Origin of the sequence: Cyanobium sp. Aljojuca 7D2 (genome assembly GCF_024346415.1) — a bacterium.
Lineage (GTDB): Bacteria > Cyanobacteriota > Cyanobacteriia > PCC-6307 > Cyanobiaceae > Cyanobium_A.
In genome coordinates, this window is the sequence record NZ_JAGQCX010000007.1 from 1 (window position 1) to 55,536 (window position 55,536).

At 64.8% G+C, this 55,536-nt stretch carries 51 protein-coding genes, 2 tRNA genes and 1 pseudogene (1 of these 54 only partly in view); 16 read left to right on the forward strand and 38 right to left on the reverse strand.

All coding sequences use genetic code 11. From position 1 onward, the window contains the following. The 3 genes and pseudogenes from KBY57_RS08325 to KBY57_RS08335 form a co-directional block, all read right to left on the reverse strand. Positions 1-265, reverse strand: a pseudogene (locus tag KBY57_RS08325) (photosystem II q(b) protein); the annotation flags it as partial. Between the two features lie 217 nt (positions 266-482). Continuing rightward, on the reverse strand, positions 483-1,559 hold the full coding sequence (gene psbA, locus KBY57_RS08330) for a photosystem II q(b) protein (RefSeq protein WP_254995407.1): 1,077 nt from the start codon (positions 1,557-1,559) through the stop codon (positions 483-485). Between the two features lie 174 nt (positions 1,560-1,733). Then, entirely contained in the window at positions 1,734-2,117 is a 384-nt protein-coding gene (locus KBY57_RS08335) for a DUF697 domain-containing protein (RefSeq protein WP_409996429.1), read from the reverse strand. On the opposite strand from KBY57_RS08335, the gene cofG reads away from it, so the two are divergent. After that, entirely contained in the window at positions 2,038-3,060 is a 1,023-nt protein-coding gene (gene cofG / locus KBY57_RS08340) for a 7,8-didemethyl-8-hydroxy-5-deazariboflavin synthase subunit CofG (protein ID WP_409996432.1), read from the forward strand. The two genes, KBY57_RS08335 and cofG, sit on opposite strands and share 80 nt — an antisense overlap. Then, entirely contained in the window at positions 3,051-4,637 is a 1,587-nt protein-coding gene (locus tag KBY57_RS08345; protein WP_254995409.1) for a photosystem II high light acclimation radical SAM protein, read from the forward strand. Before cofG ends, KBY57_RS08345 begins: the two co-directional genes overlap by 10 nt. Positions 4,638-5,024: 387 nt before the next feature. Here KBY57_RS08345 and KBY57_RS08350 read toward each other — a convergent pair whose 3' ends face one another. Continuing rightward, on the reverse strand, positions 5,025-6,296 hold the full coding sequence (locus tag KBY57_RS08350) for a cation:proton antiporter (RefSeq protein ID WP_254995410.1): 1,272 nt from the start codon (positions 6,294-6,296) through the stop codon (positions 5,025-5,027). 35 nt (positions 6,297-6,331) lie between these two features. Beyond that, positions 6,332-7,918 carry an NAD(P)-binding domain-containing protein gene (locus tag KBY57_RS08355; protein WP_254995411.1) on the reverse strand — a complete coding sequence of 529 codons (1,587 nt, stop codon included), beginning with the start codon at positions 7,916-7,918 and terminating at the stop codon, positions 6,332-6,334. Positions 7,919-8,196: 278 nt separating this feature from the next. Here KBY57_RS08355 and KBY57_RS08360 point away from each other — a divergent pair, with 278 nt between their 5' ends. The 3 genes from KBY57_RS08360 (at position 8,197) to KBY57_RS08370 (ending at position 9,982) form a co-directional block, all read left to right on the forward strand. After that, on the forward strand, positions 8,197-8,376 hold the full coding sequence (locus KBY57_RS08360) for a hypothetical protein (protein WP_254995412.1): 180 nt from the start codon (positions 8,197-8,199) through the stop codon (positions 8,374-8,376). A gap of 386 nt (positions 8,377-8,762) precedes the next feature. Continuing rightward, complete coding sequence (locus KBY57_RS08365) at positions 8,763-9,092, forward strand: hypothetical protein (protein ID WP_254995413.1); 330 nt, start codon at positions 8,763-8,765, stop codon at positions 9,090-9,092. Between the two features lie 311 nt (positions 9,093-9,403). Further along, a complete protein-coding gene (locus KBY57_RS08370) occupies positions 9,404-9,982 on the forward strand; it encodes an ATP-binding cassette domain-containing protein (RefSeq protein ID WP_254995414.1) in 579 nt (192 codons plus the stop codon). On the opposite strand, the gene KBY57_RS08375 is transcribed toward KBY57_RS08370, so the two are convergent. From KBY57_RS08375 to KBY57_RS08385, 3 genes are read right to left on the reverse strand one after another with little or no spacing between them, the layout of a single operon-like run. Beyond that, positions 9,966-10,814: a CPBP family intramembrane glutamic endopeptidase gene (locus KBY57_RS08375; protein WP_254995415.1), complete on the reverse strand. Its 849-nt coding sequence runs from the start codon at positions 10,812-10,814 to the stop codon at positions 9,966-9,968. The genes KBY57_RS08370 and KBY57_RS08375 overlap by 17 nt on opposite strands. Continuing rightward, entirely contained in the window at positions 10,814-11,155 is a 342-nt protein-coding gene (clpS, locus tag KBY57_RS08380; RefSeq protein WP_254995416.1) for an ATP-dependent Clp protease adapter ClpS, read from the reverse strand. Before clpS ends, KBY57_RS08375 begins: the two co-directional genes overlap by 1 nt. A 28-nt stretch (positions 11,156-11,183) precedes the next feature. After that, a complete protein-coding gene (locus tag KBY57_RS08385; RefSeq protein WP_254995417.1) occupies positions 11,184-12,410 on the reverse strand; it encodes an LL-diaminopimelate aminotransferase in 1,227 nt (408 codons plus the stop codon). Positions 12,411-12,514: 104 nt separating this feature from the next. Between KBY57_RS08385 and KBY57_RS08390 the strand changes: the two genes are divergently transcribed. From KBY57_RS08390 to KBY57_RS08400, 3 genes are all read left to right on the forward strand, one after another. Further along, entirely contained in the window at positions 12,515-15,175 is a 2,661-nt protein-coding gene (locus tag KBY57_RS08390) for a TIGR03960 family B12-binding radical SAM protein (RefSeq protein ID WP_254995418.1), read from the forward strand. A 424-nt stretch (positions 15,176-15,599) separates the two neighbouring features. Next, positions 15,600-17,648 (forward strand): Rne/Rng family ribonuclease, encoded by a 2,049-nt coding sequence (locus KBY57_RS08395; RefSeq protein WP_254995419.1) that lies wholly within the window; start codon positions 15,600-15,602, stop codon positions 17,646-17,648. Further along, the gene (locus KBY57_RS08400) at positions 17,596-18,285 is read left to right on the forward strand and encodes a ribonuclease HII (RefSeq protein WP_254995420.1); all 690 of its coding nucleotides are present in this window, start codon (positions 17,596-17,598) and stop codon (positions 18,283-18,285) included. Before KBY57_RS08395 ends, KBY57_RS08400 begins: the two co-directional genes overlap by 53 nt. On the opposite strand, the gene KBY57_RS08405 is transcribed toward KBY57_RS08400, so the two are convergent. Continuing rightward, on the reverse strand, positions 18,251-18,763 hold the full coding sequence (locus tag KBY57_RS08405; protein ID WP_254995421.1) for a DUF1997 domain-containing protein: 513 nt from the start codon (positions 18,761-18,763) through the stop codon (positions 18,251-18,253). The genes KBY57_RS08400 and KBY57_RS08405 overlap by 35 nt on opposite strands. 69 nt (positions 18,764-18,832) lie before the next feature. Between KBY57_RS08405 and pheA the strand changes: the two genes are divergently transcribed. Beyond that, positions 18,833-19,660: a prephenate dehydratase gene (gene pheA / locus KBY57_RS08410; RefSeq protein ID WP_254995422.1), complete on the forward strand. Its 828-nt coding sequence runs from the start codon at positions 18,833-18,835 to the stop codon at positions 19,658-19,660. On the opposite strand, the gene KBY57_RS08415 is transcribed toward pheA, so the two are convergent. The 9 genes from KBY57_RS08415 to KBY57_RS14370 all read right to left on the reverse strand — a co-directional run bounded on the left by KBY57_RS08415 (position 19,644) and on the right by KBY57_RS14370 (position 27,615). Next, a complete protein-coding gene (locus tag KBY57_RS08415) occupies positions 19,644-20,624 on the reverse strand; it encodes a methyltransferase domain-containing protein (protein WP_254995423.1) in 981 nt (326 codons plus the stop codon). The two genes, pheA and KBY57_RS08415, sit on opposite strands and share 17 nt — an antisense overlap. A gap of 38 nt (positions 20,625-20,662) precedes the next feature. Further along, positions 20,663-21,310, reverse strand: a complete 648-nt coding sequence (locus tag KBY57_RS08420) for an LON peptidase substrate-binding domain-containing protein (RefSeq protein ID WP_254995424.1) — start codon at positions 21,308-21,310, stop codon at positions 20,663-20,665. Positions 21,311-21,412: 102 nt separating this feature from the next. Beyond that, the gene (rpsJ, locus tag KBY57_RS08425; protein ID WP_006910513.1) at positions 21,413-21,733 is read right to left on the reverse strand and encodes a 30S ribosomal protein S10; all 321 of its coding nucleotides are present in this window, start codon (positions 21,731-21,733) and stop codon (positions 21,413-21,415) included. A gap of 130 nt (positions 21,734-21,863) precedes the next feature. Next, positions 21,864-23,093, reverse strand: a complete 1,230-nt coding sequence (gene tuf, locus KBY57_RS08430; RefSeq protein WP_254995425.1) for an elongation factor Tu — start codon at positions 23,091-23,093, stop codon at positions 21,864-21,866. A gap of 39 nt (positions 23,094-23,132) precedes the next feature. Further along, positions 23,133-25,208 (reverse strand): elongation factor G, encoded by a 2,076-nt coding sequence (fusA, locus tag KBY57_RS08435; RefSeq protein WP_254995426.1) that lies wholly within the window; start codon positions 25,206-25,208, stop codon positions 23,133-23,135. Positions 25,209-25,318: 110 nt separating this feature from the next. Continuing rightward, positions 25,319-25,789, reverse strand: coding sequence for a 30S ribosomal protein S7 (gene rpsG / locus KBY57_RS08440; protein WP_094560088.1), 471 nt, complete (start codon positions 25,787-25,789; stop codon positions 25,319-25,321). Between the two features lie 110 nt (positions 25,790-25,899). Then, positions 25,900-26,274 (reverse strand): 30S ribosomal protein S12, encoded by a 375-nt coding sequence (gene rpsL / locus KBY57_RS08445; protein WP_094560087.1) that lies wholly within the window; start codon positions 26,272-26,274, stop codon positions 25,900-25,902. A 65-nt stretch (positions 26,275-26,339) separates the two neighbouring features. Next, a complete protein-coding gene (locus KBY57_RS08450) occupies positions 26,340-26,696 on the reverse strand; it encodes an AIR synthase (RefSeq protein WP_254995427.1) in 357 nt (118 codons plus the stop codon). Positions 26,697-26,757: 61 nt separating this feature from the next. Then, on the reverse strand, positions 26,758-27,615 hold the full coding sequence (locus KBY57_RS14370) for a phosphodiester glycosidase family protein (RefSeq protein ID WP_409996433.1): 858 nt from the start codon (positions 27,613-27,615) through the stop codon (positions 26,758-26,760). 1,113 nt (positions 27,616-28,728) lie between these two features. Here KBY57_RS14370 and gltB point away from each other — a divergent pair. Then, positions 28,729-33,327, forward strand: a complete 4,599-nt coding sequence (gene gltB, locus KBY57_RS08460) for a glutamate synthase large subunit (protein WP_254995429.1) — start codon at positions 28,729-28,731, stop codon at positions 33,325-33,327. A 15-nt stretch (positions 33,328-33,342) separates the two neighbouring features. Here gltB and lipA read toward each other — a convergent pair whose 3' ends face one another. Then, entirely contained in the window at positions 33,343-34,212 is an 870-nt protein-coding gene (gene lipA / locus KBY57_RS08465) for a lipoyl synthase (RefSeq protein WP_254995430.1), read from the reverse strand. Positions 34,213-34,317: 105 nt separating this feature from the next. Between lipA and KBY57_RS08470 the strand changes: the two genes are divergently transcribed. Beyond that, positions 34,318-34,391, forward strand: a tRNA-Pro gene (locus KBY57_RS08470). Between the two features lie 22 nt (positions 34,392-34,413). Here the strand turns inward: KBY57_RS08470 and cobJ are convergent. Next, entirely contained in the window at positions 34,414-36,261 is a 1,848-nt protein-coding gene (cobJ, locus tag KBY57_RS08475; protein ID WP_409996430.1) for a precorrin-3B C(17)-methyltransferase, read from the reverse strand. After that, entirely contained in the window at positions 36,258-37,664 is a 1,407-nt protein-coding gene (locus tag KBY57_RS14195; protein ID WP_315859791.1) for an Ig-like domain-containing protein, read from the reverse strand. The genes cobJ and KBY57_RS14195 overlap by 4 nt, the downstream gene beginning before the upstream one ends. Positions 37,665-38,079: 415 nt before the next feature. Here KBY57_RS14195 and psaA point away from each other — a divergent pair, with 415 nt between their 5' ends. Continuing rightward, positions 38,080-40,383 (forward strand): photosystem I core protein PsaA, encoded by a 2,304-nt coding sequence (gene psaA, locus KBY57_RS08490; RefSeq protein ID WP_254995431.1) that lies wholly within the window; start codon positions 38,080-38,082, stop codon positions 40,381-40,383. 19 nt (positions 40,384-40,402) lie between these two features. Further along, on the forward strand, positions 40,403-42,610 hold the full coding sequence (psaB, locus tag KBY57_RS08495) for a photosystem I core protein PsaB (RefSeq protein WP_254995432.1): 2,208 nt from the start codon (positions 40,403-40,405) through the stop codon (positions 42,608-42,610). A 124-nt stretch (positions 42,611-42,734) separates the two neighbouring features. On the opposite strand, the gene KBY57_RS08500 is transcribed toward psaB, so the two are convergent. From KBY57_RS08500 to KBY57_RS08510, 3 genes are all read right to left on the reverse strand, one after another. Continuing rightward, positions 42,735-43,097, reverse strand: coding sequence for a hypothetical protein (locus KBY57_RS08500; protein WP_254995433.1), 363 nt, complete (start codon positions 43,095-43,097; stop codon positions 42,735-42,737). Positions 43,098-43,224: 127 nt separating this feature from the next. Continuing rightward, complete coding sequence (locus tag KBY57_RS08505; protein WP_254995434.1) at positions 43,225-43,716, reverse strand: photosystem I reaction center subunit XI; 492 nt, start codon at positions 43,714-43,716, stop codon at positions 43,225-43,227. A 48-nt stretch (positions 43,717-43,764) separates the two neighbouring features. Further along, entirely contained in the window at positions 43,765-43,881 is a 117-nt protein-coding gene (locus tag KBY57_RS08510; protein WP_006910603.1) for a photosystem I reaction center subunit VIII, read from the reverse strand. A gap of 90 nt (positions 43,882-43,971) precedes the next feature. Here KBY57_RS08510 and KBY57_RS08515 point away from each other — a divergent pair, with 90 nt between their 5' ends. Continuing rightward, a complete protein-coding gene (locus KBY57_RS08515; RefSeq protein ID WP_254995435.1) occupies positions 43,972-44,451 on the forward strand; it encodes a HEAT repeat domain-containing protein in 480 nt (159 codons plus the stop codon). Here the strand turns inward: KBY57_RS08515 and KBY57_RS08520 are convergent. Together KBY57_RS08520 and KBY57_RS08525 are read right to left on the reverse strand one after the other, a co-directional pair. Then, positions 44,406-45,401, reverse strand: a complete 996-nt coding sequence (locus KBY57_RS08520; RefSeq protein ID WP_254995436.1) for a glycosyltransferase family 2 protein — start codon at positions 45,399-45,401, stop codon at positions 44,406-44,408. The two genes, KBY57_RS08515 and KBY57_RS08520, sit on opposite strands and share 46 nt — an antisense overlap. 24 nt (positions 45,402-45,425) lie before the next feature. Beyond that, positions 45,426-46,166, reverse strand: coding sequence for a C40 family peptidase (locus KBY57_RS08525; protein WP_254995437.1), 741 nt, complete (start codon positions 46,164-46,166; stop codon positions 45,426-45,428). A gap of 65 nt (positions 46,167-46,231) precedes the next feature. On the opposite strand from KBY57_RS08525, the gene KBY57_RS08530 reads away from it, so the two are divergent. Further along, positions 46,232-47,179, forward strand: coding sequence for a serine hydrolase (locus KBY57_RS08530; RefSeq protein WP_254995530.1), 948 nt, complete (start codon positions 46,232-46,234; stop codon positions 47,177-47,179). 83 nt (positions 47,180-47,262) lie between these two features. Here the strand turns inward: KBY57_RS08530 and KBY57_RS08535 are convergent, their stop codons facing one another. The 3 genes from KBY57_RS08535 to alr form a co-directional block, all read right to left on the reverse strand. Next, positions 47,263-47,754, reverse strand: a complete 492-nt coding sequence (locus tag KBY57_RS08535) for a hypothetical protein (RefSeq protein ID WP_254995438.1) — start codon at positions 47,752-47,754, stop codon at positions 47,263-47,265. A gap of 136 nt (positions 47,755-47,890) precedes the next feature. Then, positions 47,891-47,979, reverse strand: a tRNA-Ser gene (locus tag KBY57_RS08540). Between the two features lie 18 nt (positions 47,980-47,997). Then, positions 47,998-49,215: an alanine racemase gene (gene alr / locus KBY57_RS08545; RefSeq protein WP_254995439.1), complete on the reverse strand. Its 1,218-nt coding sequence runs from the start codon at positions 49,213-49,215 to the stop codon at positions 47,998-48,000. Between the two features lie 50 nt (positions 49,216-49,265). Here alr and KBY57_RS08550 point away from each other — a divergent pair, with 50 nt between their 5' ends. Further along, the gene (locus KBY57_RS08550) at positions 49,266-49,766 is read left to right on the forward strand and encodes an HNH endonuclease (protein ID WP_254995440.1); all 501 of its coding nucleotides are present in this window, start codon (positions 49,266-49,268) and stop codon (positions 49,764-49,766) included. A gap of 6 nt (positions 49,767-49,772) precedes the next feature. On the opposite strand, the gene prfA is transcribed toward KBY57_RS08550, so the two are convergent. The 9 genes from prfA to rpsM form a co-directional block, all read right to left on the reverse strand. Beyond that, positions 49,773-50,870 (reverse strand): peptide chain release factor 1, encoded by a 1,098-nt coding sequence (gene prfA, locus KBY57_RS08555; protein ID WP_254995441.1) that lies wholly within the window; start codon positions 50,868-50,870, stop codon positions 49,773-49,775. Between the two features lie 108 nt (positions 50,871-50,978). Next, a complete protein-coding gene (gene rpmE, locus KBY57_RS08560; protein WP_254995442.1) occupies positions 50,979-51,290 on the reverse strand; it encodes a 50S ribosomal protein L31 in 312 nt (103 codons plus the stop codon). Positions 51,291-51,322: 32 nt separating this feature from the next. Further along, complete coding sequence (gene rpsI, locus KBY57_RS08565) at positions 51,323-51,724, reverse strand: 30S ribosomal protein S9 (RefSeq protein ID WP_094560068.1); 402 nt, start codon at positions 51,722-51,724, stop codon at positions 51,323-51,325. Beyond that, complete coding sequence (rplM, locus tag KBY57_RS08570) at positions 51,721-52,173, reverse strand: 50S ribosomal protein L13 (RefSeq protein ID WP_094560067.1); 453 nt, start codon at positions 52,171-52,173, stop codon at positions 51,721-51,723. The genes rpsI and rplM overlap by 4 nt, the downstream gene beginning before the upstream one ends. Positions 52,174-52,258: 85 nt before the next feature. Next, positions 52,259-53,179, reverse strand: coding sequence for a tRNA pseudouridine(38-40) synthase TruA (gene truA, locus KBY57_RS08575; protein WP_254995443.1), 921 nt, complete (start codon positions 53,177-53,179; stop codon positions 52,259-52,261). 82 nt (positions 53,180-53,261) lie between these two features. Then, a complete protein-coding gene (gene rplQ, locus KBY57_RS08580; protein WP_094560065.1) occupies positions 53,262-53,612 on the reverse strand; it encodes a 50S ribosomal protein L17 in 351 nt (116 codons plus the stop codon). Between the two features lie 46 nt (positions 53,613-53,658). After that, positions 53,659-54,597: a DNA-directed RNA polymerase subunit alpha gene (locus tag KBY57_RS08585; protein ID WP_254995444.1), complete on the reverse strand. Its 939-nt coding sequence runs from the start codon at positions 54,595-54,597 to the stop codon at positions 53,659-53,661. 56 nt (positions 54,598-54,653) lie between these two features. Continuing rightward, positions 54,654-55,046: a 30S ribosomal protein S11 gene (gene rpsK / locus KBY57_RS08590; RefSeq protein ID WP_010311626.1), complete on the reverse strand. Its 393-nt coding sequence runs from the start codon at positions 55,044-55,046 to the stop codon at positions 54,654-54,656. Positions 55,047-55,184: 138 nt separating this feature from the next. After that, on the reverse strand, positions 55,185-55,536 hold the 3' portion of the coding sequence (gene rpsM, locus KBY57_RS08595; RefSeq protein ID WP_254995445.1) for a 30S ribosomal protein S13. Its footprint extends 14 nt past the window's final position; the window shows 352 of its 366 coding nt (coding positions 15-366); its start codon lies beyond the right edge, outside the window — the gene reads right to left on this strand; it ends in the stop codon at positions 55,185-55,187.

Sequence of the window (55,536 nt, forward strand, 5' to 3'; positions counted from 1 at the left end):
TGGCGTTGCTGGAAGGCACAACAGCACCAGAGATGATGTTGTTGCCGTACATCAGGGAGCCGGCGACGGGCTCACGGATGCCGTCGATGTCGACGGGGGGAGCGGCGATGAACGCCACGATGAAGCAAATGGTGGCAGCCAGGAGGCAGGGGATCATCAGCACACCGAACCAGCCCACATACAGGCGGTTGTTGGTGGAGGTGACCCACTCGCAGAACTGGTTCCACGCAGAAGCGCCTTGGCGCTGCTGGATGGTGGTGGTCATGAGTACGGGATGGAGTAGGCCCGGCGGCTCGAAGGCGTGGGGCGGGTAATTAGGGCCGGATGACCGGCGCGACGTGAATGTAACGGATGTTTGCGGGCTGTGTAAACCCCTGTTGCGCGATTCCCATCCCAGCCGCAGCCCAGCATGAAAAAACCCCCGCCGCAGCGGGGGTTTGGCGAATCGGAGCCGGGGCCTCAGGCCCCGAACCCGGAGGGCTTCAGCCGATGGCCGGGGCCGTCAGGGCCACGGGGGTCATCGAGCTGGTGGCCAGATCGAGGGGGAAGTTGTGGGCGTTGCGCTCGTGCATCACTTCCATGCCCAGGTTGGCGCGGTTGAGCACGTCAGCCCAGGTGGGCAGCACCCGACCCTGGGCATCCAGGATCGACTGGTTGAAGTTGAAGCCGTTCAGGTTGAACGCCATGGTGCAGATGCCCATGGAGGTGAACCAGATGCCCACCACCGGCCAGGCACCCAGGAAAAAGTGCAGGCTGCGGCTGTTGTTGAACGAGGCGTACTGGAAGATCAGGCGACCGAAATAACCGTGGGCGGCCACGATGTTGTAGGTCTCCTCCTCCTGGCCGAACTTGTAGCCGTAGTTCTGGCTTTCGGTTTCGGTGGTTTCACGCACCAGCGAGCTGGTCACCAGCGAACCGTGCATGGCGGAGAACAGGCTGCCGCCGAACACACCGGCCACACCGAGCATGTGGAAGGGGTGCATCAGGATGTTGTGCTCGGCCTGGAACACCAACATGAAGTTGAAGGTGCCGCTGATGCCGAGGGGCATGCCATCGGAGAAGGAACCCTGACCGAAGGGATAGATCAGGAACACAGCAAAGGCCGCCGACAGCGGAGCGCTGTAGGCCACACAGATCCAGGGGCGCATGCCCAGGCGGTAGCTCAGTTCCCACTGGCGACCCATGTAGGCGGAGATGCCGATCAGGAAGTGGAAGACCACCAGCTGATAGGGGCCGCCGTTGTAGAGCCACTCATCGAGGCTGGCCGCTTCCCAGATGGGATAGAAGTGCAGACCGATGGCGTTGCTGCTGGGGATGAGCGCGCCGGAAATGATGTTGTTGCCGAGCAGCAGCGAACCGGCAACGGGCTCACGGATGCCGTCGATGTCGACGGGGGGCGCGGCGATGAACGCCACGATGAAGCAGATGGTGGCTGCCAGCAGGCAGGGAATCATCAGCACACCGAACCAACCCACATAAATGCGGTTGTCGGTGCTGGTGACCCATTCACAGAACTGTGACCAGGTGCTGGCACGGCCCCTGCGGAGAGCAGTGGTCATGGAAGAACTCGGTAGGGAACAGAGTTGAAATGGACTGGTTTCAAGCGAAACCAAAACAGTGCGGGCGCCACAACTGTGGCCAGCCCACGCTACGGAGGGCCCGGCTTCATTCCTGGAAGCGTTTCTTAAGTTCAGCCAACCACAATCTTCTTCATGAAGGGGTTCATGAAGCATTCATGAAGTTGCCTGAAGCGCTGGGCCGTTGGCGGCGCCCTGCTGCTGCAGCCACTGGCGCCCCTGCTGCAGAAATGCCCCCCAATTGAGCTTTTCCGCCTCGGCCGCCCGGGCCACCAGCAGGGGCGCCTGGCGCTGCAGCAGGGCCTGCAGTTCCGCCTCAGGAACCCCGGCCGCCAGGGCCATGTAATCGGCCATCGCCCGACCCACCACACGGGTGAGGTAAGCGGCGCTCAGGGCCTGCAGCGCACCACCCACCAGCCAGGTGGCGCCGTGCAGCTTCACCAGCGTCGCCAGGCTCTGGCTGCTCCACTCCACCACCCCCAGGGTGAGGGCGGCGGCGCGGCCGATCACCTGGAGCCCGAGCATCACCCTGGTGCCCACCCGGTTTTGCTTCAACACCTGCGGCTACTGCAGTTTTCGGCGCCCGCCCGACCCCGCAGGCCCCCTCGCTGATGCCCTCAGCGATTCCGCCGCCCAGGCCCTTCTGGAGGCCAGGCCCGAGGCGGCGGAGGTGTTGCTGCTCAGCGGCGAGGTGGCGCCCCAGTCCCCCCAGAGGCGTGCCTGGTTCCAGCGCCTGCTGGCCCTGTGCCGGTTGGCCTGGTCGCAGGGGAGATTGCCGCATACCAATGCTGGCCCTCTGTCGTTGGCGGAGATGGCGGCATTGGGTCGCCTCAACGCCTCCATGGGCTTGATGCTGGAGGGCCTCGGCCCCGCCTACGACGCCTTGCACCGGCACGCCCCCAGCAAGCGGCTGGCGGTGCGCCTCGGCCAGTTGGACCAGGCTGGCCGCCTGGGGATTCCCTTCACCACCGGGCTGCTGCTCGGGGTGGGCGAGAGCCACGCCGACCGCCGCGCGGCGCTGGAGCTGCTGGCCCAACTGCAGCGCCGCTGGGGACACCTGCAGGAGGTGATCCTGCAGCCCTTTCGGCCCGACGGGGCCGCCGCCGTGTTGCTGACCGCCGCTGAGCAGGCCGACCTGCTCGTCACCATTGCGGAGGCCCGTGCAATCCTGCCGCCGGAGGTGCATCTGCAACTGCCTCCCAACCTCTGGCCCCTAGAGGCTTTGCCCGATGCCCTGGCCGCCGGCATCGATGATCTCGGCGGGATCGACAGCAGCGATGTGATCAACCGCGCCTATCCCCAGCCCACCCCGGCACGGTTGGCGGCGGTGCTGGAGCGCGCCGGTTTCAGCCTGGTGCCGAGGTTGTGCGTGCACCCTGCCTGGCGCCACTGGCTGCCGCCGCCCATACAGCGCCAGGCCCACCGCGCCGAAGCACGCTTGTTAGCGTCCAGTTCTTCCGGACCCAGGAGTCCATGGCCGTGAGCGCCACGCGCGATCAGCGGGTGCTGCTGGTGCGCCTGCCCTGCAACCCCATCTTTCCGATCGGCCCGGTGTACCTGGCCGATCACATCCACAAGCAGTTTCCGGCGATTCCGCAGCGGATCCTCGATCTGGCCGCGGTGCCGCTGCTGGATGTGGAGCGGGTGCTGCTGGCCACGGTGGAGCAGTTCCGCCCCAGCCTGCTGGTGTTCTCCTGGCGCGACATCCAGATCTATGCGCCGGTGGACGGGCGCGGTGGCAACCCGCTGCAGAACTCCTTTGAGGTGTTCTATGCCGCCAATCCCTTCAAGCGCCTGCGCGGTGCCCTCGGCGGCTTGCGTTTGATGGGCTCCTTTTATGGCGAGCTGTGGCGCAACCTGCGCCTGGTGCGCCGTGGCCTGAAGCGGGCCCGGCGCTACCAGCCCCAGGCCACGGCTGTGCTGGGCGGCGGCGCCGTGAGTGTGTTTTATGAGCAGTTGGGTCGCCGGTTGCCGAAGGGCACGGTGGTGTCGGTGGGGGAAGGGGAGCCGCTGCTGGAGAAGCTGATCCGCGGCGACTCGCTGGCGGGGGAGCGCTGTTTTGTGGTGGGTGAAGAGCCCCGGGCGGGGCTGATCCACGAGCAACCGGCGGGCATGGAGAAAACTGCCTGCAACTACGCCTACATCGCCGAGATCTGGCCCCAGCTGGATTGGTATCTCGACGGTGGCGATTTCTACGTGGGCGTGCAGACCAAGCGCGGCTGCCCCCACAACTGTTGCTACTGCGTCTACACGGTGGTGGAAGGCAAGGCGGTGCGGGTGAACCCGGTGGAGGAGGTGATCGCCGAGATGGCCCAGCTCTACGCCAAAGGTGTGCGGGGCTTCTGGTTCACCGATGCCCAGTTCATCCCGGCGCGGCGTTACATCGAGGATGCCAAGCAGCTGCTGCGCGCGATTCAGGCTCAGGGCTGGGATGACATCCGCTGGGCTGCCTACATCCGCGCCGACAACCTCGATGCCGAGCTGGCCGAGCTGATGGTGGCCACGGGCATGGAGTATTTCGAGATCGGCATCACCTCGGGATCCCAGGAGCTCGTGCGCAAGATGCGCATGGGGTACAACCTGCGCACCGTGCTCGAAAGCTGTCGGATGCTGGCGCGGGCGGGCTTTCGTGAGCACGTGTCGGTGAACTATTCGTTCAACGTGATCGACGAGCGGCCCGAAACGATCCGCCAGACCGTGGCTTATCACCGCGAGCTCGAGCGCATCTTCGGGGCCGACAAGGTGGAGCCGGCGATCTTCTTCATCGGCCTGCAGCCCCACACGCATTTGGAGCAATACGGCTTCGATCAGGGCCTGATCCAGCCGGGCTACAACCCGATGAGCATGCTGCCCTGGACGGCCCGCAAGATGCTCTGGAATCCCGAGCCCATGGGCAGCACCTTCGGGCGAATCTGCCTGGAGGCTTTTGATCGCAATCCCGGCGATTTCGGCCGCACGGTGATGGCGCTGCTGGAGCGGGACTACGGGCTGGCCCCCCTGGAGGAGGCGCTGCATGCGACGGTGGAGGGGCGGCGGGCGCTGGCTAAGGCGGTCCGCTGATTAGCGATGAGTGGACCAGGTGCAGGCGGTGGCGCATGACATCGACCGGATGGTCGGCTGGGTCGGCATCAGCCTGGCGGAGACAGGATAAAGCGACTTAAACCAGGGGCTAACGTATAGCTGCTTTGGTGCTTCTAGGAGTTGCCAAATTGCTTCGCTAGATCAGTAAGCTGATAAATTCAGGGCTGCACCATCTTGACGAGCTTCTCTGCTCAATAGCTTAGTCTCATAAGTTAAATTATAATTAAAGACAAGTTCTAGTGATCATCAGATTTAAGTTTCTTGTAAACTTTAAGACGGGAGGAAGTTCCGGAGGTAGCGCTCTCCATGAAGGTGGAATGGGCTATTGGCAAGTAAAATAAATGTAATTCGCGCCAAATACTTTTTTTAAGAGCATGCAACCATTGGTTCCATGCTCCGGGAGTTTGACTTATTAAGTACTGGGGTCACAATAAGATTCTTAATCATTGCGCTAGCTACAAGAATAGAGAATAGTTCTTTAGGGATTACTTCGAGGTCAAGTCCAAGATTTAATAGTATTAATACCATTAATCCTGGGGTATTGATTAAGGCTCCAAAGGCCAAAGCCTCACCTTGCTTAAACCCTTTGAAACGTGCGAAGGCCCAAGCCACGCCACCTGAGCTCAAGGAGCTAGTCACTGTGACAAGAATTAAAGCTATCCAGCCGTTGCCAGTCATCGAGGACAAATCGCAGCGGAGCCCCGTATATGTAAAAAAGATTGGAAGGAAAAGGTGGATTGTAAGGTCGTGGAATCGATCAGATATCGCTTCAGAAAGTTTTCGATCGCTTGAAACAGTTACGCCTGCTAAAAAAGCTCCAAAGATGGCAAAAATTCCAATCCATGCCGTTATTGCTGACATTAACATTAAGCCAATAAGCAGAAAACCAATCATCGCGCCACTCGGCAAACCTTTCTCAGTCCAGCCCCAACGTCTCTGAAATTCAGCAATTAATCTTCTGCCAAAAGTCAATGATAATGCAGCTAAAATGACTGTAAAGACCACCATGTTGATTATTTTCAAAGGATCGATTGGTGGTCGGGCTACGCCGATGACGATTACCAAGAGAATCCATGTAACAAGGTCTTTAAACGCACCTGTGGTGATGGATAAAACACCAACACGTGTTTTTGTCAGATCCATTTCCATCAGGATGCGCCCCATGATGGGGATCGCAGTGATGGCCATTGTGATGCCAAGGAATAAATAGTAAGCAACTTTCGATCCATCTCCTGGTGCAATAGACCAGAGCCATGGACCAATTGTGAATGCCAAAAGCAATGGGGCAATTAGTGTGGCAATTGAAACACCAACGACCTTTCCAATATCTGGAATAACGGTACGGAAATCAAATTCCATCCCGATAATGAAGAGCGCAAGCACTAAACCAATGTGGCTGAACCACGGGAGTATTGCTGGCCCAGTTGGCTTAAAAATGGTGGAGAAAGCCGCTGGCGCAAGCAGCCCAAATAGGCTTGGACCCAGTAAAACGCCTGAAATAATCTCTCCTACACTACGAGATTGACCAAAGCGATTGAACAAAGAACCCACGAGCTTCGAAGCCCCTAAAATAACGGCTATTTGCGCAAAAAGGTTAACTAATGCATGCTCGGTCGAAGCGCTGAAAGCGGTTTCCATTTTTAGCGAGGATTTGTTTAACTAGTGTCTCGAAGTTAATTAAACGCGAGTACTTTACTGGGCTTTAGGTGGGTTGACAAAAACTCAGTAAGGGGCTTGATGTGAAGATTCTGATCGCTCCATTCAATATCAATATTTTCCAAAAGATGCAAATTGTCTTCGGCACCATTATCCCCAATTGCCTTGAAATGCGGATGAATAAATACGCTGAGTTCAGGTGTCGCTGGCGTGGCAACTGGTATGTAACTAAATGCGTCCTGGTCGGTTGTTCTTGAGGCTATGGAGAAAGTTAAGCAGATGATGCTGGCGCCCCTGAAATAATTGCGAGCAAATGTGATCGGGAGATCGTAATAATAAGTAAACGTCTTGAATTCTCTGTCTGGTACAACTACGTCGCAGAGTTCGCCGTACATTTGGTAAAGGGAAGAGGATGTATTAACCCTTCGTAGAAGCTCAGCCCTAACTTCGTCAACGTTTTGAAGGGCTGAAGACCTTAGAGTATGGCCGTAATCCCTATGAAAAATCAGATCTATGAGTGTTTTAACGGAATACCTAAAACCATGAATGAAGCCTCCGGCATTTTTCTTAAAGTTTACAGTTTGCATGATTGCCCCTATGGCGTACATGTTTGGCACATGTGCATACTGCCACTCGGTTGTGATCAATGGAAACTTGCCTTTCAAGATCGGCCGCGGATCAGCTTCTAGCTGAATCGAGTTTGTATCGAACATATTTTCATTCAAATAGCTAAAGCCAGTGCACGCAATGACTGCGTCGTAAGCCATTGTATTGTTTGGATCTTCTGGAGTTAGCGTAAACTCAAAGTCGACAACAAATTTTTTCTCTGCTTGTTCGGAATAACTGATATTTTTGATGGTGGCATTCAGGATTGCGAACTGAGACTTGAGTTGGTAGAGGTCGAGGGTATTGTTCCTGATCGCCCTGAGATCGCCGACGTAGCGTGTATTCCATGCAAAACTAATCTGTCTTGGGCTTACCAGGTGAATAACAGCTGCGGCGTCGGAAAGATATTCGGCGCATTCGAATGCGGAATTGCCTTTCCCTAATATGAGAATCTTTTTTTGTTCGAATTCTTCTTTATTAAGAGATACGCGCTCGTAGGTGTCAACTTTGGGGTGGTGAATTCCATTGATTTCTGGATACCAAGGCTTGCCTCCGGTCGCAATCAATAGGTGCTTGCACGTATAGGTGTCCGATTCAGTAGTCACCTTGAAAGTGCCATCTTCTAGCTTTGAAATATTATGTACGCACTGATTTGTCTTGATTCGCAGCCCATGGCTTTTGACTACGTCGTCAAGATATTGGCAAAGAGAATCGGCGCTCGGGTAAAGGTCCGTGGAATAGGCAGTGAAGAGAGGCTGTTGAGGATTTGTGGTAAGTAAGGAATTCCAGTCGTGTCTGAGATTGAAGTCTGGATTTTCGCTGCCTGTAAACCTCTTGTTGATAGATATGAGCTGTCGATGCCTAGGGTAATTCCTGAAATGGTTGTTGATTTTGCTGCTGCGTTCAAGGACAAGATAGTTTGCGTTTTTCTCCTCAAGGCATATTGCGGCTTGAATGCCGGCTGGCCCGGCGCCAACCACTAAGAAGTCGTAATTCATTGAAGACTCAGTTACCCAACGGAATTATAGTCTGTCGCTTCCCTTCTCTGCCCAGTTCGCGTGTGAATATTGCGTGGCCCTCACAATTGCTCCAGGCGCAATGAGGGGGGTGAGGCTTTCAGCGCTTGCTTGAGCCTCATCAAGGATAGGGCCGCCTAAAAATTTGTCTCAGCAACTCTAATTGGGACTGTCAGCATTGTGTTCGATCGGCGGGTTTCATCGCCCAAAGCCTGAATCCCTTTTCTGCTGCACTCGATCAGGCTGCACCGGATGACCCGATGAGCTTCCTCAAGGCCATCTCGGATGGGCATTGCCGCTGCGGGGGCCTCTATCCGCAATGGTTCCTGCTGCACGTGGCGGCCCTCGGTGTCCTGAGCGGTTGCCGCAGTTCCCGTGATCTGGATGCTTTTGCCAGGCGGCAACGAGAGGCAATGAAGCAATTGCTGGGCCTGGATTAAAACGCTGGCCTTCGGATGCCACCTTTCTCGACCTGTTCAACAAGGCGCACCTCAAGGAGTTTTGGGAGGTGGTAAAGGCCAGGATGATCAGCCATGTCTCTCGCGGGGCGGAGCGTTTTGACCAGCTGGTGTGTGGCGGCAAAACCCTGCGGGAGGCAGCGATCAACACATTACAGCAACCACCGCTTTGTAGCCCAGGCTACGGTAATTGACTGAGCTCTTGGCGCGGCCCAGGACCAGAAGGCCTATGACATCCACGAATCCAGTGAGCGGGCCGCTCTTAAGGAGCTCCTGAGCTGCCTGGATCTGCAAGGTGTGCTGATCCAGGCAGATGCGCTTCATACGACGCAGGCGTTTTTCACTGGTGCCTGGAGAAGGGGGCCGACGTGCTCCTGACCGTCAAGTCCAACCAGAAGACCTTCTGCCGCCAGATCTGCTCCCAGTTACAAGGCATGCGTTACATCCCTTTTGCTGCAATGGATCACGAGGTCAGCCACGGCCGGGACATCGCCTGGACGCTGCGTGCGAAAAAAGCGCTGGAGCATATCCGTGAGGCCTTGATCTGCACCAGCTGGATCGTGGAGCTCAAAGCCGATGGTATCCGTGATGACAAGCCATTTCGGGCGAATCTCCTGTTCCTCACCAGCCTGTGCTTTATGCCAGAAGCCCTGCTGCGACTCCTGCGCGAGCACTGGGGTATTGCAGGCTGGCACTAGATCCGTGACACCCAACTCCATGAGGATGGCCACAGTTGCGGAGGCAATGGCGCTGGAGCGATGACCACACTGCGCACGACAGCGATGAACCTGTTTCGGCTGGCCGGATTTCAGTCAATCTGGGCCGGCATGCAGGCAGTGATGCACGACACACGCGGCTGCTGGTGATGGTGTAGCGACAGGCACAGCCGAACCCTTGAGGGAACTTTGAATCAGCTCTGTGCCCAGATCTGAGCTTCGAGCAGGTGGTGGCTGCCTATGATCTGACTCTGGCCGATGAGTTCATCCGCGAGTTGCTCGATGGCTACTAAATGGTGCTGGGCGAATTCGGCGCCAACCCCTCCGGCGGCCAGCGTCAATGGCTGGCGATTGCCCACGCCCTGGTGGCCAATCCGCCGGTGTTGATCCTGGATGAATCCACCGCTGCCCTCGATCGGATGCTGGCGCGGGCGGGCTTTCGTGAGCACGTGTCGGTCAATTATTCGTTCAACGTGATCGATGAGCGGCCCGAAACGATCCGCCAGACCGTGGCTTATCACCGCGAGCTCGAGCGCATCTTCGGGGCCGACAAGGTGGAGCCGGCGATCTTCTTCATCGGCCTGCAGCCCCACACGCATTTGGAGCAATACGGCTTCGATCAGGGCCTGATCCAGCCGGGCTACAACCCGATGAGCATGCTGCCCTGGACGGCCCGCAAGATGCTCTGGAATCCCGAGCCGATGGGCAGCACCTTCGGGCGAATCTGCCTGGAGGCTTTTGATCGCAATCCCGGCGATTTCGGCCGCACGGTGATGGCGCTGCTGGAGCGCGACTATGGGCTGGCCCCCCTGGAGGAAGCGCTGCATGCGCCGGTAGAGGGGCGCAAAGCCCTGGCTACGGCGACCCGTTAGCGCTGTTCCACCAGCGCCGCCGCACCCAGAGCAGGGCCGTCAGGCTGATCCAGCCGATCAAGCCTCCGATCGGGTTGATGTCGGCGCCGCCGGGCCCCACCCACCAGGCCGGTGCGGCCGGGGAGATCTGCAGCAGTCCCTTCTGCACCAGAAACCAACCCCCCACCAGGCCGCCATGCAGCCCGATGGCGCCCCAGAGGGAGCCGCCATCGGCGCGGCGCTGCAGGGCCAGTACCAACCCCAGCAGAATCAGGCCCCCAAGCAGACCAATCGCCTCCAGGCCCGGAGCCCGGTACCAGGGGTGCAGCAGGGCAAAGATCAGCGCCTGCAGCCCCAGCGCCCGGCGGGCCCCCACCTGCAGGTCCAGCTCACCCCAGAGCCAGCCGCGAAATAGCAGCTCCTCTGCGAAGCCAACCCCCGCCAGCAACAAAAGCCCGTTGAGCAGCAGGGCGCCGTTGAGCTCCCCCAGCCAGCGGGCCTGGCCGCCGAGCAGCAGGGCCACCGCCACCAGTAGCAACAGCACCAGCGCCTTGAGCAGGCCGCGCAGGCCACTGCGCAGGGCCGCGCTGAGGGGCACGGCGAGCCCCAGGCGCTGCCAGGGGTGGGGCTCCTGCCAGACCCGCCGCAATCGCAAGGGCAAGGAAACCAGCAGCAACACCAGCGCTATCGCCAGCCCGGCGAGGTCCACCTGGTCGGACCGCCAGCCTGGAGCCACCAAGGCCAGGGGCCGCGATAGCAGCCAGCCGGCGCCGTAGAGCAGGGGCACATAGAGCAGGGTGCCCCAGCCGTTGGGCCGCGCCGACCCAGGGGCCGCTGCCGCGGGGGATTCCATCAGGTTTCCGGCTCGAGGCTGCTGCTGAGGCCCTTGGCCTTGAGGGTTTCGCAGTAAAACTCCGCTGGTTCCAGATCGCAGACGATCACCAGGCCCACGCCGGTGTTGTGGGCCTCCAGCATCACCGCGATCGCGTCCTGCTCGCTGAGGCTCGGCACCACCTGGCGCAGGGTCGTCACCACGTACTCCATGGTGTTGACCGGATCGTTGTGCAGCAGCACCTTGTAGCGGGGCGACGGCTTGCGCACCCGTTCCGGAGCCTTCTCCATCACGGCGGCACCGCCGCTTTCGCGGCTGGGGGTCTGGGTGGCGATGGGTTGGGCGATGGCTGTGGAGGTCATGGCCGCTGGTGTCATGACAACCGCTCCATTAAAGGGCCCGGATGCGCCGCATGGCATCTTCCACATTGGTGCGGCTGTTGAAGGCCGAGAGGCGGAAGTAGCCCTCGCCGGCGGCGCCGAAGCCGCTGCCGGGGGTGCCCACCACGTTGGCTTTGTTGAGCAGCAGATCGAAGAAGCCCCAGGAGTCGACGCCATCCGGTGTCTTCAGCCACACGTAGGGGGCCTGCTCGCCGCCATACACCGCCAATCCTGCGGCGCTCAGTTCGCGGCGAATGATCGCGGCGTTCTCCATGTAGAAGGCGATCAGGGCCTTCACCTGGGCTTGGCCCTCAGTCGAATACACGGCTTCGGCACCGCGCTGCACGATGTAGCTGACGCCGTTGAACTTGGTGCACTGGCGTCGGTTCCACAGGCCCCACAGCTCCACGCGCTCGCCATTGGCGGCGGTGCCCATCAGGCCGCGGGGCACCACGGTGAGGGCGCAGCGGGTGCCGGTGAAGCCGGCGTTTTTGGAGAAGGAGCGGAATTCGATGGCGCACTCGCGGGCGCCCTCGATCTCGTAGATCGAGTGGGGCAGGGAGGGGTCCTGAATGAAGGCCTCGTAGGCCGCGTCAAACAGGATCAGGGCGTCGTTGGCGCGGGCGTAATCCACCCAGGCCTTCAGCTGCTCTTTGGTGGCCACCGCACCGGTGGGGTTGTTGGGGAAGCAGAGGTAGATCAGATCCACCTTCTCCGTCGGGACCTGGGCGGTGAAGCCGTTCTCGGCATTGATCGGCAGGTAGGTGAGGCCGCCGTATTGGCCAGCGTCATCGGCGTCGCCGGTGCGGCCCGCCATCACGTTGCTGTCCACATACACCGGATACACCGGGTCGGTCACGGCGATGTGGTTGTCCGGGCCGAGGATGTCGAGGACGTTGGCGCTGTCGCACTTGGAGCCATCCGACACGAAGATCTCCTCGGCGCTGATCTGGCAGCCGCGGGCCTGAAAATCGTTGGTGGCGATCGCTTCACGCAGCCACAGGTAGCCCTGCTCGGGGCCGTAGCCGTGGAAGCCCTCGCGGGTGCCCATCTCATCGATGGCGGCCTTCATGGCGGTGCGGCAGGCCTCGGGCAGGGGCTCGGTGACATCGCCGATGCCCAGGCGGATGATCGGCGCGCTGGGGTTGGCCTCGCTGAAGGCCTTCACCCGTCGGGCGATCTCGGGAAACAGGTAGCCCGCCTTGAGCTTGAGGTAGTTGCCGTTGACCTGGGCCATTGCTGCGGTGTGGGCCGCCGCCGGGCCCGTTGAACGTTGGGGCGATTGTCCTATGCGGCGGTGGCCTCCATACGATCAAGGCTGCACCCCAGCCGCCAGCGCCCGTGACCGTCGCCGTTCCCGTCGACGCACCTATCGATTTCGCCGCCCTGGTCGACCTGGGCATCAGCAAGCCCGCTCGCTACCTCGGCAATGAGCTGGGCGTCCGCGAGCGGGATTGGGACGCCGACTGGCCCTCAGCCGGGGTGCGCTGGGCGCTCACCTACCCCGAGGTCTACGAGGTGGGGGCCAGCAACAGCGGCCACATCATTCTCTATTCGATCCTCAACAGCGTTCCCGGCCAGCTGTGCGATCGCAGCTATCTGCCTGCGCCCGATCTCGCCGCCCGCCTGCGGGAGCGCGGCGCGCCCCTGTTTGCAGTGGAGAGCCGCCGGCCTTTGGCGGCCTTCGACATCCTCGGCTTCTCGCTCAGCTACGAGCTGGGCGGCACCAACATCCTGGAGATGCTGGAGCTCGCCGGCATCCCGATCCATGCCGCCCACCGGGGCGATCTGCCCCTGAGCCACCCGGCGGCGCCACCGCTGATCTTTGCCGGCGGGCCCACCGCCACCAGCAACCCCGAGCCCTTCGCCGCCTTCTTCGACTTTGTGGCTCTTGGCGACGGCGAGGAGCTGCTGCCGGAGATCGGCCTGGTGGTGGCTGAAGCCCGGGCAGCCGGTCTGGGCCGCCGAGCGCTGCTGCGGGATCTCGCCCAGGTGCCGGGGGTCTACGTGCCCAGCCTCTACGGCCCCGGGCCCGATGGGGTGAGCCTCGAGCTGCTCGAACCAGGCGCCCCGGCTCGGGTGCAGCGGCGCACCGCCACGCCCATGCCCCACTACGCCATGGGCCTGGTGCCCCACATCGAAACGGTGCACGACCGGCTCACGGTGGAGATCCGCCGCGGTTGCACCCGCGGTTGCCGCTTCTGCCAGCCCGGCATGCTCACCCGCCCCGCCCGCGACGTGGAGCCCGAGGCGGTGGTGGAAGCGGTGGACGAGGGCATGCGCCGCACCGGCTACAGCGACTTCTCGCTGCTGTCGCTGAGCTGCTCCGACTACCTGGCCCTGCCGGCGGTGGGCGTCGAGCTGCGCAACCGGCTAGCCGACAAGAACGTGAGCCTCACTCTGCCGAGCCAGCGGGTGGATCGCTTTGACGCCAACATCGCCCACATCATTGGCGGGGCGCGCAAGGGCGGGCTCACGTTTGCGCCGGAGGCCGGCAGCCAGCGCTTGCGCGACATCGTCAACAAGGGACTCACCGATGCCGAGCTGCTGGCCGGCATCCGCACGGCCATGGAGAACGGCTACCGCAAGGTCAAGCTCTATTTCATGATCGGCCTGCCGGGGGAAACCGACGCCGACGTGCTCGGCATCGCCGACACCTGTCAGGCCCTGCAGCGGCAATGCGCGGATCTGGGCAGGCTGGAGCTCAATCTGACGATCAGCAATTTCACGCCCAAGCCCCACACGCCGTTCCAGTGGCACAGCGTCAGCACCGAGGAGTTTCGGCGCCGTCAGGAGTTGTTGCGCCGGGCCTTGCGTCAGCTGCGCGGCCTCAAAACCAACTTCACCGATGTGCGCCTCTCGGCGGTTGAAGATTTTGTGGGCCGCGGCGACCGGCGCCTCGCTGCGGTGATTGAGGCAGCCTGGCGGGCTGGGGCGGGGCTGGATGCCTGGTTTGAGTCGGCCGAGCGCAGCTACGCCGCCTGGACCGGCGCGATCGAGGCTGCCGGCCTGGGTGGCCGCTACCGCCAGCTGGAGCTCGGCGCCTGGAGTGCGGCTGAGGCGATGGAGACGGCGGATCTGGAGGCCTTCTGCCGCCAGAGCCTGCCGTGGGACCACATCGATTCCGGACTCGACAAGCGCTGGCTGGCCGAAGATCTGCAGCGGGCCCTGGCCGCGGCGGTGGTGCCCGACTGTTCTTTCGAGGGATGCAGCAGTTGCGGCGTGTGTGGTCCGGAGCTTGGCCACAACGTGGTGATTCCGCCGCCGGCGATTCCGGCCGCGTTGCCCCAGCGCGCCCCGGCCAGCGAGCGGGTGGACCGGCTGCGGATCGGTTTCACCAAAACCGGCTCCCTAGCCCTGATCAGCCACCTCGACACCCTGCGGATGCTGGAGCGGGCCCTGCGCCGTTCGGGGTTGCCAGTGAGCTTCACCGGTGGCTTCCATCCCCTGCCGCGCCTGCAGTTGGCCCTGCCGTTGCCCCTGGGGGTGGAGGGGGATGGGGAGTGGCTCGACCTGGAGTTCACGCAAGCGGTGGATCCGGCGGCGGTGCGGGAGCAGCTGCAACCGCAGCTTCCCTCCGAATTCCAGCTGCTCTCGGCGGCCCGGGTCCCCGTGTTTGGGGTGAGCTTGTCCCAGGAGCTGGAGGCCGCCCAGTGGAGCTTCGTGCTTCAGCCCGAAGCGGGAGAGCACGTAACGCCGGAGCAGTGGCAGCAGGCGCGCGCCTCGCTGCTGGCTGCCGAGAGCTTGATCTGGCAGGACACGGATAAAAAAGGCCGCCCCCGCAGCCGGGACTGCCGCCCCTTTCTGTTGGAGCTGCAAATGACGTCAGGAACAGACGGCGTTCAACGGTGCAGCTTGCGGGCGGCGATCGATGCCTCGGGCCGCAGTTTGCGGCCCGAGCAGGTGCAGCACTGGATCGCTGAGTGCCTGGGCCAATCCCTGACCCTGACAGCCCTGCGCCGCCAGGCCTTGCTCCTGAAGCCCGTGCTAATTTCGTCTTAAGGCGAATAGCTCGTTGAATCCGACGCTTCTCGGATGCCAACTGCTGCCGGTAGCCAGGTTCGCTGGTTTCACCGCCCCCGGGCAACCCTGCCCCAGTCTTCGCCCCACCGCTTTCAAGAAGTTCCATTCCTGAAAGTTGTTCCGCGGCAGTTGATGCGCGGCTGATTCAGAACAGCATTTTCGCAGCAACGCCCCCGGGCTGTCCGGTTTCTCCGACATCTCGGTTGCTTCAGGCCATTTCAGTTCAGGCCGCTTGATTTGAAGGGCTGATCACAGCCCTACTGCATTTTTTATCCGCATTGCTTCATCCGGGATCGGCTGAGCCCTATCCGGTTCCGCCTCGTCCAGCCTCAGATCTGCTTCAGCCAGATCCTTTCACTGCTTTCACCCCTGGTCGGGCCCATCGGGCCCTTTCCCTTTCCCCATGCCCCAGCAGATCGTCATTGCCGAGCAACTGCGGATCGCCGCGGTTCTCAACGACGAACGTGTTGATGAACTGGTGGTGGCCCAGGGCCGCTATCAGATCGGAGATGTGTACCTCGGCACCGTTGAAAACGTGTTGCCGGGTATCGATGCTGCCTTCGTCAACATCGGCGAAAGCGAGAAAAATGGTTTTATTCATGTCACCGATTTAGGCCCCTTGCGGCTGCGCAAGGGTGCCGCTGGCATCACCGAGCTGCTGGAGCCCCGCCAGAAGGTGCTGGTGCAGGTGATGAAGGAGCCCACGGGTACCAAGGGCCCCCGGCTCACCGGCAACCTCGCCCTGCCCGGGCGTTTTCTGGTGCTGCAGCCCCAGGGCCAGGGCGTCAACATCTCCCGCCGGATCAACGGCGAAAACGAACGCAACCGTCTGCGGGCCCTCGGGGTGCTGATCAAGCCGCCCGGGGCGGGTCTGTTGATCCGCACCGAAGCCGAGGGGGTCAGTGAAGAGCTGCTGATCGACGACCTCGAAACCCTGCTGCGCCAGTGGGAGGGCATCCAGACCGCTGCCGAGAGTGCCAACCCACCAGTGCTGCTCAACCGCGACGAAGACTTCGTGCATCGCGTGCTGCGCGATCTCTACAGCCCGGAGTTGGTGCGGGTCGTGGTCGATACCCCCGAGGCGGTTGCCCGGGCCAATGCCTTCCTGGGCTCCGACCACACCAACGTGCTGGTGGAGGCCCACACCGAGTCGTCGGAGATCCTCGAGCACTTCAAGGTCAACGCCGCCATTCGCGATGCCCTCAAGCCGCGGGTGGATCTGCCGTCTGGCGGCTACGTGATCATCGAGCCCACCGAGGCGCTCACCGTCATCGACGTCAACTCTGGCTCGTTCACCCGCTCCGCCAATTCCCGCGAGACGGTGCTCTGGACCAACTGTGAGGCGGCCGTGGAGATCGCCCGCCAGCTCAAGCTCCGCAACATCGGCGGCGTGGTGATCATCGACTTCATCGACATGGAGTCGCGCCGCGATCAGCTGCAGCTGCTGGAGCACTTCACCCAGGCCGTGCGCGACGACGCCGCCCGGCCGCAGATCGCCCAGCTCACCGAGCTCGGTTTGGTGGAGCTCACCCGCAAGCGCCAGGGCCAGAACATCTACGAGCTGTTCGGGCGTGCTTGCCCCAGCTGCGGTGGCTTGGGCCATGTGGCCGTGTTGCCCGGCAAGGACACCCTCCAGCCCCTGGCGACCCTCACCGGCCTTGTGCGCTCAGCGGCATCGGCCCGGGCTGAGGTGCTCAGTCCTGGCACCCCCGAGGCCGGATCTGGCCGTCGCCGCCGCGGTGGTCGCGGCGGCCGTGGTGGCGGCGAATTGCCCGAAACCACCAGTGCGCTGGATGGCTTTGAGACCCCCGTCTCCGTTGAGGCCCCGCGGGCCAGTGCCGCTGCCAGCACGGAGCCGGCACCGCGCCGCTTCGACCACGAGCTGGTGGCCGTGCCGATGGATGCCGACCAGGAGTTGGTGTTTGGCTGGATGGGCCTCAACCCCGCCCTGCTGCTGGAGCAACTCCCCAGCGGCGACAACGTTGTGGTGCGGGTGGTGCGTCCCGGCGTCGATGCGGATGAGGTGCTCGAGGAAGCCCGTCAGCAGCTGGTGGCGAGTGGTTCCCGTCGCCGGCGCGGGCGGGGTGGTCGGGGCGGTGGCTCCGCGACGTCCGACTCCCAGGCAGGTGAAGCCACATCCAACGGCACTGGCCAGCTGCTGAGCAGCTCGGCAGCGGCTGCTCCAGCTCCGGTCGAGATCACGCCGCTGCCTGAACTCAGCGAACCGGAAACGGTGGTAACGGTGTCGGTGCCCACCACCACCAGCATTGCCCCTCCGGAGGTGGAGGTGCCGGCCCGCCGCGGACGCACCCGCAGTTCGGTGGCAGCCTCAGCTGCCAAGACGATCGCCAAGACCGGGGCCACCTCCACTGCCGTTGCGGTTGTGGAGCCCGAGCTGGATGACTCCGGGGAACCCCGCCGCCGCCGCCGCCGCTCCTCCGCCTCCAGCTGAGTTGGCCTTGCCGGATCCCTGGCAAGGCCGGGATCCGGCCCAGTGCGCTGGAGTGGATGAGGTGGGGCGCGGTTGCCTGTTTGGCCCGGTCTTCGCCGCTGCCGTGGTGCTGCCCGCCGCCGCCCTGGCCCCCTTGGGCGATCTGGGGCTCACCGACAGCAAGAAGCTCACCGCCCGTCGTCGTGCGGCGCTGGTGCCGGCCATCGAGCAGTGGGCGACGGCTTGGGCCCTTGGCCAGGCGTCGGCGGCGGAGATCGATCGCCATGGCATCCGGCTGTCGACCGAGCGGGCCATGCACCGTGCCCTGCAGAAGCTGCCCCGCTCACCCGCATTGGTGATCGTCGATGGGGTGTTGCCCCTGCGGGGCTGGAGCGGCGAGCAAACCACCCTGGTGCGCGGCGACAGCCACTGCTTGGCGATTGCGGCCGCCAGCGTGCTGGCCAAGCAGGCTCGCGACGCCCTGATCACCGCCCTGGCTCAGCGCTACCCCGGCTACGGCCTGGAGCGCCATTCCGGCTATGGCACGGCCCAGCACCGTGCGGCGCTGGCGCAATGGGGACCCACCCCCCTGCACCGCCTCAGCTTTCTGGGTCGGCTGACCCTCAGTGCTCCTGGCACCAGTCCTGAAAGTCGCTGAGCAGCTGCTGGCCCACCCGGCCCTTGATGCCCAGCAGGATGCCCGCCAGCAGCGAACGGCCCGTGGCCTCCAGCACCTTGGCTGGAATCAGTTTCAACAGGGGCGGTTGGCTGACCGCCACCGCGAGCGTGGCTTCGCCTTCCAGTCCACGGGCTCCCGCCGCCAGCCAGGAGCCCAGGGTGAGCTGGAAATCGTCCACCAGCCCCAGCCCCTCCAGTTCGCAATCGGTGGCCTCCAGCACGATCCGCCCTGGCTCCAGGCTGGTGCGCAGGTCCACCAGCGGCTGGATCTGCAGTTGGAACACCTGCAGCTGGGTGACCGTATAGCGGTAGCGTCCGAGCCCGATGGGCTCGAGCTGGCTCGGGTCGAGTAGGGCCTTCACGACGCGGTCCTGATCCTGCAGGTAGGAGGCCAGCCGTTCGGGCTGGACGCTCACGTCAAGTTGCAGTTGCTGACTGGCGCTGAAGGCCAGGGGCATGGCCTGCGGGCCGGCGCGTCATGATCCTATCGGCTCTCCGTCGGGGGCTTTCCTCGGTTTCTGGAAACGATGCGTTTTGCCTTCCTCGGCCCGGCCGGCACCTACGGCGAGCAGGCAACCCGGCAATTGGCGGAGCTCGAGGGCATCGCCAACCCCGAGCTGGTGCCCCAACTCGGGATTCGGGCCGTGGTGCAGGCCCTGGCCCAGGGCAGTTGTGATGCCGCCGTGGTGCCGGTGGAAAACTCGGTGGAGGGAGGCGTAACGGCCTGTCTGGATGCGCTCTGGGAGCATCCGGATCTCACGGTGGCTCGTGCCCTTGTGCTGCCGATCCGCCACGCCCTGCTGGGCAGTGGTCCGATTGAGGGGGTCAGTGAGGTGCTCTCCCACCCCCAGGCCCTTGCCCAGTGCAGCCAGTGGCTGTCTGAACACCTGCCCCAGGCCCTGCAGCTGCCCACCAGTTCCACCGCCGAAGCCGCCCGCATGGTGGCCGGCAGCCGCTTCCGGGCGGCGGTGGCCTCAAGGCAGGCCGCTGCGGAGCACGGCCTGCAGGAGCTGGCCTACCCGATCAATGATGTAGCCGGCAATTGCACCCGTTTCCTGCTGCTGCGCCGCGGGGAGCGCGCTGCCGAGGGGCCTATGGCCAGCCTCGCCTTCTCGCTCCACTCCAACCAGCCCGGGGCCCTGCTCGAGGCACTGGGCTGTTTTGCCCAGCGCGGGCTGAATATGAGCCGCATCGAATCGCGGCCGTCGAAACGGGAGATGGGTGAATACATCTTTTTCGTCGACCTGGAACTGTCCGAGGGCCCCACGCCCCTTGAGGCGGCCCTCGCCGAGTTGGGCCCCCTCTGTGAGCACCTGGCCCTGTTCGGTGCCTACCCGATCACCAACCTGGCTTGACTCCGCGGAACACGCCGAACTGCATCAGCCCGGTGGCAAAGGCCCAGTGCATCAGCAGGATCGTGGGGGTTTCCCGCAGGCCCTGCACCACAGCACCAGGCCCCAACCCGAGGATGGCCCCAGGCCGGCGCACCCCTTCGGCGATCGAGTCGATCCAGGAGGGCAGGGTGGCCCGGGTCCAGTCATCGGTGTCCACAGCCATCCCGCCGGCGTAGCGACTCTTTTCAAGGTGCTGGCGGAGGCCGCGGATGCTGGCGAATTCGGGATGGGCCCACTGCTCCAGCAACTGGCGCATCACCCAGCGCTCCCGGCGGGTCATGGCGCCATCGGCGGGGTCGCGCCGGTTCCAGTCGGCCACGGCCAGGAGGCCGCCGGGTCGGACCACCCGCAGCAGCTCATCGGCGTAGCGCTGCTTGTCGGGCATGTGGGGGCAGGCCTCCACGCTCCACACTGCGTCGATGCTGGCGTCGGCCATCTCCAGGGCCAGGGCATCCATCACCGCGAAGCGGCAGCTGAGGCCGTCTGGCGTGAGCGCTGTGGCCCGGGCGATCTGGGCTGGGCTGATGCTGATGCCCAACACGTTGAAACCGTAATCGCGGGCCAGGATGCGGGCGCTGCCGCCGATGCCACAGCCCACATCGAGCACCGTCGACCCGGCGGGCAGCCGGTCCAGGCCGCTCCAGCGCACCAATTCATGCACGAAGGTCTCCTTCGCGGCGCGGAAGTCCTGGTGCCCATTTCGGGCGCGCCCGGAATTGCGGTAGTAGCCCAGGTGGATGTGGTCACCCCAGAGGCGTTCCAGCAGCTGGTCATTGGTCCAGCGGTCGTAGGCGTCGGCCACGCTGGCGCTGGATTCGTAGCGGCGCCTGCGCTGCAGCCAGACGCGGATGGCCACGGCGATGGCCGCGGCAAGGAGGGCTCCAGCCCCGATGGTGGCGGCCAGGGGCCAGCTGAAGAGGGTCATGAAGCCGCTTACTGGGGCTGGGATTACTTGGGCTGGGATTACTGGGGCTGGAACGTGTCCTTGAGCACGGTGCGGGCGGCCAATTGCCGGCGGGTCTGATCGAGTAGCTCGTATTCCTGGCGCAACCGCTCGCCGGTGTCGGTGATTTCCAGGAGAGCCTGCTGATGGTCCGCCACGGGACCACCCAGGTGGGCGCCGATCCAGAACGACAGTTCCCGGGGGAGTTCGGGCAGGTCGTTGGGCAGGCTGGCGGGTTTGCCGATCAGCTTGCCCGTGAGCTCCACCACGTCCCGCAGGGCCTGACCGACCGTGCCGGCCAGTTCATCCAGCTCGGCAGGGCCGGCTTCGGGGTCATCTTCAATCCAGCTCACCAGACCCACCCGAAAGGGTGCCTCGCGCACAATGTCGAGCACGCGAAAGCGCTGCTGACCCATGGTCACGATGTTGCTGCGGTCGTCATCCTGGGTTTGGCAGTGCAGGATCTCAGCACAGCAGCCCACTTCGGCCATGGTTTGGGTCTGGGGATCCAAGCGCACCACCCCAAAACGCTGGTCACCGGCCATCACCGTGCGCAGCAGCATGCGGTAACGAGGCTCAAAAATGTGCAGTGGCAGCACTTCCTGGGGGAAGAGCACCACGTCTGGTAGGGGAAACAGTGGCAGCTCCCGTACGGCCAGTTCACCCATGGCTTGATCAGGAGATGCCTAGCCATCCTAGAAAAAATGCCCCCGCCACGCGCTGGCGTGACAGGGGCAAAGAACCTGGAGGCTCGAACCCTGATCCGGGGATCAGAGCTTGACTTCGATGTCGACGCCGCTGGGCAGATCCAGCTTCATCAGCGCGTCGATCGTTTTCGCCGAAGGGCTGTAGATGTCGATGATGCGCCGGTGGGTGCGGGTTTCGAAGTGCTCGCGGGAGTCCTTGTCGACGTGGGGCGAGCGCAGCACGCAGTAGATCTTGCGCTTGGTGGGCAGGGGGATGGGGCCGATGGCCGTGGCAGCGGTGTGATCGGCGGTTTCGATGATTTTTTCGCAGGAGAGATCCAGCATGCGGCGATCAAACGCCTTCAGGCGAATGCGGATCTTCTGCTGAGCAATGGCGGTGGACATGGGAGATCAGACTCGGAACGGTCGTCAAGGGGCTCAAGCCTGGCCAGCCGGAGGGCTGATGGAGCTGGATTGTCGAGGTGCTGGGAAGGGGTGAGTCCGGTGGACCCACCCCATGAAACTTACCTCAGGCTCAGGCGAGGATCTTGGAGACCACGCCGGCACCGATGGTGCGACCGCCTTCACGGATGGCGAAGCGCATGCCCTGCTCGATGGCCACCGGGCAGATCAGCTCGCCGGTCATCTTGATGCGGTCACCGGGCATCACCATTTCCACGTTGGCGCCGTCGTCGGAGGTGAAGGCCGTGATCTGGCCGGTCACGTCGGTCGTACGGATGTAGAACTGAGGGCGATAGCCAGCGAAGAAGGGGGTGTGGCGGCCGCCTTCTTCCTTCTTGAGCACATACACCTCACCCTCAAACTTGGTGTGGGGGGTGATGGAGCCGGGCTTGACAAGCACCATGCCGCGCTCGATGTCTTCCTTCTGCACACCGCGCAGCAGCAGGCCCACGTTGTCGCCGGCCATGCCCTCGTCGAGCAGCTTGCGGAACATTTCCACGCCGGTGACGGTGGTTTCGCGGGTGTCCCTGATCCCCACGATCTGCACGGTCTCGCCGACCTTCACCTTGCCGCGCTCGATCCGACCGGTGGCCACGGTGCCACGACCGGTGATCGAGAAGACGTCTTCGATGGCCATCAAGAACGGCTTGTCGATTTCGCGCTCGGGCTCGGGGATCGACTCGTCGACGGCATCCATCAGGTCGAGGATTTTGTCGACCCACTCGTCGGCGCCACGCTCAGCCTTGTTGCCAGCTTGGATGTATTCCAGAGCCTTCAGAGCTGAACCAGCCACCACGGGGATGTCGTCGCCGGGGAAGTCGTAGCTGCTGAGCAGTTCACGCATCTCCAGTTCGACGAGCTCGAGGATCTCCTCGTCGTCGACCATGTCCTTCTTGTTGAGGAACACCACCAATGCGGGCACGCCCACCTGCTTGGCCAGCAGGATGTGCTCCTTGGTCTGGGCCATCGGGCCGTCGGTGGCGGCCACCACCAGGATGGCGCCGTCCATCTGGGCAGCACCGGTGATCATGTTCTTCACGTAGTCCGCGTGACCGGGGCAGTCCACGTGGGCATAGTGACGCTTGCCGGTTTCGTATTCGACGTGCGCGGTGTTGATGGTGATCCCCCGCTCTTTCTCTTCAGGGGCACCATCGATTTCGTCGTAGGCCTGGGCCTTGGCCATGCCTTGGGATGCCAGCACGTTGGTGATGGCAGCCGTCAGGGTGGTTTTGCCATGGTCAACGTGGCCAATGGTGCCGATGTTGACGTGGGGCTTGTTCCTTTCGAACTTCTCGCGTGCCATGAGTGGAAAGAATCGGGGGGTTAACGGGTAGAGGAGAGATCAGGAATTGCCCTGATTCTTGGAGATGATGGCCTCAGCCACATTGCGAGGAACTTCCTCGTAATGGCTGAACTCCATCGAGAAAATACCCCGACCCTGGGTCATGGATCGGAGCTGGGTGGCATAGCCGAACATCTCGGCCAGGGGCACTTTCGACTGGACCTTGGACTGCCCATTGTCAATGGACTGCCCTTCGACCTGGCCGCGACGGGATGAGAGGTCGCCGATGACCGATCCAAGGAAATCCTCGGGGATCTCGACCTCCACCTTCATCATCGGCTCAAGAAGTACAGGATTGCACTTCTTGACGGCGTCTTTGAAGGCCATGGATCCAGCGATCTTAAACGCCATCTCCGAAGAGTCGACGTCGTGATAGGAGCCGTCGACCATGGTCGCCCTGACGTCGATCATGGGGAAACCTGCAATCACGCCGGATTGACAGGTCTCCTTCATGCCGGCTTCAGCGGGGCCGATGTACTCCTTGGGAACGATGCCGCCAACAATCTTGTTGACGAATTCGAACCCTGAACCCGGCTCGCCCGGGGTCATTTCGATCACCACGTGGCCGTATTGGCCCTTGCCACCGGTTTGGCGAGCAAATTTGCCTTCGCCTTTGGAGCTGGAGCGAATGGTTTCGCGATACGACACCTGGGGGGCGCCGATGTTTGCTTCCACCTTGAATTCGCGCAGCATCCGATCCACCAGGATTTCCAGGTGGAGTTCGCCCATGCCGGCAATCACGGTCTGGCTGGTTTCCGGATCGGTGGAGACCCGGAAGGTGGGGTCTTCCTCCGACAGGGACTGGAGTGCCTTGGAGAGCTTCTCCATGTCGCCCTTGGTTTTCGGCTCCACGGCCACCGAGATCACTGGCTCGGGGATGTACAGCGATTCGAGAATGATCGGATCGGACTCGACGCAGAGGGTGTCGCCTGTGGTGGTGTCCTTGAGGCCCAGGACGGCGCCCAGGTCGCCGGCGCGCAGCTCATCCACCTCTTCCCGGTCATCGGCCTTGAGCAGAATCAGGCGGGAGATGCGCTCTTTCTTGTCTTTGGTGGAGTTCAGTACGTAGCTCCCCTTGTTGAGCACGCCCGAATACATGCGCACAAAGGTGAGCTTCCCGTACGGGTCGGCCATCACCTTGAAGGCCAGGGCGCTGAAGGGGGCGCTGTCGTCGCAGGGGCGGTTCGACTCGGTGCCATCAGGCAGCAGGCCGGTGATCGGCGGCACGTCGACAGGAGCGGGCAGGTAGTCGACGACGGCGTCGAGCACGAGCTGCACACCCTTGTTCTTGAAGGCCGAGCCGCACACCATCGGCACCATGCCGTGATGAATGGTGGCGTTGCGGATGCCCTTGATCAGCTGCTCCTCTGTGAGCTCGCCGTTTTCGAGGAAGACATCAATCAGGCTTTCGTCGGATTCGGCGACCGATTCCATCAGCTTGAGGCGCCATTCCTGGGCCTCGTCCTTCATATCGGCTGGAATCTCGCTTTCGATGATGTCTGTGCCGAGATCATTCGTGTAAATGATCGCCTTGTTGCGCACCAGGTCGATGATCCCTTTCAGCTCGCCTTCGGCGCCGATCGGCAGTTGGATCGGGGCAGCATTGGCCTTAAGGCGATCTTTGATCTGCTCGTAAACCTTCAGGAAGTTGGCACCGGTGCGGTCCATCTTGTTGACGAACACGATCCGAGGCACGTTGTAGCGATCAGCTTGGCGCCACACGGTTTCCGACTGGGGCTGAACGCCGCCGACGGCACAGAACACGGCGACCACGCCGTCCAGCACCCGCATGGAGCGCTCCACTTCGATCGTGAAGTCGACGTGACCAGGGGTGTCGATGATGTTGATGCGGTTGTCTTTCCAGCTGGTGGAAATGGCCGCAGCAGTAATGGTGATGCCCCGCTCGCGCTCCTGCTCCATCCAGTCGGTGACAGCGGCGCCGTCGTGCACCTCGCCCATCTTGTGCACCACGCCTGAATAGAAGAGAATCCGTTCAGTTGTGGTGGTCTTGCCCGCATCAATGTGCGCGGCAATACCGATATTTCTTACGCGTTCCAGTGGAAAGGCGCGGGCCACGAGGGAGGTCTCCGAGAGGTCTACAAAACGAGGGCGTCACTCTACAGACTGGGTCTGCAGGGGCTGAAGCCGCCCAGGACTTCAGCCGCTTGAAGGGCAACTGAAGGGAATCAGTAGCGGTAGTGGGCGAAGGCCTTGTTGGCTTCGGCCATCTTGTGGGTTTCTTCCCGCTTGCGAACGGCGCTGCCGGCTTCATTGGCCGCATCCATCAGCTCGCCGGCCAATTTCTGGGCCATGCTGCGCCCGTTGCGGGCCCGGGAGAAGTTGACCAACCAGCGCAGGGCCATGGCGGTGCCGCGTTCCTGGCGCACTTCCATCGGCACCTGATAGGTGGCGCCACCTACGCGTCGGGCACGCACCTCCACCAGGGGCGTGGCGTTGCGGACGGCTGTTTCGAACAGCTCAAGCGGATCTGAGCCAGTGCGGTCGTTGATCAGAGAAAACGCGTCCGAGAGGATGCGCTGGGCTGTGGATTTTTTGCCGTGTTTCATCAGTCGGGCCACGATCATCGAGGCCAGGCGGCTGTTGAACTGAGGGTCGGGAAGCACGGGGCGCTTCTCGGCGGCATTGCGGCGAGACATGGTCGACCGGAGCGGGAAGGACGAGGGGGGAATGGACCAGGGACCCAGGCGGGTGCCCGGTAGGCAGTTGGCAGCGATTCAGCGGCTTGACCGGCTGAATCAACGTCAACTCAGGCTTTCGGCGTCTTGGCGCCGTACTTGGAACGGGACTGGCGGCGATCCTTCACACCAGCCGTGTCCAGGGTGCCCCGAATGATGTGGTAGCGCACGCCGGGCAGATCCTTGACGCGACCTCCGCGGATCAGCACCACAGAGTGCTCCTGGAGGTTGTGGCCGATGCCGGGGATGTAGGCCGTCACCTCGAAGCCGGAGGTGAGGCGCACGCGAGCCACCTTGCGAAGGGCCGAGTTCGGCTTCTTCGGAGTGGAGGTGTACACGCGGGTGCAGACACCACGGCGCTCGGGGCAAGAGCGCAGGGCAGGCGACTTTGTCTTCCGAGAAAGACTCTGGCGCTCAGTACGGATCAGCTGTTGAATGGTGGGCATCGAGGGCCGGGATCTGGTCGGAGAACATTGGTCGGACGTCCGACCGATTTCGACAATCCGTCACCTTACTGGGTCGCCTGTCGGCTCGCCCCTCCCCGGCTGAATGCGGTGCCACAGGCGCAGCTCACCACCCCTTCGCCGGGGCGCACCAAAAAGCCGCCTCCGCTGATGTCGCCGCGATAGTCGAGGCTCAAACCGGTGAGCAGGGTCAGCTGCTCAGCCGGGGCGTAGAGGGTGATGCCATCGGCGCGGGCGATCGGCGTTCCCGCCAGATGGCCGGGTCGCAGCCGGATGGCCCAACGCTCGCAGCTGCCCTCCACCAAGTCGAGGTGCATCATCCCGGGCGTGCCGGCCACGGCAGCCTGGCGCCCCAGCTCAGCTGCGGCGGCGGCGGTCACGCGCAGGCTGTGACCCTTGGGCATGGCGGGCTCGGGAGGTGGTCGGCCCTCCACTTTGGCAGGACTCGCCAGCTCCACAGCCGTTTCATGGCACCAGTCCCACGCCGTTATGCACCGAGCCGGCCACGCCTCTGCCCTTCACATGCAGCGAGCCTCCCAGCACCAGGCCGGTGGAGCTGCCGCCATCGAGGTTGAGGGCATGGCGCAGTCCCAATTGCTGCAACAGGGCGGCCGTTTCCCCCAGTGAGGGTCCGCTGTCCTGGGTGCCTTCCATGGTGATCAACCACACCTGCTGGTCGTCGCTGGCCAGCACGGTGCGCGGCGCCCCTTGGCTGAGGAAGGAGCTGCTGAAGTTCTCGGCGGCGCCATTGAGCACAATGCGGCCGTCCAGGAGCAGCAAGGGGCCGCCCCCGATCACATGGGGTGCCAGGCCCAGGTCGTTGCTCGGGCGGCTCTCGAGCTGGAGTTGCTCGCCCGGCCCCCAGGGCAGTTCTGCGCCGCCGCGAGCCACCAGCAACAGGTCATCCCCCCGCAGGAGCACGCCGGCGTCGAGCTCGGCGGGGCCGAGCCGCTGCCGCACACTGCCCGCCTGGATCAGCAGGCCCGTTTCCGAGCCGCTCAGGGCCTTGTAGCTCGACCCCCAGTCGGCGGTGTAGCGGCTGATGCCGCGCTGCACATAGCCGCTGTTCACCACCACGATCGGCAGCCGCTGGCCGCTCGGGCTCACGATCCATTCGCGCAACTGCAAACGACCGAATTGGGGCAGGCTGCGCTCGCCCCAGGCCGCCACGCCCCGGTTCAGGATGGGTCCGGACAGCCAGCGGCCGTTGTCCTTCAGGGCACCGAGGGGCAGGCGCCGCACCCGGTTGAAGTAGCCGCCGTTGATGGCCACCCAGGCCTGCTGCTGGTTGGCGAGCTGCACCAGCGAACTGAGCCCTTCCATCCCCCCTGGCCTGGCCAGGGGCCGGAGCTGCAGGGGGGCGGTGCGGGGATCGATGCGGACCGCATTGATGCGCACCCCCTGGCGAATCAGCCGATCCCACTGCACCTCCTTGCCGAGCAAGGCCTGCAGGCGGGTGTCAATCGGAGGGGCGGGGCTGGCTGAGGCGCCGCTGGCCTCAACGGGCCACTCGATCACCACCCGGGCCGGATCCCCCAGGCTGAACACATGGCCCAACTTGCCCGTGGCGGGCTTCAGGCTCAGGCCTGCGGCGGCCTGCTGGCCCAGCAGGCCGAGGCCCTGAAGCTGCACCTGCTGCTCGTTCCGGCTGGTGAGATCGACCCTCAGCCCGCCGGCGTCGCCCTCCAGAACAGCCGGACCACTGAGGTCGAGGACGACGCGTCGGATGTTTCCCGGAGTGGAGCGGCGCACCTGCAGGAGCTGGGGCTTGGCCAGCTCGAGGTTGAGCAGGTTGCCCTCCTGCCGCATGGCCACCCCGAGGGCGCGAAACATCGGGCTCACCTCGATGGCCACCTCGTCGTCGAGGCTGCGCTGGGCGCTGGCAGCCACCTGGAGCCCTTGGCCGAACCACTCCAGATCGAGGGAGCCGTCGCTGCGGCTGCGGCTGGTGACCCCCAGCTGGTTCTCAAGCACCTCCAGCGGAATCCAGAGTTGCGTGGGGCGGTCGCCGGATGGCCCAACCCAAAGCCAACGGGCCGTTTGGGTGCGGCCGTTGATCCGCAGGCTGCTGCCCTGCCGCTGCTGGCCTGTTTCAGGGCGGGGGGCACGGTTGGCCCCTGGGAGCCTGGCTGGAGCCGCAGGTGTGGCCGGCGTTGTGGCAGGAGGTGGAGGCGGTGGTGGGGGCGGCGGTGGCACCGCTTGGGGGATGGCCCGGCTGGCCGCCGGTAGCAGGAGAACCAGGAGCCAGGGAGCCAGCGAAGCTGCGGAAGCCATGGCCCACCCAGCCGTCAGCGCTGAACGCTAGCCCTCTTCGCCGTTCGGGCGCCCGGGGCAGGGGGGTGCACATCCCTAGGATCGGAAGTTCTGCTGTTGCAGGCACCTCCGGGTGTGCTGCAGCGCTGATCTGTCAGATCAACTGCCGGACCGTTTCGGGTTATGCCTCGTTCCCCTCGCCCCGTTTGGCCCCATTGCGATAGCCCCGCACCGGCGGCGGTCGCGGGCGAGAAGGACGCCTGCGGCGTGGGCTTCCTGGCCAGCCTGAAGGGGGAAGCCAGCCACTGGGTGCTGCAGCAGGCCCTGCGTGGCCTCGATTGCATGGAGCACCGCGGCGGCTGCGGCGGCGATGGCGATTCCGGCGATGGTGCCGGGGTGCTCTGCGGCATCCCTTGGAGCTATCTGGAAGCGGTGTGGCCCGAGGCAGCGGCTGCCAAAGGCAGTGCCCGCGGCCTGGGCATGGTGTTCCTGCCGGCCGATGCCACCAAGCGCGAGCAGGCCAAAGCCTTCTGCGCCGAAGAGGCCGCCAAGCTGGGGCTTCGCAGCCTCGGTTGGCGCGCGGTGCCGCTGAATCCAGCGGTGCTGGGCCCCCTGGCCCTGGGCACTGCCCCGGCAATTGAGCAGTGGCTGCTGGCCGCCGACGAAGCCGGCGATGCCCCGGAGGCGGTGCTGTTTCGCCTGCGCCGCCGCTGCGGCGACCGGGCCCGCGAGGCCTGGGGCCCTGGACCCAGCGACCTCTACTTCGCCTCCCTGAGCAGCCGCACGGTTGTGTACAAGGGCATGGTGCGCTCGGAGGTGCTCGCCGCCTTCTATGGCGACCTGCGCGATGCGCGCTTTGCCGTGAGCTATGCGGTGTACCACCGCCGCTTCAGCACCAACACCCTGCCCCGCTGGCCCCTGGCCCAGCCCATGCGGCTGTTGGGCCACAACGGCGAGATCAACACCCTGCTGGGCAACCTCAACTGGGCCCGGGCTTCGGAGGCCAGCCTCGATGCGGTTTGGGGTGAGGCCGCTGGCGACCTCAAGCCGGTGGTGAATGCCGCCTTCAGCGACTCGGCCAACCTCGACGCCACCCTCGAGCTGCTGGTGCGCAGCGGCCGGCCCATCACGGAGAGCCTGCTCACCCTGGTGCCAGAGGCCTTCCGCGATCAGCCCGATCTGGCCGACAAGCCCGAGATCACGGCCTTCTACGAGTATTCCGCCTGCACCCAGGAGCCCTGGGACGGCCCGGCCCTGCTGGTGTTCGCCGATGGCCGCAGCGTCGGCGCCACCCTGGATCGCAATGGCCTGCGCCCGGCCCGCTACTGCATCACCAGCGACGGCTTCGTGGTGATGGGCTCAGAAACCGGCGTGGTGGAGCTCGATGAGAGCCGCATCATCGAAAAGGGCCGCCTGGGCCCTGGTCAGATGCTGGCGGTGGATCTGGAGCAGGGCCGCCTGCTGCGCAACTGGGATGTGAAGCAGGAGGTGGCGGGCCGTCACCCCTACGGCGCCTGGCTGGCGGAGCATCGCCGCAGCCTGGCGGCCCAGCCCTGGAAGCAGGAGCGCCAGCTGGGCGATCTGGAGCTGCTGCAGCAGCAAACGGCCTTTGGCTTCACCGCTGAAGACTTTGAGCTGGTGATCGAGGACATGGCCGGCGCGGCCAAGGAGCCCACCTACTGCATGGGTGACGACATCCCCCTGGCGGTGCTCTCCGATAAGCCGCACCTGCTCTACGACTATTTCAAGCAGCGCTTCGCCCAGGTCACCAACCCGCCGATCGATCCCCTGCGGGAAAAGCTGGTGATGAGCCTGGAGATGCACCTGGGCAAGCGGGGCTCGCCCCTGAAGCCGGAGGCCGCCTCGGCCGCGGTGCTGCACCTGGCCAGCCCGATCCTCAATGAGGCGGAGCTGGCGGCGGTGGCCGAGCAAGGTTTGCCCGCCACCACGCTCTCCACCTTGATGCCGATCACTGCTGGGCCTGGGGGCCTGGCGGCTGCGGTGGAGCGCCTCAAGGCGGAGGCGGAGGCGGCCGTGCGCGGTGGCACCCAGATCCTGGTGCTCAGTGATCGTGGCGGCCCCAGCGGTGGGATCACGGCCACCATCACCACCATCCCGCCTCTGCTGGCGGTGGGGGCGGTGCACCATCACCTGCTGAACCTGGGGCTGCGGCTGCAGGCCTCCCTGGTGGTGGACACGGCCCAGTGTTGGAGTACCCATCATTTGGCCTGCCTGATCGGCTACGGCGCCAGCGCTGTATGCCCCTGGCTCACCTGGGAAACCACCCGCCACTGGCTGGCTCACCCCCGCGTGCAGAAGCTGATCGAAACCGGCAAGTTGCCGGCCCTCACGCCCGACCAGGCTCAGGCCAATGTGCGCAAGGCCCTGGAAGATGGCCTTCGCAAGATCCTGTCCAAGATCGGCATCTCGCTGCTGGCGAGCTACCACGGCGCCCAGATCTTTGAGGCGATCGGCCTCGGTGCCGACCTGATCGCGCTGGCCTTCAAGGGCACCACCAGCCGGGTGGCGGGTCTGAGCCTGGGCGAGCTGGCCAGCGAAACCCTGAGCTTCCACGCCAAGGCCTTCCCCGAGCTCAACCGCACCAAGCTCGAATTCATGGGCTTTGTGCAATACCGCACCGGCGGCGAATACCACCTCAACAGCCCGGAGATGGCCAAGGCCCTGCATGCGGCCGTGAAGGCCGGCCCTGGCTACGACCACTTCTCCACCTACAAAACCCTGCTGGAAAACCGGCCGGTCACCGCCCTGCGCGACCTGCTGGAGCTCAAGCCCGCACCCGCTCCCTTGCCCATCGAGCAGGTGGAGAGCATCGAGAGCATTTGCAGCCGCTTCTGCACCGGTGGCATGAGCCTGGGGGCGCTCTCGCGGGAGGCCCACGAGGTGCTGGCCATCGCCATGAACCGCATCGGCGGCAAGAGCAACAGCGGCGAGGGCGGCGAAGACCCAGCTCGCTTCCACACCCTCAACGATGTGGACGGGGAGGGGCGTTCCGCCACCCTGCCCACGCTCAAGGGCCTGCGCAACGGCGATACCGCCTGCTCGGCGATCAAGCAGATCGCCTCGGGCCGTTTCGGCGTGACCCCTGAATACCTGCGCAGCGGCCGGCAGCTGGAGATCAAGGTGGCCCAGGGGGCCAAGCCCGGTGAGGGCGGCCAGCTGCCGGGCCCCAAGGTGGATCCCTACATCGCCTGGCTGCGCAACAGCAAGCCCGGCGTGGCGCTGATCTCGCCACCACCCCACCACGACATCTATTCGATTGAGGATCTGGCCCAGCTGATCCACGACCTCCACCAGGTGCATCCCGCCGCCAAGGTGAGCGTGAAGCTGGTGGCCGAGATCGGCATCGGCACGATCGCCGCCGGGGTTGCCAAGGCCAATGCCGATGTGATCCAGATCTCCGGCCACGACGGCGGCACCGGTGCCTCACCGTTGAGCTCGATCAAGCATGCCGGCAGCCCCTGGGAGCTGGGCCTCACCGAGGTGCACCGTTCCCTGCTGGAAAATGGCCTGCGCGATCGGGTGCTGCTGCGCGCCGATGGCGGCCTCAAGACCGGCTGGGACGTGATCATCGCCGCCCTGCTGGGCGCTGAGGAATACGGATTCGGGTCGGTGGCGATGATCGCCGAGGGCTGCATCATGGCCCGCGTTTGCCACACCAATAACTGCCCCGTGGGGGTGGCCACCCAGAAGGAGAACCTGCGCAAGCGCTTCCCCGGCGTGCCAGAGCACGTGGTGAATTTCTTCCTGTTCGTGGCCGAGGAGGTGCGCCAGCTGCTGAGCGTGCTCGGCGTGGCCCGCCTCGAAGATCTGATCGGCCGCACCGAGCTGCTGCAGGCCCGCACCGTGCAGCTGGCCAAAACCCAGGCCCTTGATCTCTCCTGCCTGATCGATCCGATTCCAGCAGCGGCCGATCGCCGCTGGTTGCAGCACGATCTCGAGGCCCATGGCAATGGGCACATCTTGGAAGACCAGCTCCTGGCCGACGCCGAGGTGATGGCCGCCATCGAGGGGCATGGCCGTGTGGCCCGCAGCCTGGCGATCGTGAACACCGACCGCAGCGTGGGCGCCCGCCTCTCCGGCGAAATCGCCGCGCGCCATGGCAACACAGGCTTCGCTGGCCAGCTTGACCTCACCTACGAAGGGGCCGCCGGTCAGAGCTTCGGGGCCTTCGTGCTCCAGGGCATGAACGTGCGCCTGGTGGGTGAAGCCAACGACTACGTGGGCAAGGGTCTCAACGGCGGCCGCCTCACCGTGGTGCCCCCCGCCGGCGTGCAGGATCCAGGCAGCCAGGTGATCCTGGGCAATACCTGCCTCTACGGCGCCACAGGCGGTGAGCTGTTTGCCCTCGGCCGCGCCGGTGAGCGCTTCGCCGTGCGCAACAGCGGTGCCCGCACCGTGGTGGAAGGCGCCGGCGACCACTGCTGCGAGTACATGACCGGCGGTGTGGTGGTGGTGCTCGGTTCCACGGGCCGCAACGTGGCCGCCGGCATGACCGGCGGTGTGGCTTTCATCCTTGATGAAACCGGCGGTCTGACGGAGCGGGTCAATCCCGAGATCGTGGCGATTGCCGAGCTCACAACCCCGGAGCAGGAGGCCCTGCTCAAGCCCCTGCTGGAGGCCCACCTGCAGGCCACCGGCAGCGCCAAGGCCGCGGCGATCCTGGCCGATTGGAGCAACTGGAAGGCCCGCTTCAAGCTGCTGGTACCCCCCAGCGAGAAGGCCACCGTGGGCCTGGCCGAGCGGCAGGCGGTGGCGGCCTAGCGCCCCCCTCCCCGCTCAGCGGGGGTACTGCCGCATCAGCCGCTGCACCTCACCGGCGTGGTAGCTGCTGCGGGTGAGCGGGGTGCTCACCACCTGCAGGAAGCCCAGGGCCTCTTCGCCATGGCGGCGGAAGCCGTCGAATTGCTCAGGGGTCACGAACCGGTCTACCGGCAGATGTTTGGGGCCCGGGGAGAGGTACTGGCCGATGGTCACGATGTCCACCTGGTGGCGTCGTAGATCGGCCATCACCTCGAGCACCTCCGTGTCGGTTTCGCCCAGGCCGGTCATCAGGCCGGATTTGGTGTAGGTGCGCGGCCAGCCTTGCCGCACCCGTTGCAGCAGCTCCAGCGAGCGTTCGTAGATGCCCTGGGGCCTGGCCTTCTTGTAGAGCCGAGGCACCGTTTCGATGTTGTGGTTGAGCACCTCGGGGGCGCCCTCCATCACGGCGGCCAGCGCCTCCCAGTTGCCGCAGAAATCTGGGATCAGCAGCTCGATCGTGGTGAGCGGTGAGCGGGCGCGAACCTGCTCGATGCAAGCCACAAACTGGCTGGCGCCGCCATCGGCCAGGTCGTCGCGGTTCACCGAGGTGATCACCACGTGCTTGAGCCCCAGCCGGGCCACCGCTTCCCCCAGGCGCTCAGGCTCGGTGGGATCGAGCTCCCGCACGCTCTTGTCGAAGTCGATATCGCAGTAGGGGCAGGCGCGGGTGCAGCCCGGCCCCATGATCAAGAAGGTGGCGGTGCCGCCGGCGAAGCACTCGCCGATGTTGGGGCAGCTGGCCTCCTGGCAGACGGTGTTGAGCTTCAGGTCCAGCAGCAGGTCGGCCACCTCGCCGATCCGTTCCCGCTGGGGGGCCTTGACGCGCAGCCAGTCGGGTTTGAGCACGGCGCAACGCAGGCCGGTGGGGCCGAAGGAAGGGCTGGACGAGACTTTAGAAAGCCACCGGGATCAGGGGGGTTGGGCGGAGGCCATCCCCTAAAGTCGCTCCATCGGGATGTAGCGCAGCTTGGTAGCGCACTTCGTTCGGGACGAAGGGGCCGCAGGTTCGAATCCTGTCATCCCGATTTTTTCTTCCATGGCTTCGGCTCAGCTGAGCTCGGCCCCCGGGTAGCCGCGGGGAGTCACCATGCGGCCATCGCGGGCATAGCTGCTGCTGTTGCCCACGAGCACCAGGGTGAGCATGTCCACCTGCTCCACCGGAAGTTCGCCCAGGGTATGCAGGCTCACGGCCTCGTCGGCTCGTCCGAGCTGGCGGGCGAGGGCCACCGGGGTGCTGGCTGGCCGGCCTTGGAGCAACAGCTCTTGGGCCCGGGCCAGTTGCCAGTCGCGCCCCTGGGACCGCGGGTTGTAGAGCGCCACGACGAAATCCCCTGTGGCGGCAGCCTGCAGCCGTCGCTCGATCACGGCCCAGGGCGTGAGTCGATCGCTGAGGCTGATGGTGCAGAAGTCGTGCATCAATGGGGCACCAGCCCGCGCGGCGGCCAGCTGCAGCGCCGAGATGCCCGGATGGACGGCGAAGCTGGGGCGTCCATCCGCTGGTTGGGCCAGCCACAACTCCAGGGCCAGGCCGGCCATGGCGTAGATGCCGCTGTCGCCCGATGACACCAGGGCCACGTTCAGCCCCTGGCTCGCCAGCTCCAGGGCCAGGGCGCAGCGGGCCCGCTCCTCGGTGAGTTGGCCATCACAGCGCAGTTGATCCGGACGCCGCAGGGGCTCGAGCAGGTCGAGGTAGAGGCCATAGCCCACCCAGACGGTGGCGTCAGCCAGGGCGCGCCGGGCATCGCCGGTGAGCAGATCCAGGCTGCCCGGGCCGCTGCCCACCAGGTGCAGCTGACCCCGCTGGGGGGCCCATTGGCTTTCCGCCAGAGCAATCGCCAGGGTGGCGGCCCCCTGCTCACCGCCGCTGGTGCGTTCGATGCGTTTGGCCTGCAGCAGCTGCGCCCCAGGGCCCGAAACCAGCAGAGCGGCGGCCTCCGCCACGCTGGCGGTGCCCATCTCTGCGGCCACGGCCGCAGAGGGATTGGGCACCGGCACCTCGGCCAGGCTCGCTGCTGCAAACCAGCGAACGGGCCATTGCCGCTGGGCGGCTAGGGCCAGCAAGGCCGGTTCATCGGCCTTGCGGTCGATGCTGGCCAGCCCGGCCACGGCCTCAGGTGCCAGCTGCAGCTCCGCCAGGGTTTGATCCACCAGGCGCTCCAGCAGGCTCAGGCTGGTGTTGCGTTCACAGCCAAGACCCAGCCACAGGCTGGGCGGGTGCCAGCGGCAGCCCTGCCCCGCGTGGATGTCCACCACCATGGCTGGATGGGCCGCTTCGGGGCTGGAGGCGGCGTCGGGACTGCAGACCGTTTGCAGGCCAGCGGCGGCCGGCAGCTCGAGCCAGCGGCGACTGCCATGGCGGGCCTCCACCGCGACAGGCTCTTCCCCCCTGGCGGCCGCGTGCATCAGTGCGTTCCAATCGCCAGCCCCCCGGCGCCAGCCCCAGGCGGTGCCGAAGCTGTCCAGACTCAGTCGTGCAGCGGCGGCGGTGGCGCCGGTGAGCACCGCCTGGCCACCGAAGCTGGCGGCGATCCGCTGGCTGAGCCGATCCGCGCCGGCGGCATGGCCACCGAGCAGGGGAATGGCGAAGCGGCCCTCGGCATCCACCACCACCACTGCCGGATCACTGTCCTTGCCCGTGAGCAGCGGGGCGATCAGGCGGGTCACCAGACCGCAGGCCCCGACGATCACAAACGCACCGGCCGATGGCCATTGGTCCGCCAGGCAGTCCCGCGGCGTCGGCTCGTCGTCTGGGCCGACCCGGCCATCGACCAGGCCCGCCTGGGCCAGCCGTTCCAGCAGGGGCGTGCTGGCCGCACTGAAGCCCAGCGCCCAGATCGGACGGCGCGGCGCTCCGTCGGCGTTGTGCGTCGCGTTGAGGCTCGTATGGGACGTCACGCGCCTAGCTTCTGACGCAACCCGGACAGGGGCCCCTGGGGCTTGGGCTTGAGGAGGGAGCCGTCGGCGTTCACTTGATTGCGCGCTGAGCCTTCCAGACTGGTGGATGGCGCGATGCGCTCCGAACTGACCGGCACCAGGGGCATGGGTGCGAGCTGGCCCTCAGGACTGGGGTCTGGACTGGGTTCGGTGGCGGTGCTGGGGGTCTCCGCGCCTATGGGCTCTGGGGCGGGCTCGACATCCGGACTGGCCTCGAGCTCCGGCTCCGCTGCTTGCGGCTCCTCGGCCTGGGGCTCTGTTGCCGGCTCTGGCTCTGGCTGGGGTTCGGGTTCGGGTTCGGGTTTTGGCGCAGCCTCAAGTTCGGCCTCAGGTTCGGCCTTGGGCTGGGGTTCTGCTGGGGGTGGGGGCGCGTTGCCCAGCAGTTGGGCCAGCTCGTCGTCGCTCAGTCGGCCCCGCTGCCAGATCGGCCCGGGGCCGGCAGCATCCAGAACCACTTCAGACACCACGGTGTTGAACGGAGGGTTGAGGGGCTCGCCGCGCCCATCCACCAGCTCCAACAGCACGCTGTTGCTGCCGGTTTGCCATCCCTTGAGCCAGAGGGGCGCGTTTTGATCCACCAAAAAGCTGTCGCCGTTCACGGTCACCCGCAGACGCCAGCTGCCGTCGTTGTCGCGCAGGCCCTGGAGGGGGGCATCCAGCAGCAGCCAGTCGAGCAGCACCGGCTGCCGGCCTGCCAGGTCCCCAGGGCTGACCGGGATCAACTGGGGGCTTCCTGCTTGGGGAATCGCCAGGGGATTGGCGGCGACCCGGTGCACCCGGATCTGGTCCCAGGCCCCTGGGCTTTTCACCGCTTCTCCCCAGGGCCGGGCCGCATAGGCGGTGATGCGGTGGCTGCCAGGGGTAAGGGCTGGCAGGTCGATCTGGAGGCTGGCTGGGCTGGCGGTCGCGGTAGACCGGGACAGGCGTACGGGCGCCTGGTCATCAACCTGAACCACCACATGGGGCCCGAGCCCCAGGGCGCCGGCATCGACCAGCGGCCAATCGCGCACCCGCAGGCGCAGGGATACGGGGCCGTTGGGCAGGTTGACGCCATCCTGCGGCGCCAGGATCGTCACCTGGGGGTTGTGCTCGCCCAGCGCTGACTGGAGCTGCTGCACGGCGATGGGCGGGGCCACTTCCTGCAGGCGGCCACTGGGGCCCTGGGGGCTCAGGGGTGGGGTTGCTGCCTCGCCCCCCCGCGTGCTGGAAAGCCGGTTGCAACCCGCGGGCAGCAGTAGCAGCAACGCCAGCAGGCCCGACATCAGGGGCTGCCACCAGCGGATCGGCCGCCTGGGGGCGGGCGATCCGCCCTGGTGCGCCCCCGGTTGGGGACGGGCTGGATGGATTGCGCTGCCTGCGCCCACGCTGGGTTGCTCAGCTGGTTCTGCGGGCATTCTGCTGGGCCGGGCCACCCTGGAAATCCAGAGACTGTTACAGGTTGAATTTTGGTCATTAAGTAATAACGATCAAGTCAAAAGAAGGTCAATGTCGATGATTCTTTCTGTTCTGTAAAGCCCAGTGCTGGCCTTGGAAGCGCCGGGATTGAACCTTTGTAACTGCAACTCAAACCCCCTCGGAAACGGCCCCTATACTTCCGCCAGCGGTCCCCTATTTGGGGCCCCAAGCTCCAGTTGTGGCAAGCGGTTTCGCGGTTTCGCGATGCCTCTTCCCGGCTGGTGCCCATGGCAGCGAAAGCGGCCATGGGGCCCAACGGCAGGCCTCCCGGTCTGCTGCAGGGGTGGCCCACCACCTCGACCCCGTCCCTCGAGGAACGTCTCGATGACCATCAGCCCACCAGAGCGTGGGGAAAAGGCGAAGGCCATGGTCGACCGGAACCCCGTTCCGGCCACCTTCGAACTGTTCGGCAAGCCCGGCCATTTCGATCGCAGCCTTGCCAAGGGTCCCAAAACCACAACCTGGGTTTGGAACCTCCACGCCAATGCTCACGACTTCGACAGCCACACGAGTGACCTCGAAGAGGTCTCTCGCAAGATCTTTTCGGCTCACTTCGGCCATCTGGCCGTCATCTTCATCTGGCTGAGCGGCGCCTTCTATCACGGAGCGCGCTTCTCCAACTACACCGGTTGGTTGACCGACCCCCTGCACGTCAAGCCTTCGGCGCAGGTGGTTTGGCCGATCTTTGGCCAGGAAATCCTTAATGGCGATATGGGTGCCGGCTTCCACGGCATTCAGATCACCTCCGGTCTCTTCCATGTGTGGAGGGCCTGGGGCATCACCAACGAAACCCAGCTGTTGGCCCTGGCCATCGGCGCTCTGGTGATGGCCGGCTTGATGCTCAATGCGGGCGTCTTCCACTACCACAAGGCAGCCCCCAAGCTCGAGTGGTTCCAGAACGTTGAGTCGATGCTCAACCACCATCTGGCCGGTCTGCTTGGTCTCGGCTCCCTCTCCTGGACAGGGCACCTCCTGCATGTGTCCCTGCCCACCAATGCGCTGATGGAGGCCATCGACGCCGGCAAGCCGCTAGCGCTCAATGGCAAGACCATCGCCACCTACGCAGATATCCCTCTGCCCCACGAGTTCCTGAACCAGGACGTGATCGCCCAGTTGTTCCCCGGTTTCGGGGCGGGCACCTCAGCCTTTTTCACGGGCAACTGGGCGGCCTACAGCGATTTCCTCACCTTTAAGGGTGGTCTGAATCCTGTGACCGGCAGCCTGTGGATGACCGACATCGCCCATCACCACCTGGCGATTGCGGTGCTGTTCATCGTGGCTGGCCACATGTACCGCACCAACTGGGGCATCGGCCACAGCATCAAGGAGATCCTCGAGGGTCAGAAGGGTGATCCCCTGCTGTTCCCGGCTCCCAATGGTCATGACGGACTCTTCGAGTTCATGACCACCAGCTGGCACGCCCAGCTGGCTGTGAACCTGGCCCTGCTGGGGTCGCTGACCATCATCGTGGCTCAGCACATGTATGCGATGCCGCCGTATCCCTACATCGGCATCGACTACCCGACCCAGCTGTCGATCTTCACCCACCACACCTGGATTGGGGGCTTCCTGATCGTGGGTGCTGGCGCCCACGCCGCCATCGCGATGATTCGCGATTACGACCCTGCCAAGCACGTCGATAACGTGCTCGACCGGGTGCTGAAGGCCCGTGACGCCCTGATCAGCCACCTCAACTGGGTGTGCATCTGGCTCGGCTTCCACAGCTTCGGCCTCTACATCCACAACGACACCATGCGTGCCCTGGGTCGTCCCCAGGACATGTTCAGCGACTCCGCCATTGCCCTGAAGCCTGTCTTCGCGCAGTGGATCCAGGGTCTGCACGCCGCTGCTGCCGGCAGCACCGCTCCCAACGCCCTGGCGGGGGTGAGCGAAGTGTTCAACGGCACTGTTGTGGCGGTGGGTGGCAAGGTGGCCGCTGGTCCGATCCCCCTGGGAACGGCCGACTTCATGGTCCACCACATCCACGCCTTCACGATTCACGTGACGGTGCTGATCCTGCTCAAGGGTGTGCTGTATGCGCGTAGCTCCCGCCTCGTCCCCGACAAGGCGAATCTGGGCTTCCGCTTCCCCTGCGACGGCCCCGGCCGTGGCGGCACCTGCCAAGTGTCGGCTTGGGACCACGTGTTCCTCGGCCTGTTCTGGATGTACAACTCCCTGTCGATCGTCATTTTCCACTTCTCCTGGAAAATGCAGAGCGACGTGTGGGGCACCGTCAACGCTGACGGCAGCGTCCAGCACATCACCAATGGCAACTTCGCCCAAAGCGCCATCACCATCAATGGTTGGCTGCGGGACTTCCTCTGGGCCCAGGCCGCACAGGTGATCAACAGCTACGGCTCGAGCTCCAGTGCTTACGGTCTGATGTTCCTGGGAGCCCACTTCATCTGGGCCTTCAGCCTGATGTTCCTGTTCAGTGGCCGCGGCTACTGGCAAGAGCTGATCGAGTCCATCGTCTGGGCTCACAACAAGCTGAGGGTTGCTCCCGCCATCCAGCCGCGGGCGCTCTCCATCACCCAGGGTCGTGCCGTCGGTGTCGCTCACTATCTGTTGGGCGGTATCGCAACAACCTGGGCATTTTTCCTGGCCCGCATCGTCGCGGTCGGCTGACCTTTCCTGACCTTTCCCAATGGCAACGAAATTTCCTTCGTTCAGCCAGGGTCTGGCACAGGACCCGACAACCCGCCGTATTTGGTACGGCATTGCCACGGCTCACGATTTCGAGAGCCACGACGGCATGACCGAGGAGCGGCTTTACCAAAAGCTGTTCTCCACCCACTTCGGTCACCTGGCCATCATTGGCCTCTGGGTTTCGGGCAACCTGTTCCATATCGCCTGGCAGGGCAACTTTGAGCAGTGGGTCGCCGATCCGCTGCATGTCCGTCCCATCGCTCACGCGATCTGGGATCCCCACTTCGGCCAGGGCGCGATTGCCGCCTTCACCCAGGCGGGCGCCTCCTCTCCGGTGAACATTGCGTATTCGGGTCTGTACCACTGGTGGTACACGATCGGGATGAAAACCAACGCCGAGCTTTATCAGGGTTCCATCTTCATGATGATCCTGTCGGCCTGGGCTCTGTTCGCTGGCTGGCTCCACCTGCAGCCCAAGTTCCGGCCTTCCCTGGCCTGGTTCAAGAACGCTGAATCCCGGCTGAACCACCACCTGGCGGTGCTCTTCGGTTTCAGCTCCATCGCCTGGACCGGTCACCTGGTTCACGTGGCCATCCCTGAGGCCCGTGGTCAGCACGTGGGTTGGGACAACTTCCTCTCCGTGCTCCCGCACCCCGCCGGTCTGGCTCCGTTCTTCACCGGCAACTGGGGTGTCTATGCCCAGAATCCCGACACCGCCTACCAGGTGTTCGGTACTTCAGAAGGCGCAGGCACCGCCATCCTCACCTTCCTGGGTGGTTTCCACCCTCAGAGTGAGGCCCTCTGGCTCACCGACATTGCCCATCACCACCTGGCGATTGGCTGTCTGTTTGTGATTGCCGGCCACATGTACCGGACCAACTTCGGTATCGGCCACTCGATCCGCGAGATCCTCGAAGCCCACAACCCGCCCAAGGGCACCCCTGGTGACCTCGGCGCTGGCCACAAGGGTCTCTACGACACCATCAACAACTCGCTCCACTTCCAGCTCGGTCTGGCCCTGGCTTCCCTGGGCGTTGTGACCAGCCTGGTGGCGCAGCACATGTATGCGATGCCGTCCTACGCGTTTATCGCCAAGGACTACACAACGCAGGCTGCGCTTTACACCCACCACCAGTACATCGCCATCTTCCTGATGTGCGGTGCCTTCGCTCACGGTGCGATCTTCTTCATCCGTGATTACGACCCCGAAGCCAACAAGGACAACGTCCTGGCTCGGATGCTCGAGCACAAAGAAGCGATCATCAGCCACCTGAGCTGGGTGTCTCTGTTCCTCGGTTTCCACACCCTCGGCCTCTACGTCCACAACGACGTGGTGGTGGCCTTCGGTACCCCCGAGAAGCAGATCCTGGTGGAGCCTGTGTTCGCACAGTTCGTGCAGGCCGCCTCTGGTAAGGCCATGTACGGCTTCGATGTGCTGCTCTCCAACTCCGCTAGCGCGGCCAGCACTGCCAGTGCGGTGTATCTGCCTGGCTGGATTGATGCCATCAATGGCGGCAACGACCTGTTCCTGCAGATCGGCCCTGGCGACTTCCTGGTTCACCACGCCATCGCCCTAGGTCTGCACACCACCACCCTGATCCTGGTGAAGGGCGCCCTGGATGCCCGGGGTTCCAAGCTGATGCCCGATAAAAAGGACTTCGGCTACTCCTTCCCCTGCGACGGCCCCGGCCGTGGCGGCACCTGCGACATCAGCGCCTGGGATGCCTTCTATCTGAGCGTCTTCTGGGCCCTGAACACCGTGGGCTGGGTCACCTTCTACTGGCACTGGAAGCACCTCGCCATCTGGCAGGGCAACGTGGCTCAGTTCAACGAATCCAGCACCTATCTCATGGGCTGGTTCCGCGACTACCTGTGGCTCAACTCCTCCCAGCTGATCAACGGCTACAACCCGTTTGGCAGCAACAACCTGGCCGTCTGGTCCTGGATGTTCCTGTTCGGTCACCTGGTGTGGGCCACCGGCTTCATGTTCCTGATCTCCTGGCGCGGTTATTGGCAGGAACTGATCGAGACCATCGTTTGGGCGCATCAGCGCACGCCGCTCGCCAACCTGGTGGGCTGGCGCGATAAGCCCGTCGCTCTCTCGATCGTTCAGGCTCGCGTGGTGGGCCTGGCCCACTTCACGATCGGCTACATCCTCACGTATGCCGCCTTCCTGATCGCCTCCACCTCGGGCAAGTTCGGCTGATCCTTCAGCCCTTGCCTTCTCCTTGAGGGACGAACCAACCCCGGCACATGCCGGGGTTTTTTATTGGCTTTCATTGGGTGGCGACACACCGAGATGCACGGCTCAGCGGTTGCCCCTCCATGGTTCATCGGTTGTTGCTTGATCTGTAGTTCTGCTCCACGTAGGCCTGGTCTTCGCAGCGCAGCTCATTGCCGTCGGTCTGGGCGCGTTCTCCCTGCAGGCAGGTCACGGTGGCGCGGTGACCTGCGCTCCAGCCTTGCTTCAGGGCTGCTTGCTCGATCCTTTGCTGCGCCAGCTTGGCTGCTTCAGCCTGTTGATCCGCCTGGGGTTGTCCCGCTGCATTTGGGGCCGGCAGCGTTGGTTGGGCCGGCAACTGGGGAGCGCCTTTCTGGCAGGCCGCGAGCAGGACGCTGCTGCCCACGAGCGCCAGGCTGAACTGCAGCAGCCTCCGCTGTCGATTGCGGCCTGGCATGGAATCGTCTGGCATCGCACCATCGGGCATCGGGGCTGCGCCAATGTTGGCGCCGATCGCTCCCCGTGCACCCACGCATCAAAAAAGCCCCGCCGAAGCGGGGCTGGGGCTTGATGGGATGGCCGGGCTTTGGGGCTCAGGCTCAGCCGACGCTCCAGACGCCGCCGGCGATGTTCACCAGCGGAGCCACGATGGCGGTGCCGGCCAGGAACCAGGCAAAGGCGGCGCCGCCGCAACCGCCGAGCCAGAAGCCGCTGGCAAATTCAGCCCAGCCTGCCTTGGTGAACAGGTCGGCGGGAGGGTTGTCGATGGTGGCGTCAGCGGGCTGGATGTTGGGTCCGTTGCCGGCGGTGCCGTAGATCGACAGGCACACCGTCAGGATCGACACCAAGCCGATGGTGGCCAGCAGGCCAGCGGTGCTGGCGTACTCGGTGAGACGCAGCGGCCCGCAGATCGTGAATGGTCCGTAGAGGAAGAAGCCGTGGGCCATGCCCACTTCCAGTCCCCGGCGGTTGGGGGAGAGCGACGGGCGGTAGGCCGGCAGGGCGTTCAGGAAGGCCCTGCTGAAATAGCTGCTGTTAACGGGGGTGGCCAGATTGCCGACGCAGGGGTCGGCCACGGGGGTCACGGTCATGGTGGCGGGGGGAAAGCGGTGAGGCAGGGCAACGGCTCCGGCTGGAGCTCAGTCGCGGGCTTCGATCACGTTGAACAGCAGGGCCATGGCCACGGCTGGGCCGAGGATTCCCACAAGGGGTACGAACACCGAGGGCATCCAAGCGGCAGCGAATTCTCCAGTCATGGCGCGGGCCAATAGCAACCATCGATACTGTAGGGAGCCCCCCTAAAGGGGCCCCAATGCCCCTGCAGGGGCGACATAAAAGTTCAATCCATGCCCCCGTCTTTGCTGACCGCCGTTGCGGCCATCGTGGCTGCCTCGTTTTGGTTGTTGGCCCGTCGTCGCCCGACCCTGGGGGTGGCCCTCGATTCGCAGGCCGTAGCGGCTTTGAACCGGGCCCAGATTGCTTTGGTGGCTGGTGGCGCCGAGCCCGCCGCGGTGACAGAGGCTGATGAGCTGGCTGCACGATCCCGGCCGCTGCTGCCCGTGACGGCCCGTGAGCGAGCGCACTTCCTGAGGGCTCTTACCCTTCAGTTGGCGGGGCCGGCACCCGAGCGCCTGGCCGCCATCGAAGCGGCGGGCGTTTGGGGGCAGCGGGCCAGCCTGCCCCTGTTGGCCCGTGGCCTACGCGACGTCGATCCCGCCGTGGTGCAGGCAGCGGCCCGCGCGATGGAGCGCTTCCGTGGCCGCAGCTGTGCAGCCGGCCTTCAGCCGCCGCTGCCGTTGCCCCGCAATGTGGCCCGCACCCGGTAGATCGGCCGGCCCTGGCTTTCGTGGTAGGTGCGCATCTGCAGCTCGGCCAGCAGGCCAAAGCAGAACAGCTGCACACCCGTCAGAAAACTGAGCAGGGCCATCAGCAGCAGGGGCCGATCGCCGATGTCGCTGCCCAGCAGGAGCTTTTCGCCGACGAGCCAGAGGCCGATCAGCAGGCCCACCCCCATGGCAGCCAGGCCCCCGAAGCCGAACACGTGCATCGGTCGGGTCAGAAATCGCTTCATGAACCACACCGTCAGCAGGTCCATCAGCACCCGGAAGGTGCGATCCAGCCCGTATTTGCTCTCGCCAAAGCGCCGGGGGTGGTGGTTCACCTTCACTTCGCTGATCCGCGCTCCTTCGATGAAGGCCAGGGCCGGCAGGAAGCGGTGCAGCTCGCCGTAGAGGTTGAGGTCGCTCACCACTTCGCGCCGGTAGGCCTTGAGCGAGCAGCCGTAGTCGTGCAGTCGCACTCCGGTCACCCGGGCGATCAGGCGGTTGGCGATCCGGCTGGGCAGCAGGCGTTGCAGGGCCGCATCCTGGCGTTGGTGGCGCCAGCCACTCACCAGGTCGTAGCCCCGGTTGAGCTCGCTGAGCAGCAAGGGGATGTCGGCGGGGTCGTTTTGGAGGTCGCCATCGAGGGTGACGAGCACTGCTCCGCGACTGGCATCAAATCCAGCGGCGATGGCGGCGGTTTGGCCGTAGTTGCGGCGCAACAGCACCGCCACCAGCTCGGGCGCCGTGGCGGTCAGCCGGCTCAGCACGCCGGCGGTGTCGTCGCGTGAGCCGTCGTCCACCAGCACCAACTCAAAGGCCAGGCCTAGGGGCCGCACCGCGGCCAGCAGTTGCTCGACCAGTTGGGGCAGGCTCTCCTCCTCGTTGTAGAGGGGCACCACCACGGAGAGATCCAGACGTTCCGGAATGGGTTGATCCGGCGCCAACTGGTTCATCGTTCTCCTGTTCTTGCGGCGAACCTAGGCGGGCAGGGGGCTGCCGTCATGGCTGTGCATAACCCGGCCGGCGCCTCGCAGTTCTTGCCGGTAATGACGCGCCACCGGGTGGGGGTTGTGGGGCGCGAGGTCGTCGAGCCCGATGCCATTGCGGCCATGGGCAATGCCGGAGCTGTGCAGGTAGCGCCCCCCGCCCAGGTGCAGGCCCACATGGGTGCAGCGTTGGGGCGTGCCGAAGAACATCAGGTCGCCGGGGGCCAGCAGCTGGGTTTGGCCGGGTTGCACCGCCACCGGCTGGCAGAAGCGCTCCTGCAGGTAGGCATCCCGCGGGATCCAGATGCCGGCGCTGGCAAAGGCCCGCTGCACCAGGCCGGAGCAGTCGTAATCGGGGCCCAGGCTGCCGCCCCACAGGTAGGTGTTCGGTTGCTGCCGAGCGGCCTCCGCAAACCCCAGCACCAACGACAGCCGCTGGGCAATGGCGCTGCGCGCGAGCCGTTCGGGCTGCGGGCGGCCGCTGGCCACCGCAGCCCCCAGAAGGGCCGTGGGCTCCAGCCAGCCCGGGTAGCCATCTTCGAGCAAGCGCACCCGCAGGCGCCGATCCCCCCCGGGCTGTGGGCTGGTGAGGATTTGCAGGTGGCGGCCCGCCCAGGCCTGGGTGGCGAGCCCTGTGCCCTGGGGCTGGCTGTGCAGATCCACGGGGGCAGTGAGGCGCCAGATCGTGCCGGCAAGGAGCCATTCAGGCGCCGTCGGGGCGCCTAGGGCCAAGAGGATTGGATGGATGCTGCCTAATCTCGCCACACTTGTATCTCGCCACAACGTGGCCGGTGGTGATGGCGTTCTACAGCCCCGATCCGGCCATGGGCCAGATCCTGGCCGACCTGGTTCGGGCCCTGGAGCTGGAGGGGAGGCCGGGGTTGGCCCAGCACCTTTCGATCACCTGGGTGCGTTACGACCAATCGCTAATCGCGCGCGCTGCCGATCTGGCCCCTGAGCGGTTCTGGGGTCTGCCGGTGCAGGGCGCCAGCTGGGCGGGTGATCGTCCGCGCTATCCCGCCAGTGTGGTGAAGCTGGTGTATCTGGCGGCGGCGGAAGCCTGGCGCCAGAGCGATCTGCTGATCGACACGCCTGAGCTGCGGCGCGCCCTGGCCGACATGATCCGCGATTCCAGCAATGACGCGACCGGCCTGGTGCTGGATCTGCTCACCGGCACCACCAGTGGGCCGGCGCTGCCGCCCGGTCGCATGGCCGCGTGGGTGGAGCAGCGCCAGTTGGTGAATCGCTGGCTGGCAGAGCTCGACTGGCCCGAGCTCCAGGGCTGCAATGCCTGCCAGAAAACCTGGGGAGACGGCCCCTACGGCCGCGAGCGGGAGTTTTATGGCGAACAGCTGGACAACCGCAATCGCCTCAGCACCGATGCGGTGGCCCGACTGCTGCAGGCGGTGATCGCTTCGGCGCTGGTGTCCCCTCCCGCCTGTGCGCGCATGCGGGCTCTCCTGGCCCGCAGCCTGGATCCGGCGCAACGGGCCGCGGATCCGGAAAACCAGGTGGATGGCTTCATTGGTGAAGGGCTGCCGCCACAGGCTCAGCTCTGGAGCAAAGCCGGCTGGATGAGCCAGGCGCGGCACGATGCAGCCTATGTAGAACCGCCAGCGCCACATGACGGGGGCCGGGCGGCCCCATTTCTGTTGGTGATTTTCTCGGAGGGCCAGGCCTGCGCACGGGACTCCCGCCTCTTGCCCGAAATTGCCGCTCATTTGGCCGCGGCTAGCGCCATTTGAGCGGCTCACCTGGGGGAGGTCGAGGGGGCTTTTGGTCCTGCTGAGATCGCGCTCTTGATTCCGTTGGGTTGATCGGTCGCGTCCTAGGCCTTCGAGGGAAGGATGGCTTTGAGTTCAGTGGCAATCTGCTCACATCTCGTCCCCCGCTTGAGCATGGGTTCGGAGCTTCTGACCTCAATCTGGAACTCGTCTTTTGATCCGTTGGTGGCGGAGATGATGACAGTCACACGAGCATTGGCAGGCGTCCTAGCTCCTGCCTGTTCCCTGGCGTAAATCGAAACGCTGCTGGAGAATTCCGGGTCTATCTCCAGGCCCAATTGTTCAACGGCGCCGACGAAGTCTCTCAGCAGATCCTGGCGCTTGGATGCCGCTATCCACTGGAACAGCGCCACGACCACTTTAGAATTAGGCAAATAGTAGCGCTTTGTCGTGGACGGGTATGTTTTTCTCAACCCACTGCGGGCCTTGGTGCGCTGATTGAATAGCTTTGCGCAGTGGCCTTGCTTGCCGTTAGGAAGGCAATTGAGTTTCTGGAGGCGTGCCTGATTCAGCTGGTCATCGCAAGCCGCCAGCATCTGCTGGTGTTCTGCCGCGTCTAAACAGTGCTGCTTGGCTGGCCTGCTTGGCGAGGCGCATCCCTTGGGAAGAGGAGGCTGGCCGGTTTTTGGTCGGTTGTGGGAGGGGACGCGCCCTCCTCAAACCAGTTTTCAACGGAGAGGGAGGGATTCGAACCCTCGACAGAAGTTGCCTCCTGTAACTCCTTAGCAGGGAGCCGCTTTCAACCACTCAGCCACCTCTCCAGCGGCTCGGAAAGCTTATCAGTGAGCCCCGTCGTTCGGGCCCTCCCAGGCGGCCTGGGCCGCGGTGAGTCGGGGCAGACGGTGCTTGAAGCCGCACAGGATCTCCCAGGGGATGGTCTGGCAGCGGTCGCTCCAGTCGCTGGGCGTGATCTGGTCGTCGCCGTCCTGTCCCAGCAGGGTCACCACCGAGCCCACCTCCAGCGCCGGGCAGTCGGTGGCATCCAGCACCAGTTGGTCCATGGTGATGGCCCCCACCTGGGGCAGGCGTTGGCCAGCAAACAGCACCTCGAGTTGGTTCGACAGCTGCCGGGGTACGCCATCGGCATAGCCGATGCCCACCACCGCCAGGCGACTGGGCCGGCTGGTGCGGAAGCGGTGGCCGTAGCTCACCCCCACCCCGGATCCAACCTCCCGCACCAGGCTCACCCGGGCGTGCAGGGTCATGGCGGGCTCCAGCGGGGTGACGCCGGCGAGGTGGGGTGCAGGGCTGTGGCCGTAGAGGGAGAGGCCGACGCGCACGAGGTCGTAGTGGAGTCCCGCACTGCGGAGGGTGCCGGCCGAGTTGGCCAGGTGGCGGCTGCCGCTCTCCAGGCCCTGGTTGCGCAGGGCCTGGAGCACCGTGTCAAAACGCTGCTGCTGCTGGGCCGTGAGGCCATCGTCCTCGCCCGGTGCTGCATCGGCGCTGGCGAGATGGGAGTAAACGCCTGCCAGCTGCACCGCCTCCAGCTCGGCGATCGCCGCCGCCAGCCTGGGCCCCTCCTGCCAATCGACCCCCAGGCGCGCCATGCCGGTGTCGAGCTTCAACTGCAGGGCCATGGCTTGGCCTTGACCGCTGGCCAGGTTTTGGCAGAGCAGGGCTTCGCGCATGCCGCTGATGGTGGGCATCAGCTGCCAATGCAGACAGCTGCGCAGCTCCTCCGCCTGGGTGAGGCTGCCCATCACCAGGATCGGGGCCTCGATCCCGGCCCGGCGCAGTTCGATGCCTTCGGCCAGGGTGGCCACGCCGCATTGGCTGGCTCCGCCGGCCAGGGCGGCCCGGGCCACTGGGATGGATCCGTGGCCATAGCCATCGGCCTTCACCACCGCCATCAGGCTGGTGTTGGCGCCGATGCAGCGTTTGAGGCTACGGGCGTTGGCGCTGATCGCTTTGGTGTCCACCTCCACCCAGGCCCGCTGACGGGCCAGCCCGGCCTCAGGGGCCGCGGTGCTCCAGCTGGCCCTGGTGGCCTGGGTCACGGATGAAACGGAAGATTGCGCCTAGCATGCCGCCCAACACGGGTGCTGGCATGGGCCACGTTCTCGTTCTGAATGCGTCCTACGAACCTCTCAACATCACCACCTGGCGTCGCGCCCTGGTGATGGTGCTCAAGGGCAAGGCGGAGGGGCTCGAGCATGATCGCTCTCGCTGGATTCGCGACGATACCTGGTTGCCCACGGTGATCCGGCTGCGTCAGTACGTGCGGGTGCCGTACAAGCAACTGCCGCTCACCCGCCGCAACCTCTTCCACCGCGATGGCCACCGCTGCCAATACTGCGGCATCAGCGCCGAGCAGCTCTCGGTGGATCACGTGGTGCCCCGCAGCCGCGGTGGTCTCGACACCTGGGAGAACGTCACCACGGCCTGTCTGCCCTGCAACGTCCGCAAGGGCAACCGCACCCCCCGGGAAGCCGGCATGCCCCTGATCCGGCAGCCCCATCGCCCCCTGAGCAGCCTCACGTTTGAAGCGAGTCGTCAGATTTCGGCGGGCCGCCATGGGGAGTGGGCCAAGTATGTGATCGGCGCCTGAGCTCGCTCAGCGGGCCATCTGTTCGGCCAACTCCTCGAGCTGGCGGCTCTGATCGGCTGCGATGCAGGCCCCGATCAGGTCTTGTAGCTGGCCGTTGAGCACGGGTTCGAGCGAGAAGTTGCGGCCCAGGCGGTGGTCGGTGGTGCGGTTGTCTTTGACGTTGTAGGTGCGGATCTTCTCGCTGCGGTCGCCGCTGCCCACCTGGGCCAAGCGGGCCGATCGCTCCTGGGCATGGGCCTCGGCCAGCTGGCGCTCGTAGAGCTTGGCCCGCAGGATCTCCAGAGCCCGTTCGCGGTTCTGCAGCTGGGAGCGCTCCTGGGTGCAGAACACCCGGATGCCGGTGGGTTTGTGCAGGAGATCCACGGCCGTTTCCACCTTGTTGACGTTCTGGCCACCGGCCCCCCCGGAGCGGGCGGTGCTGATCACGATCTCGGTGGGATCGATCTGCACCTCCACTGGATCGGCTTCGGGCATCACGGCCACGGTGGCGGTGGAGGTGTGCACCCGTCCCTGGGATTCCGTTGCAGGCACCCGTTGCACGCGGTGCACGCCGGCCTCAAATTTGAGCTGGCTGAACACGCCCTCGCCTTTGATGGCCAGGATCAGTTCCTTGTAGCCGCCGAGCTCGGCCTCCGAGGCACTCACTGGCTCCACGCGCCAGCCCACGCTTTGGGCGTAGCGCTCGTACATGCGGGCCAGATCGCCCGCCCAGATGGCCGCTTCATCGCCGCCGGCCCCGGCCCGGATTTCCAGCATCACGCTGCGCTCGTCGCGGGGATCGCGGGGCAACAGGGCGAGGGTGAGCTTGTCGCGGAGGCCGGCGATGGCTTCGCCAAGGCTGGCGAGCTCTTCAGTGGCGAGCTCTTCCATGGCGGCATCGCCGCGGTGCTGCTTCAGCAGGGCGCGGGCTTCGCGCTCTTCCAACTCCAGCTTCTGGAGCTGCTGGTGATCCTGCACCAGGGGTTCCAGTCGCGCGCGCTCGCGGGCGATGGCCTGGAGCTGGCTGGGGTTGGCCGCTACGGCGGGATCAGCCAGCTGCCGCTCGAGCGTCTCGAAGGTGCGGCGGGCCGTGTCTAGGCGCTCATGCAGCAGGGAGAGATCCATCGGCGGTGCGGAATGGGTCCGGCAGGGCTCCAGACAACAGAAAGCCGGATGCCCGAAAGCACCCGGCCGGGGGATTGGGATTCAAGCGAACGCAGGCCTGACTTGGGTTCAGGCTTCGGCGCCAACCGCAGTGGCCTCGGCAGCAGGAGCGTCGGCTGGGGCTGCGCTCTTGGCTTCTTTTTTGGCACCGGAGCTTGAGCCTGCTGAATCGGCACCGCCCATTCCGTACTTGCGCATGAAGCGATCCACCCGCCCCTCGGTGTCGAGGATTTTCTGGGTGCCGGTATAGAAGGGGTGGTTTCCGCTCCACACGTCGACGTGGATCTCAGGCGAAGTGGAGCCGGTGGTCATCACCACCTCTCCGTTGCAGATCACCTTGGCATCGGGATACCAGGTGGGATGGATGTCGGCCTTGGGCATGACGAAAAGGGGCTGATGGCGTGAACAGGAAATCAGCGCTTGGAGAACTGAGGCGCCTTACGGGCTTTCTTCAGGCCGTACTTACGACGCTCCTTGGCGCGGGGGTCACGGCTGAGGTGGCCTTCCGTCTTGAGCGGCTTGCGATTGTCGGGCGAGAGGTCGCACAGAGCGCGGGCTGCACCCTGCTTGATCGCATCGGCCTGGCCGGTCAGGCCACCACCACGCACGTTCACCAGCAGGTCGTACTCCGCGGCCAGACCGAGGGTCTGCAGGGGAGCTTTGACGGCTGCCAGATAGACGGGGTTGTAGTTGAGGTAGTTGTCGCCAGGGCGACCATTGATGGTGACGGTGCCGTTGCCGGGCACCACACGCACGCGGGCGACGGCGGTCTTGCGACGGCCCGTACCCCAGTAGACGACTTTGTTGGTGCTCATTGGGCGGCAGTGGCGGGATCGAGGGCGAGAACCTGGGGTTGCTGGGCAGCGTGGGGATGCTCGGTGCCCTTGTACACCTTCAGCTTGCGGAACAGCTGACGGCCCAGAGCGTTGTGGGGAAGCATGCCCTTGATGGCCTTCTCCACGATCCGCTCGGGAATGCGGGCCTGAAGGTGGGCGAAGGTCTCGGTTTTCATGCCGCCCGGACGACCGGAGTGGCGGCGGTAGATCTTCTGGGTCGGCTTGTTGCCGCTCACCTTCACCTTGTCGGCGTTGATGACGATTACAAAGTCGCCGGTGTCGAGGTGGGGGGTGTAGCAGGGCTTGTTTTTGCCGCGCAGCACCTGGGCCACTTCGCTGGCCAGGCGACCGAGGGTCTGATTCTCAGCGTCCACCAGATACCACTGGCGGTCGAGGGAATCAATGGAGGGCAGGGGGGTCTTGTTCATGTCGCCTGATCAGGCACCGGCAGGCCGGAAGTTGGGGCAGGACAGCTGGTCGTAAAACACAACCCAGCGCCCGGATTCAGTGACCTTACCGCCTGGCCTGCGCTCCCCCGGACGGCGGCGGCGCTGGATGGGCGGACTGGACGGCTGAAGCAGGCTGGAGATCCGGTGAATCGGAGGTCTCGAGCTGATACCGAGGTTGGCAATCATACCAGGCGGCTTTGGGGAAGATGGCTTCCGGATAGCCCACCCGCAGTAGGCATAGGCCCTGGGGCGGGGCGGCTTCCTTCACGTCGGAGCGCCGGCACTCGCGCCAGCGGTCTTCAAAAGCCTCCGGACTTAGCCGTCCCTCGCCGACCGCCACCAGCTGCCCCAGCACGAGGCGCACCATGCCGTAGAGGAAGCCGCTGGCCTGCAGCTCCACGGTGATGAGGTCGCCCTGGCGCTCCAGTCGAACCTCCTGGAGGGTGGTTCGGCCGTGGACGCGGCGGCTGCCGGCTCGTTGGAAGGCCGAGAAATCGTGTTCACCCAGCATGGCCTCAAGGGCTTGGGCCATGGACTGGTCATCCAGCCGCCGCTGGTAGCGATGCCAGCTCCAGGGAGCCAGAAACAGATTGGGAGTGCGGGCGTTGTGGATCGTGTAGCGGTAGCGCCGGTAGCTGGCGCTGAAGCAGGCGTGCCAGGAGGGAGGCACGGTGCTGGCGGCGCGGATCCGGATCGATTTGGGAAGCCGTCCGTTCAGCGCCTTGGCCCAGCGCTCCGGTGGAATCGGTCCGGCGGCGTCGAAGTGCGCCACCTGGCCGGCCGCGTGCACGCCGGTGTCGGTGCGGCCCGCCGCCATGGTGCGACCAGGCCCCAGCGGATCCAGTGCGGCGATCGCCGCCTCAAGGGTTTCCTGCACGCTGGGGGCGTTGCGCTGCCGCTGCCAGCCGCAGAATGCCGCGCCGTCGTATTGCAGGCAGAGGGCGATGCGGCGAAGGGACGGGCTGGAGGGGGGCAAGGGCGCCATGGGGCCATTAAAAAGCCGCGGAGGGAAGAGCCCGCCGCGGCCTGGTTCTGCATGGGATGACTTTGCGCTCGATCGAAGCGGGTCAGACCAGCTCGATGATGGCCATCTCGGCGTTGTCGCCGCGGCGGGGCACGGTGCGGATGATGCGGGTGTAGCCGCCTTGGCGCTCGCCGTAGCGCTCCTGGGCTTTGTCAAACAGGGCGTGCACCAGCTGCTTGTCGTAGATGTAGCCAATGGCGCGCCTGCGGGCCGCCAGGCTGCCGTCCTTGGCCAGGCTGATCATGCGCTCGGCCTCATCGCGGAGGGCCTTGGCGCGGGCTTTGGTCGTGGTCACCCGACCTTCGCGGATCAGCTGGGTGGTGAGTCCACGCAGCATCGCTTTGCGTTGGTCGGCGGGGCGTCCCAACATGGGGACTCGGCACTGGTGTCGCATGGGACTGGGGCTGGTGAGGTGGCGTGTCGGAAAACGGGGCCGCCGATCAGGCGCTGGTGCGGCTCTGGGGCAGGGTGATGCCGATGCGCTCCAGCGCTTCGATCACCTCATCGGCTGACTTGGAGCCGAAGTTTTTGATCTCCAGGAGATCTTCGTAGCTGAAGCCCATCAGGTCAGACACAGAGTTGACCTGGGCGCGCTTCAGGCAGTTGTAAGCCCGCACGGAGAGGTTGAGCTCTTCAAGCGGAATCTGGGCCTCGGCGGAGGGTTCCGGCTCCAGGCCGGGCTCTTCCACCATGGTGAGGCTGGCCAGGGGCTGGAACAGCGCAATCAGCTGGTTGGCCGCCTGCGCCATGGCGTCGTCGGGGGTGACGCTGCCGTTGGTTTCGATCTCCAGGCGCAGCCGCTCCCGAGCGGAGCCGCCTTCGCCCACAGCGGTTTCATCCACCGTGTAGTTGACCCGGCGCACGGGCTTGAACACGGCATCGATCTGCAGCAGGTCGATGGCGCTGGTGTCTTCGCTGTGGCGATCGACGGGGCGGTAGCCCACGCCGCGCTCCACATGCACTTCCATCTCGAGGCTGTGACCCTCGGCCACAGTGGCGATCAGGCGATCGCCGTCGATCACCTGCACCTGCGAGGAGAACTGCAGGTCGGCTGCGGTCACGGTGGCAGGGCCATTCACCACCAGGCGGCCGATTTCCAGCTCGCGGTTGCGGCTGTTCACCGAGATCTGCTTGCAGTTCAGCAGGATGTCGAGCACGTCTTCGCGCACGCCAGGCACGGTGGCGTACTCGTGGTTGACGCCGGAAATGCGCACGGCGGTGATGGCACTGCCTTCAAGGCTGCCGATCAGGACGCGCCGTAGGGCGTTTCCGAGGGTGGTGGCCTGGCCGCGATCGAGCGGGCCGATCAGGAAGGTGCCGGTCTGGGACCGGTCTTCGGCGACCTGATGCTCGATCCGATCAACTTGGTAATGCAGCACGGTCTGAAGGGTCGAAAGGTTGGAAGAAGCCCCGGGGGCAAGCACGAGACGACGAATCAGACGCGACGGCGCTTGGAGCGGCGGCAGCCGTTGTGGGGAAGGGGAGTCACGTCGCGGATCAGGGTGATCTCCAGGCCCGCAACCTGCAGGGCGCGAATGGCAGTTTCCCGGCCCGAACCCGGACCACGCACCAGCACTTCGATCTGGCGCATCCCCTGTTCAAGGGCGCGGCGAGCGGCGGCCTCGGCGGCGGTTTGGGCGGCAAAGGGGGTGCCTTTGCGGGCTCCCTTGAAGCCGCTGGCTCCAGCCGAGCTCCAGGAGATCACTTCGCCGGCCGTGTCGGTGATGGACACGATCGTGTTGTTGAAGGTGCTCTGGATGTGCGCCACACCGTTGGGGACGTTGCGCTTCGTTTTCTTGGCGCCGGATTTTTTGGCTGGTTTTGCCATGGCGGAAAGGCCTGCTGGTGCAGGAGGTGATCAAAGAACGTGAAGGGGGTCGCTCTGGTGACGCCGGACGCAGGAGGTCTGGGCTGCTGGAGCAAGAGGCGGCAGGGCGAGGGGGCATCGAGGAAGGGGCGAGGCGCCTTACTTCTTCTTGCCGGCCACGGTTTTGCGGGCACCGCGGCGGGTGCGGGCATTGGTGCGGGTGCGCTGGCCCCGGACGGGCAGGCCCATGCGGTGACGACGGCCCCGCAGGCAACCGATGTCCTGGAGGCGCTTGAGGGCCATGCCCTCCTGCCGACGCAGGTCGCCTTCGAGGGTGAAGCTTTCAGCGGCCCCGCGCAGTTTTTGAACGTCGGCGTCGCTGAGGTCCTTCACCCGGGTGTCCGGGCTGACCCCGGTTTTGGCCAGGATCTTCTGGGCACGGGTGAGACCAATGCCATACACATAGGTGAGGGCGATCTCAACGCGCTTTTCGCGAGGGATATCAACGCCG

What these genes read in the sequence shown, in the direction of transcription:
- KBY57_RS08510 (WP_006910603.1), bottom strand. Translation starts at nt 43,881, where the DNA reads ATGACTGGAGAATTCGCTGCCGCTTGGATGCCCTCGGTGTTCGTACCC.
- rpsL (WP_094560087.1), bottom strand. Translation starts at nt 26,274, where the DNA reads ATGCCCACCATTCAACAGCTGATCCGTACTGAGCGCCAGAGTCTTTCT.
- KBY57_RS08370 (WP_254995414.1), top strand. Translation starts at nt 9,404, where the DNA reads ATGGTGCTGGGCGAATTCGGCGCCAACCCCTCCGGCGGCCAGCGTCAA.
- rpsG (WP_094560088.1), bottom strand. Translation starts at nt 25,789, where the DNA reads ATGTCTCGCCGCAATGCCGCCGAGAAGCGCCCCGTGCTTCCCGACCCT.
- rpsJ (WP_006910513.1), bottom strand. Translation starts at nt 21,733, where the DNA reads ATGTCCACCGCCATTGCTCAGCAGAAGATCCGCATTCGCCTGAAGGCG.
- KBY57_RS08505 (WP_254995434.1), bottom strand. Translation starts at nt 43,716, where the DNA reads ATGACCGTGACCCCCGTGGCCGACCCCTGCGTCGGCAATCTGGCCACC.
- rplQ (WP_094560065.1), bottom strand. Translation starts at nt 53,612, where the DNA reads ATGCGACACCAGTGCCGAGTCCCCATGTTGGGACGCCCCGCCGACCAA.
- KBY57_RS08405 (WP_254995421.1), bottom strand. Translation starts at nt 18,763, where the DNA reads ATGCCCCTGGCCTTCAGCGCCAGTCAGCAACTGCAACTTGACGTGAGC.
- rpsI (WP_094560068.1), bottom strand. Translation starts at nt 51,724, where the DNA reads ATGAGCACCAACAAAGTCGTCTACTGGGGTACGGGCCGTCGCAAGACC.
- pheA (WP_254995422.1), top strand. Translation starts at nt 18,833, where the DNA reads ATGCGTTTTGCCTTCCTCGGCCCGGCCGGCACCTACGGCGAGCAGGCA.
- KBY57_RS08385 (WP_254995417.1), bottom strand. Translation starts at nt 12,410, where the DNA reads ATGGCCCAGGTCAACGGCAACTACCTCAAGCTCAAGGCGGGCTACCTG.
- KBY57_RS08350 (WP_254995410.1), bottom strand. Translation starts at nt 6,296, where the DNA reads ATGGAAACCGCTTTCAGCGCTTCGACCGAGCATGCATTAGTTAACCTT.
- KBY57_RS08530 (WP_254995530.1), top strand. Translation starts at nt 46,232, where the DNA reads ATGGCGTTCTACAGCCCCGATCCGGCCATGGGCCAGATCCTGGCCGAC.
- KBY57_RS08450 (WP_254995427.1), bottom strand. Translation starts at nt 26,696, where the DNA reads ATGCCCAAGGGTCACAGCCTGCGCGTGACCGCCGCCGCCGCAGCTGAG.
- KBY57_RS08360 (WP_254995412.1), top strand. Translation starts at nt 8,197, where the DNA reads ATGAGCTTCCTCAAGGCCATCTCGGATGGGCATTGCCGCTGCGGGGGC.
- tuf (WP_254995425.1), bottom strand. Translation starts at nt 23,093, where the DNA reads ATGGCACGCGAGAAGTTCGAAAGGAACAAGCCCCACGTCAACATCGGC.
- gltB (WP_254995429.1), top strand. Translation starts at nt 28,729, where the DNA reads ATGCCTCGTTCCCCTCGCCCCGTTTGGCCCCATTGCGATAGCCCCGCA.
- rpsK (WP_010311626.1), bottom strand. Translation starts at nt 55,046, where the DNA reads ATGGCAAAACCAGCCAAAAAATCCGGCGCCAAGAAAACGAAGCGCAAC.
- clpS (WP_254995416.1), bottom strand. Translation starts at nt 11,155, where the DNA reads ATGACCTCCACAGCCATCGCCCAACCCATCGCCACCCAGACCCCCAGC.
- KBY57_RS08355 (WP_254995411.1), bottom strand. Translation starts at nt 7,918, where the DNA reads ATGAATTACGACTTCTTAGTGGTTGGCGCCGGGCCAGCCGGCATTCAA.
- rplM (WP_094560067.1), bottom strand. Translation starts at nt 52,173, where the DNA reads ATGAACAAGACCCCCCTGCCCTCCATTGATTCCCTCGACCGCCAGTGG.
- KBY57_RS08500 (WP_254995433.1), bottom strand. Translation starts at nt 43,097, where the DNA reads ATGCCAGACGATTCCATGCCAGGCCGCAATCGACAGCGGAGGCTGCTG.
- KBY57_RS14370 (WP_409996433.1), bottom strand. Translation starts at nt 27,615, where the DNA reads ATGGAAGGGCTCAGTTCGCTGGTGCAGCTCGCCAACCAGCAGCAGGCC.
- KBY57_RS08515 (WP_254995435.1), top strand. Translation starts at nt 43,972, where the DNA reads ATGCCCCCGTCTTTGCTGACCGCCGTTGCGGCCATCGTGGCTGCCTCG.
- KBY57_RS08535 (WP_254995438.1), bottom strand. Translation starts at nt 47,754, where the DNA reads ATGCTGGCGGCTTGCGATGACCAGCTGAATCAGGCACGCCTCCAGAAA.
- truA (WP_254995443.1), bottom strand. Translation starts at nt 53,179, where the DNA reads ATGGCGCCCTTGCCCCCCTCCAGCCCGTCCCTTCGCCGCATCGCCCTC.
- KBY57_RS08420 (WP_254995424.1), bottom strand. Translation starts at nt 21,310, where the DNA reads ATGGGTGAACTGGCCGTACGGGAGCTGCCACTGTTTCCCCTACCAGAC.
- KBY57_RS08395 (WP_254995419.1), top strand. Translation starts at nt 15,600, where the DNA reads ATGCCCCAGCAGATCGTCATTGCCGAGCAACTGCGGATCGCCGCGGTT.
- rpmE (WP_254995442.1), bottom strand. Translation starts at nt 51,290, where the DNA reads ATGCCCAAGGCCGACATCCATCCCACCTGGTATCCCGATGCCAAGGTG.
- KBY57_RS08520 (WP_254995436.1), bottom strand. Translation starts at nt 45,401, where the DNA reads ATGAACCAGTTGGCGCCGGATCAACCCATTCCGGAACGTCTGGATCTC.
- KBY57_RS08400 (WP_254995420.1), top strand. Translation starts at nt 17,596, where the DNA reads ATGACTCCGGGGAACCCCGCCGCCGCCGCCGCCGCTCCTCCGCCTCCA.
- prfA (WP_254995441.1), bottom strand. Translation starts at nt 50,870, where the DNA reads ATGGATCTCTCCCTGCTGCATGAGCGCCTAGACACGGCCCGCCGCACC.
- KBY57_RS08345 (WP_254995409.1), top strand. Translation starts at nt 3,051, where the DNA reads ATGGCCGTGAGCGCCACGCGCGATCAGCGGGTGCTGCTGGTGCGCCTG.
- psaA (WP_254995431.1), top strand. Translation starts at nt 38,080, where the DNA reads ATGACCATCAGCCCACCAGAGCGTGGGGAAAAGGCGAAGGCCATGGTC.
- KBY57_RS08375 (WP_254995415.1), bottom strand. Translation starts at nt 10,814, where the DNA reads ATGGAATCCCCCGCGGCAGCGGCCCCTGGGTCGGCGCGGCCCAACGGC.
- KBY57_RS08415 (WP_254995423.1), bottom strand. Translation starts at nt 20,624, where the DNA reads ATGACCCTCTTCAGCTGGCCCCTGGCCGCCACCATCGGGGCTGGAGCC.
- KBY57_RS08550 (WP_254995440.1), top strand. Translation starts at nt 49,266, where the DNA reads ATGGGCCACGTTCTCGTTCTGAATGCGTCCTACGAACCTCTCAACATC.
- psaB (WP_254995432.1), top strand. Translation starts at nt 40,403, where the DNA reads ATGGCAACGAAATTTCCTTCGTTCAGCCAGGGTCTGGCACAGGACCCG.
- psbA (WP_254995407.1), bottom strand. Translation starts at nt 1,559, where the DNA reads ATGACCACTGCTCTCCGCAGGGGCCGTGCCAGCACCTGGTCACAGTTC.